67 protein-coding genes (2 of these 67 only partly in view) are annotated in these 52,451 nt (G+C 70.5%); 8 read left to right on the forward strand and 59 right to left on the reverse strand.

Features of this window, described 5'->3' with window-relative positions; all coding sequences use genetic code 11:
• A protein-coding gene (locus ACFQ6N_RS14525; RefSeq protein WP_380649241.1) for a methyltransferase domain-containing protein crosses the window boundary here: on the forward strand, positions 1–324 show its 3' portion. The gene continues 852 nt to the left of window position 1, outside the view; only the last 324 of its 1,176 coding nucleotides appear in the window; its start codon lies off the left edge, out of view; its stop codon occupies positions 322–324.
• A gap of 3 nt (positions 325–327) precedes the next feature.
• Here ACFQ6N_RS14525 and ACFQ6N_RS14530 read toward each other — a convergent pair whose 3' ends face one another.
• The 5 genes from ACFQ6N_RS14530 to tsaB form a co-directional block, all read right to left on the reverse strand.
• Positions 328–1,248: a polysaccharide deacetylase family protein gene (locus ACFQ6N_RS14530; protein WP_380649243.1), complete on the reverse strand. Its 921-nt coding sequence runs from the start codon at positions 1,246–1,248 to the stop codon at positions 328–330.
• A gap of 144 nt (positions 1,249–1,392) precedes the next feature.
• Entirely contained in the window at positions 1,393–1,653 is a 261-nt protein-coding gene (locus ACFQ6N_RS14535) for a hypothetical protein (RefSeq protein ID WP_380649245.1), read from the reverse strand.
• The gene (tsaD, locus tag ACFQ6N_RS14540; RefSeq protein WP_380649247.1) at positions 1,650–2,756 is read right to left on the reverse strand and encodes a tRNA (adenosine(37)-N6)-threonylcarbamoyltransferase complex transferase subunit TsaD; all 1,107 of its coding nucleotides are present in this window, start codon (positions 2,754–2,756) and stop codon (positions 1,650–1,652) included. Before tsaD ends, ACFQ6N_RS14535 begins: the two co-directional genes overlap by 4 nt.
• Positions 2,749–3,267: a ribosomal protein S18-alanine N-acetyltransferase gene (gene rimI / locus ACFQ6N_RS14545; RefSeq protein WP_380649328.1), complete on the reverse strand. Its 519-nt coding sequence runs from the start codon at positions 3,265–3,267 to the stop codon at positions 2,749–2,751. The genes tsaD and rimI overlap by 8 nt, the downstream gene beginning before the upstream one ends.
• Positions 3,268–3,290: 23 nt before the next feature.
• Positions 3,291–3,965 (reverse strand): tRNA (adenosine(37)-N6)-threonylcarbamoyltransferase complex dimerization subunit type 1 TsaB, encoded by a 675-nt coding sequence (tsaB, locus tag ACFQ6N_RS14550; RefSeq protein WP_380649249.1) that lies wholly within the window; start codon positions 3,963–3,965, stop codon positions 3,291–3,293.
• 153 nt (positions 3,966–4,118) lie between these two features.
• Between tsaB and ACFQ6N_RS14555 the strand changes: the two genes are divergently transcribed.
• Positions 4,119–4,682: a hypothetical protein gene (locus ACFQ6N_RS14555; RefSeq protein ID WP_380649329.1), complete on the forward strand. Its 564-nt coding sequence runs from the start codon at positions 4,119–4,121 to the stop codon at positions 4,680–4,682.
• 7 nt (positions 4,683–4,689) lie between these two features.
• On the opposite strand, the gene ACFQ6N_RS14560 is transcribed toward ACFQ6N_RS14555, so the two are convergent.
• The 5 genes from ACFQ6N_RS14560 to ACFQ6N_RS14580 all read right to left on the reverse strand — a co-directional run bounded on the left by ACFQ6N_RS14560 (position 4,690) and on the right by ACFQ6N_RS14580 (position 9,867).
• Complete coding sequence (locus tag ACFQ6N_RS14560) at positions 4,690–4,908, reverse strand: hypothetical protein (RefSeq protein WP_380649251.1); 219 nt, start codon at positions 4,906–4,908, stop codon at positions 4,690–4,692.
• Between the two features lie 143 nt (positions 4,909–5,051).
• Positions 5,052–5,549, reverse strand: a complete 498-nt coding sequence (tsaE, locus tag ACFQ6N_RS14565) for a tRNA (adenosine(37)-N6)-threonylcarbamoyltransferase complex ATPase subunit type 1 TsaE (protein ID WP_380649253.1) — start codon at positions 5,547–5,549, stop codon at positions 5,052–5,054.
• 151 nt (positions 5,550–5,700) lie between these two features.
• The gene (locus ACFQ6N_RS14570; RefSeq protein WP_380649255.1) at positions 5,701–7,041 is read right to left on the reverse strand and encodes an alpha/beta fold hydrolase; all 1,341 of its coding nucleotides are present in this window, start codon (positions 7,039–7,041) and stop codon (positions 5,701–5,703) included.
• Positions 7,038–8,237: an alanine racemase gene (gene alr / locus ACFQ6N_RS14575; protein WP_380649257.1), complete on the reverse strand. Its 1,200-nt coding sequence runs from the start codon at positions 8,235–8,237 to the stop codon at positions 7,038–7,040. Before alr ends, ACFQ6N_RS14570 begins: the two co-directional genes overlap by 4 nt.
• Before the next feature lie 154 nt (positions 8,238–8,391).
• The gene (locus ACFQ6N_RS14580; RefSeq protein ID WP_380649259.1) at positions 8,392–9,867 is read right to left on the reverse strand and encodes an NAD(P)H-hydrate dehydratase; all 1,476 of its coding nucleotides are present in this window, start codon (positions 9,865–9,867) and stop codon (positions 8,392–8,394) included.
• Between the two features lie 179 nt (positions 9,868–10,046).
• On the opposite strand from ACFQ6N_RS14580, the gene ACFQ6N_RS14585 reads away from it, so the two are divergent.
• Positions 10,047–10,595, forward strand: coding sequence for a Uma2 family endonuclease (locus ACFQ6N_RS14585; protein WP_380649331.1), 549 nt, complete (start codon positions 10,047–10,049; stop codon positions 10,593–10,595).
• Positions 10,596–10,636: 41 nt separating this feature from the next.
• Here ACFQ6N_RS14585 and glmS read toward each other — a convergent pair whose 3' ends face one another.
• Positions 10,637–12,493 (reverse strand): glutamine--fructose-6-phosphate transaminase (isomerizing), encoded by a 1,857-nt coding sequence (gene glmS / locus ACFQ6N_RS14590; protein WP_380649261.1) that lies wholly within the window; start codon positions 12,491–12,493, stop codon positions 10,637–10,639.
• A gap of 99 nt (positions 12,494–12,592) precedes the next feature.
• On the opposite strand from glmS, the gene coaA reads away from it, so the two are divergent.
• A complete protein-coding gene (coaA, locus tag ACFQ6N_RS14595; protein WP_380649263.1) occupies positions 12,593–13,588 on the forward strand; it encodes a type I pantothenate kinase in 996 nt (331 codons plus the stop codon).
• An 84-nt stretch (positions 13,589–13,672) separates the two neighbouring features.
• On the opposite strand, the gene glmM is transcribed toward coaA, so the two are convergent.
• The 37 genes from glmM to ACFQ6N_RS14780 form a co-directional block, all read right to left on the reverse strand.
• Entirely contained in the window at positions 13,673–15,037 is a 1,365-nt protein-coding gene (glmM, locus tag ACFQ6N_RS14600; RefSeq protein WP_380649265.1) for a phosphoglucosamine mutase, read from the reverse strand.
• 164 nt (positions 15,038–15,201) lie between these two features.
• Entirely contained in the window at positions 15,202–15,711 is a 510-nt protein-coding gene (gene rpsI / locus ACFQ6N_RS14605) for a 30S ribosomal protein S9 (protein WP_380649267.1), read from the reverse strand.
• Between the two features lie 45 nt (positions 15,712–15,756).
• Positions 15,757–16,200: a 50S ribosomal protein L13 gene (gene rplM, locus ACFQ6N_RS14610; protein WP_030055846.1), complete on the reverse strand. Its 444-nt coding sequence runs from the start codon at positions 16,198–16,200 to the stop codon at positions 15,757–15,759.
• A gap of 232 nt (positions 16,201–16,432) precedes the next feature.
• Positions 16,433–18,091: an ABC-F family ATP-binding cassette domain-containing protein gene (locus ACFQ6N_RS14615; protein ID WP_380649269.1), complete on the reverse strand. Its 1,659-nt coding sequence runs from the start codon at positions 18,089–18,091 to the stop codon at positions 16,433–16,435.
• Positions 18,092–18,132: 41 nt separating this feature from the next.
• Positions 18,133–19,044 carry a tRNA pseudouridine(38-40) synthase TruA gene (gene truA / locus ACFQ6N_RS14620; RefSeq protein ID WP_380649271.1) on the reverse strand — a complete coding sequence of 304 codons (912 nt, stop codon included), beginning with the start codon at positions 19,042–19,044 and terminating at the stop codon, positions 18,133–18,135.
• 92 nt (positions 19,045–19,136) lie between these two features.
• Entirely contained in the window at positions 19,137–19,613 is a 477-nt protein-coding gene (gene rplQ, locus ACFQ6N_RS14625; RefSeq protein ID WP_380649273.1) for a 50S ribosomal protein L17, read from the reverse strand.
• 126 nt (positions 19,614–19,739) lie between these two features.
• Positions 19,740–20,762, reverse strand: a complete 1,023-nt coding sequence (locus ACFQ6N_RS14630) for a DNA-directed RNA polymerase subunit alpha (protein ID WP_030055844.1) — start codon at positions 20,760–20,762, stop codon at positions 19,740–19,742.
• Between the two features lie 147 nt (positions 20,763–20,909).
• Positions 20,910–21,317: a 30S ribosomal protein S11 gene (gene rpsK, locus ACFQ6N_RS14635; protein WP_030232513.1), complete on the reverse strand. Its 408-nt coding sequence runs from the start codon at positions 21,315–21,317 to the stop codon at positions 20,910–20,912.
• Positions 21,318–21,389: 72 nt separating this feature from the next.
• The gene (gene rpsM / locus ACFQ6N_RS14640; RefSeq protein ID WP_380649275.1) at positions 21,390–21,770 is read right to left on the reverse strand and encodes a 30S ribosomal protein S13; all 381 of its coding nucleotides are present in this window, start codon (positions 21,768–21,770) and stop codon (positions 21,390–21,392) included.
• A 178-nt stretch (positions 21,771–21,948) separates the two neighbouring features.
• Entirely contained in the window at positions 21,949–22,062 is a 114-nt protein-coding gene (gene rpmJ, locus ACFQ6N_RS14645; RefSeq protein ID WP_003956441.1) for a 50S ribosomal protein L36, read from the reverse strand.
• 32 nt (positions 22,063–22,094) lie between these two features.
• Complete coding sequence (gene infA, locus ACFQ6N_RS14650) at positions 22,095–22,316, reverse strand: translation initiation factor IF-1 (protein ID WP_003956442.1); 222 nt, start codon at positions 22,314–22,316, stop codon at positions 22,095–22,097.
• A gap of 204 nt (positions 22,317–22,520) precedes the next feature.
• Entirely contained in the window at positions 22,521–22,946 is a 426-nt protein-coding gene (mscL, locus tag ACFQ6N_RS14655; RefSeq protein WP_380649277.1) for a large conductance mechanosensitive channel protein MscL, read from the reverse strand.
• A gap of 140 nt (positions 22,947–23,086) precedes the next feature.
• Positions 23,087–23,926 carry a type I methionyl aminopeptidase gene (map, locus tag ACFQ6N_RS14660; protein WP_380649279.1) on the reverse strand — a complete coding sequence of 280 codons (840 nt, stop codon included), beginning with the start codon at positions 23,924–23,926 and terminating at the stop codon, positions 23,087–23,089.
• 116 nt (positions 23,927–24,042) lie between these two features.
• Complete coding sequence (locus ACFQ6N_RS14665; protein WP_380649281.1) at positions 24,043–24,696, reverse strand: adenylate kinase; 654 nt, start codon at positions 24,694–24,696, stop codon at positions 24,043–24,045.
• Positions 24,696–26,006, reverse strand: a complete 1,311-nt coding sequence (gene secY, locus ACFQ6N_RS14670) for a preprotein translocase subunit SecY (protein ID WP_380649283.1) — start codon at positions 26,004–26,006, stop codon at positions 24,696–24,698. The genes ACFQ6N_RS14665 and secY overlap by 1 nt, the downstream gene beginning before the upstream one ends.
• Positions 26,007–26,341: 335 nt before the next feature.
• Complete coding sequence (gene rplO, locus ACFQ6N_RS14675) at positions 26,342–26,794, reverse strand: 50S ribosomal protein L15 (RefSeq protein ID WP_380649285.1); 453 nt, start codon at positions 26,792–26,794, stop codon at positions 26,342–26,344.
• Between the two features lie 2 nt (positions 26,795–26,796).
• Entirely contained in the window at positions 26,797–26,979 is a 183-nt protein-coding gene (gene rpmD, locus ACFQ6N_RS14680) for a 50S ribosomal protein L30 (protein ID WP_030251557.1), read from the reverse strand.
• Positions 26,979–27,602, reverse strand: coding sequence for a 30S ribosomal protein S5 (gene rpsE, locus ACFQ6N_RS14685; RefSeq protein WP_030055834.1), 624 nt, complete (start codon positions 27,600–27,602; stop codon positions 26,979–26,981). Before rpsE ends, rpmD begins: the two co-directional genes overlap by 1 nt.
• A 48-nt stretch (positions 27,603–27,650) precedes the next feature.
• Positions 27,651–28,034, reverse strand: a complete 384-nt coding sequence (rplR, locus tag ACFQ6N_RS14690) for a 50S ribosomal protein L18 (protein WP_030232494.1) — start codon at positions 28,032–28,034, stop codon at positions 27,651–27,653.
• 3 nt (positions 28,035–28,037) lie between these two features.
• Positions 28,038–28,577 carry a 50S ribosomal protein L6 gene (rplF, locus tag ACFQ6N_RS14695; RefSeq protein WP_380649287.1) on the reverse strand — a complete coding sequence of 180 codons (540 nt, stop codon included), beginning with the start codon at positions 28,575–28,577 and terminating at the stop codon, positions 28,038–28,040.
• Positions 28,578–28,599: 22 nt separating this feature from the next.
• Positions 28,600–29,007 (reverse strand): 30S ribosomal protein S8, encoded by a 408-nt coding sequence (gene rpsH / locus ACFQ6N_RS14700; protein ID WP_030055831.1) that lies wholly within the window; start codon positions 29,005–29,007, stop codon positions 28,600–28,602.
• Positions 29,008–29,274: 267 nt separating this feature from the next.
• Positions 29,275–29,460 carry a type Z 30S ribosomal protein S14 gene (locus tag ACFQ6N_RS14705; protein ID WP_030055830.1) on the reverse strand — a complete coding sequence of 62 codons (186 nt, stop codon included), beginning with the start codon at positions 29,458–29,460 and terminating at the stop codon, positions 29,275–29,277.
• 4 nt (positions 29,461–29,464) lie between these two features.
• Positions 29,465–30,034 (reverse strand): 50S ribosomal protein L5, encoded by a 570-nt coding sequence (gene rplE, locus ACFQ6N_RS14710; protein ID WP_030393302.1) that lies wholly within the window; start codon positions 30,032–30,034, stop codon positions 29,465–29,467.
• The gene (gene rplX / locus ACFQ6N_RS14715) at positions 30,034–30,345 is read right to left on the reverse strand and encodes a 50S ribosomal protein L24 (protein ID WP_030055828.1); all 312 of its coding nucleotides are present in this window, start codon (positions 30,343–30,345) and stop codon (positions 30,034–30,036) included. Before rplX ends, rplE begins: the two co-directional genes overlap by 1 nt.
• A 15-nt stretch (positions 30,346–30,360) precedes the next feature.
• Positions 30,361–30,732: a 50S ribosomal protein L14 gene (gene rplN / locus ACFQ6N_RS14720; RefSeq protein ID WP_030393301.1), complete on the reverse strand. Its 372-nt coding sequence runs from the start codon at positions 30,730–30,732 to the stop codon at positions 30,361–30,363.
• A gap of 102 nt (positions 30,733–30,834) precedes the next feature.
• Positions 30,835–31,107, reverse strand: coding sequence for a 30S ribosomal protein S17 (gene rpsQ / locus ACFQ6N_RS14725; RefSeq protein ID WP_110670527.1), 273 nt, complete (start codon positions 31,105–31,107; stop codon positions 30,835–30,837).
• Complete coding sequence (rpmC, locus tag ACFQ6N_RS14730) at positions 31,107–31,331, reverse strand: 50S ribosomal protein L29 (RefSeq protein WP_063348970.1); 225 nt, start codon at positions 31,329–31,331, stop codon at positions 31,107–31,109. Before rpmC ends, rpsQ begins: the two co-directional genes overlap by 1 nt.
• The gene (gene rplP / locus ACFQ6N_RS14735) at positions 31,331–31,750 is read right to left on the reverse strand and encodes a 50S ribosomal protein L16 (protein ID WP_030055824.1); all 420 of its coding nucleotides are present in this window, start codon (positions 31,748–31,750) and stop codon (positions 31,331–31,333) included. The genes rpmC and rplP overlap by 1 nt, the downstream gene beginning before the upstream one ends.
• A gap of 5 nt (positions 31,751–31,755) precedes the next feature.
• Positions 31,756–32,580, reverse strand: a complete 825-nt coding sequence (gene rpsC, locus ACFQ6N_RS14740; protein ID WP_030263494.1) for a 30S ribosomal protein S3 — start codon at positions 32,578–32,580, stop codon at positions 31,756–31,758.
• Positions 32,580–32,927 (reverse strand): 50S ribosomal protein L22, encoded by a 348-nt coding sequence (gene rplV / locus ACFQ6N_RS14745; RefSeq protein WP_380460882.1) that lies wholly within the window; start codon positions 32,925–32,927, stop codon positions 32,580–32,582. The genes rpsC and rplV overlap by 1 nt, the downstream gene beginning before the upstream one ends.
• A gap of 57 nt (positions 32,928–32,984) precedes the next feature.
• Positions 32,985–33,266, reverse strand: a complete 282-nt coding sequence (gene rpsS / locus ACFQ6N_RS14750) for a 30S ribosomal protein S19 (RefSeq protein ID WP_030055821.1) — start codon at positions 33,264–33,266, stop codon at positions 32,985–32,987.
• 11 nt (positions 33,267–33,277) lie between these two features.
• Positions 33,278–34,114 carry a 50S ribosomal protein L2 gene (rplB, locus tag ACFQ6N_RS14755; RefSeq protein WP_030393297.1) on the reverse strand — a complete coding sequence of 279 codons (837 nt, stop codon included), beginning with the start codon at positions 34,112–34,114 and terminating at the stop codon, positions 33,278–33,280.
• Between the two features lie 43 nt (positions 34,115–34,157).
• A complete protein-coding gene (gene rplW, locus ACFQ6N_RS14760; RefSeq protein WP_374106590.1) occupies positions 34,158–34,478 on the reverse strand; it encodes a 50S ribosomal protein L23 in 321 nt (106 codons plus the stop codon).
• On the reverse strand, positions 34,478–35,155 hold the full coding sequence (gene rplD / locus ACFQ6N_RS14765) for a 50S ribosomal protein L4 (RefSeq protein ID WP_380649290.1): 678 nt from the start codon (positions 35,153–35,155) through the stop codon (positions 34,478–34,480). The genes rplW and rplD overlap by 1 nt, the downstream gene beginning before the upstream one ends.
• A 4-nt stretch (positions 35,156–35,159) precedes the next feature.
• Complete coding sequence (gene rplC, locus ACFQ6N_RS14770) at positions 35,160–35,807, reverse strand: 50S ribosomal protein L3 (RefSeq protein ID WP_350503569.1); 648 nt, start codon at positions 35,805–35,807, stop codon at positions 35,160–35,162.
• A gap of 14 nt (positions 35,808–35,821) precedes the next feature.
• Complete coding sequence (rpsJ, locus tag ACFQ6N_RS14775) at positions 35,822–36,130, reverse strand: 30S ribosomal protein S10 (protein ID WP_012785157.1); 309 nt, start codon at positions 36,128–36,130, stop codon at positions 35,822–35,824.
• 391 nt (positions 36,131–36,521) lie between these two features.
• Positions 36,522–38,342 carry a phospholipid carrier-dependent glycosyltransferase gene (locus ACFQ6N_RS14780; protein WP_380649291.1) on the reverse strand — a complete coding sequence of 607 codons (1,821 nt, stop codon included), beginning with the start codon at positions 38,340–38,342 and terminating at the stop codon, positions 36,522–36,524.
• Between the two features lie 323 nt (positions 38,343–38,665).
• Here ACFQ6N_RS14780 and ACFQ6N_RS14785 point away from each other — a divergent pair, with 323 nt between their 5' ends.
• Positions 38,666–39,877, forward strand: coding sequence for an acyltransferase family protein (locus tag ACFQ6N_RS14785; RefSeq protein ID WP_380649292.1), 1,212 nt, complete (start codon positions 38,666–38,668; stop codon positions 39,875–39,877).
• 102 nt (positions 39,878–39,979) lie between these two features.
• Here ACFQ6N_RS14785 and ACFQ6N_RS14790 read toward each other — a convergent pair whose 3' ends face one another.
• The 6 genes from ACFQ6N_RS14790 to rfbB all read right to left on the reverse strand — a co-directional run bounded on the left by ACFQ6N_RS14790 (position 39,980) and on the right by rfbB (position 45,329).
• The gene (locus ACFQ6N_RS14790) at positions 39,980–40,873 is read right to left on the reverse strand and encodes a glycosyltransferase family 2 protein (protein ID WP_380649293.1); all 894 of its coding nucleotides are present in this window, start codon (positions 40,871–40,873) and stop codon (positions 39,980–39,982) included.
• Between the two features lie 9 nt (positions 40,874–40,882).
• Positions 40,883–41,659 (reverse strand): glycosyltransferase family 2 protein, encoded by a 777-nt coding sequence (locus ACFQ6N_RS14795; RefSeq protein ID WP_380649295.1) that lies wholly within the window; start codon positions 41,657–41,659, stop codon positions 40,883–40,885.
• Positions 41,656–42,036 carry a DUF2304 family protein gene (locus ACFQ6N_RS14800; RefSeq protein ID WP_380649296.1) on the reverse strand — a complete coding sequence of 127 codons (381 nt, stop codon included), beginning with the start codon at positions 42,034–42,036 and terminating at the stop codon, positions 41,656–41,658. The genes ACFQ6N_RS14795 and ACFQ6N_RS14800 overlap by 4 nt, the downstream gene beginning before the upstream one ends.
• A 103-nt stretch (positions 42,037–42,139) precedes the next feature.
• Positions 42,140–43,435: a lipopolysaccharide biosynthesis protein gene (locus ACFQ6N_RS14805; RefSeq protein ID WP_380649298.1), complete on the reverse strand. Its 1,296-nt coding sequence runs from the start codon at positions 43,433–43,435 to the stop codon at positions 42,140–42,142.
• Between the two features lie 5 nt (positions 43,436–43,440).
• Positions 43,441–44,355 carry a dTDP-4-dehydrorhamnose reductase gene (gene rfbD / locus ACFQ6N_RS14810; RefSeq protein WP_380649300.1) on the reverse strand — a complete coding sequence of 305 codons (915 nt, stop codon included), beginning with the start codon at positions 44,353–44,355 and terminating at the stop codon, positions 43,441–43,443.
• Positions 44,352–45,329, reverse strand: a complete 978-nt coding sequence (gene rfbB / locus ACFQ6N_RS14815; RefSeq protein ID WP_380649301.1) for a dTDP-glucose 4,6-dehydratase — start codon at positions 45,327–45,329, stop codon at positions 44,352–44,354. Before rfbB ends, rfbD begins: the two co-directional genes overlap by 4 nt.
• Before the next feature lie 83 nt (positions 45,330–45,412).
• On the opposite strand from rfbB, the gene rfbA reads away from it, so the two are divergent.
• Complete coding sequence (gene rfbA / locus ACFQ6N_RS14820; protein ID WP_380649302.1) at positions 45,413–46,288, forward strand: glucose-1-phosphate thymidylyltransferase RfbA; 876 nt, start codon at positions 45,413–45,415, stop codon at positions 46,286–46,288.
• Positions 46,285–46,887: a dTDP-4-dehydrorhamnose 3,5-epimerase gene (gene rfbC, locus ACFQ6N_RS14825; protein ID WP_380649303.1), complete on the forward strand. Its 603-nt coding sequence runs from the start codon at positions 46,285–46,287 to the stop codon at positions 46,885–46,887. The genes rfbA and rfbC overlap by 4 nt, the downstream gene beginning before the upstream one ends.
• 63 nt (positions 46,888–46,950) lie before the next feature.
• On the opposite strand, the gene ACFQ6N_RS14830 is transcribed toward rfbC, so the two are convergent.
• Complete coding sequence (locus ACFQ6N_RS14830) at positions 46,951–47,307, reverse strand: GtrA family protein (RefSeq protein WP_380649305.1); 357 nt, start codon at positions 47,305–47,307, stop codon at positions 46,951–46,953.
• Positions 47,308–47,469: 162 nt separating this feature from the next.
• Between ACFQ6N_RS14830 and ACFQ6N_RS14835 the strand changes: the two genes are divergently transcribed.
• On the forward strand, positions 47,470–49,062 hold the full coding sequence (locus tag ACFQ6N_RS14835) for a DUF2142 domain-containing protein (protein ID WP_380649307.1): 1,593 nt from the start codon (positions 47,470–47,472) through the stop codon (positions 49,060–49,062).
• Here ACFQ6N_RS14835 and ACFQ6N_RS14840 read toward each other — a convergent pair.
• From ACFQ6N_RS14840 to fusA, 4 genes are all read right to left on the reverse strand, one after another.
• The gene (locus ACFQ6N_RS14840; RefSeq protein WP_380649332.1) at positions 49,049–49,525 is read right to left on the reverse strand and encodes a GtrA family protein; all 477 of its coding nucleotides are present in this window, start codon (positions 49,523–49,525) and stop codon (positions 49,049–49,051) included. The two genes, ACFQ6N_RS14835 and ACFQ6N_RS14840, sit on opposite strands and share 14 nt — an antisense overlap.
• A 5-nt stretch (positions 49,526–49,530) precedes the next feature.
• Positions 49,531–50,493 (reverse strand): glycosyltransferase family 2 protein, encoded by a 963-nt coding sequence (locus tag ACFQ6N_RS14845; RefSeq protein WP_380649308.1) that lies wholly within the window; start codon positions 50,491–50,493, stop codon positions 49,531–49,533.
• Between the two features lie 192 nt (positions 50,494–50,685).
• Positions 50,686–51,879: an elongation factor Tu gene (tuf, locus tag ACFQ6N_RS14850; RefSeq protein ID WP_380227173.1), complete on the reverse strand. Its 1,194-nt coding sequence runs from the start codon at positions 51,877–51,879 to the stop codon at positions 50,686–50,688.
• A 218-nt stretch (positions 51,880–52,097) separates the two neighbouring features.
• Positions 52,098–52,451 carry the 3' portion of an elongation factor G gene (gene fusA, locus ACFQ6N_RS14855; RefSeq protein ID WP_380649310.1) on the reverse strand. The gene runs 1,752 nt beyond the window's last position, so 354 of the gene's 2,106 nt are visible here — the last part of the coding sequence; the start codon falls outside the window, past its right edge; it ends in the stop codon at positions 52,098–52,100.

The following is a 52,451-nucleotide window of genomic DNA, read 5'->3' on the forward strand; positions in this document are numbered from 1 at the left end:
GTGGCCGAGGTGGCCGGGCAGGTCGGCGGCCGGCTGATCGACCCCAAGATCGCCTACGTGACCTCGGACGAGCTGGTGGCCACCCCGTACGCGCACGCCTTCGAGCTCACCGACGTGCTGCCCTTCCACATCAAGAAGCTGAAGGCGCTGCTGCGCGAGCGCGCGGTCGGCACGGTGGTGATCAAGAAGCGCGGGATGGCGATCACCCCGGAGGAACTGCGCCGCCAGCTCAAGCCCTCCGGGCCGAACTCCGTCACGGTGATCCTCAGCCGCACCGACAACGGCCCGCTGATGATGCTGGGGCAGCCGGTCCGGGCCTCCTGACGGTCAGGAGGCCGGTGCCTGGATGTAGTCCTCCAGCCGGGCCACCGAGAAGCCCTGCTCCTGGATCCGGGCCAGCAGGTCGCCGAACATCTGGGTCATCGTGGCGCCCTTGAGCTCCTTGGGGCCGCGGAAGTGGGCCAGGATGATGTCGCCGGGCTTCAGCTTCTTGTCCGCCGCCTGGTACTGCATGTCGTGGATCTGCATCGACTCGCGCCACAGCACGATCGCGCGCGGGCCGCACTCCTGCACCGAGGTGTTGAGCGTCGGGGTGTTGGCGCCGTCCCCGAACGGCGGCCGGAACAGCAGCGGCGCGGTGCCGTACTGCTGGGTGAGCGCGGACTGGTCGTCGCAGATCTCGGACTTCTGCTTCTCCGGCGGGATCTTGCTCATCACCGGGTGGTCCACGGTGTGGTTCTGGATGTGGTTGCCCAGCGCCTGGAGCGGCTTGAAGTAGCCGTAGTCGTTCTTGACGATGTCCCTGGTCAGGAACATCGAGATCGGCACCTTGAGGTCGGTCAGCATCTCGACGAACTTCGGGTCCTTCTCGGCGCCGTCGTCGATGGTGATGAAGACGACCTTGTCGCTCGTCTTCACGTCGCTGAACACCGGCACCGGGCCGGTCCGTTCGAGCTTGACCGGCTTGTCCGCGGGCGGTGCCGGGGCGGACGCCAGCGGGGTGAGCTTCCACTTCGCCCAGGCCGCCGCGTCCCCGCCCGCCGGGGCCGTGGCGCCGGGGGTGGCGGCCGTACCGGCCGGTGCGGCGCCGGTGGGCCGGGGCCCGGCCGGTGTCGTCGTCGTACCGGCGGCGGGCGCGGCGCCGCCGCCTCCGCCGTTGTCCCCGCACGCGGTGGCGAAGGCCAGCAGCGCCAGCGCCCCCGCCGCGTACGTCCTGGTCCTGGTCCTGCTCCGACCGTCCCTGCTCACCGCACCGCGCTCCCGGTTCCCGTCCAGCCTTCTCTCAGCTATGCACGGTAGCGGCCGGGGCCGCGGTTCCCTGCGGGGGCCGCCCGTCCGGCGCGGCCGGGTCCGTGCGGCCCGTCCGGCGGGGGCGGCCGGACGCCGCCGGGCCTACTCGACGTGCTCGCTGGTGAAGGACCAGCGGTGCACCGGGCGGCCGAGGAGTCCGGCCGGCGGGTCGGCGACCGGCACCGGCTCACCGCTCCACCAGGTGATCAGCAGGACCCGGTCCCCGGCGGCGCCGAACAGTTCGGCGCGCTCCAGCCCGGCGGTGCCGCGCAGCGCGGGCAGCGCCGTCCCCCGCACCCAGGCACCGAGTTCGGCGCCCCGGCCGTCCGCCGCCCGGGCCTCCCACATCGCGGCGACGGTCATGCGGCGCCGCCGCCGAGGGCCCGGTAGGCCTGGCCGTGGACGTCCCCGTGCCCGGTGTCCGCGGCGGGCACGTGCGCCTCGGTCACCGGCAGCGAGGAGTCGGCGGACAGGTCGAGCGCGGACGGCCTGCGGTCGCGCCAGACCATCTCGGCGCCCAGCGCCGCGACCATCGCGCCGTTGTCGGTGCACAGGCCCGGCCGGGGCACCCGCAGCCGGATGCCGGCCCGGTCGCAGCGCTGCTGGGCCATCTCGCGCAGCCGCGAGTTGGCCGCGACGCCGCCGCCGATCATCAGGTGGTCGACGCCGTTGTCCTTGCACGCCTTGACGGCCTTGCGGGTGAGCACGTCGGTGACGGCCTCCTGGAAGGACGCCGCCACGTCGGCGACCGGCACCTCCTCGCCGGCCCGGCGCTTGGCCTCCACCCAGCGGGCGACGGCGGTCTTCAGCCCGGAGAAGGAGAAGTCGTACGCGGGGTCGTTGCGGCCGCTCAGGCCGCGCGGGAAGGCGATCGCCTTCGGGTCGCCCTCGCGGGCCGTCCGGTCGACGATCGGGCCGCCGGGGAAGCCCAGGCCGAGCACCCGGGCGACCTTGTCGAAGGCCTCGCCGGCCGCGTCGTCGATGGTCGCGCCGAGCGGGCGCACGTCGCTGGTGATGTCCTCGCTGAGCAGCAGCGAGGAGTGCCCGCCGGAGACCAGCAGGGCCATCGTCGGCGAGGGCAGCCGGCCGTGCTCCAGCTGGTCGACGCAGATGTGCGAGGCGAGGTGGTTGACCCCGTACAGCGGCTTGTCCAGCGCCCAGGCGTACGCCTTCGCGGCGCTGACGCCGACCAGCAGCGCGCCGGCCAGGCCGGGGCCCGCGGTGACCGCGATGCCGTCCAGGTCGCTCGCCTTGATCCCGGCGGTGTCCAGGGCGCGCTGGATGGTCGGGACCATCGCCTCCAGGTGGGCGCGGCTGGCGATCTCCGGGACGACGCCGCCGAAGCGGGCGTGGTCGTTGACGCTGGAGGCGACCGCGTCGGCCAGCAGCGTGGTGCCGCGCACGATGCCGACGCCGGTCTCGTCGCAGGAGGTTTCGATGCCGAGGACGAGCGGTTCGTCAGCCATGGCGGGTGTCCTCAATGTCCTTCGGGTCGGTGCTGTCGGTGCTCGGGCGGTCGGGGCCCGGGTGGTCGAGGCGCGGGTCGTCGAGGCGCATCACCAGCGCGTCGACGTTGGCGGGCTGGTAGTAGCCGCGCCGGATGCCCACCGGTCGGAAGCCGTGGCGCTCGTACAGCCGCTGGGCGCGCGGGTTGTCCACCCGCACCTCCAGGAGCAGTTCGGCGCAGCCGCGCCGGGCGGACTCCCGGATCAGGTCGGTGAGCAGTGCCGTGCCGAGGCCGCCGCCCTGCCGGCGGTCGTCGACGGCGATGGTCTGGACGTCGCCCTCGCCGGCGATCGCCATCAGCCCGGCGTAGCCGACGACGGCGCCGTCCGGGTCGGTGGCGACGGTGTAGTGGCGGGTGCCGCCGGCGTGGGCCTCGGCCAACTCGGACCAGAACATCCCGGTGGACCAGGCGTCCTCGGGGAAGAGCCGCTGCTCCAGTTCCATCACCGGCGCGATGTCCCACCACCGCATCGGGCGCAGGGTGGTGCCGTGGTTCACGCCGGGAGCACCGCCTTGCCGCCCAGAACGTTCTTGAAGGCGGCCGGGACCTGGGCGTCGGGGCGGCGCAGGTACAGCGGGACGTTGGGCAGCAGTTCGCGCCCGGCGGCCAGCTCGGCGGCCGCGAAGCCGGCCAGGGCGCCGGCCGACACGTGCTCGGGGCCGTGCGGGTCCGGGAAGACGTCGGGGTAGAGCAGCGCGCCGGCGCCGACCGAGCGCGGCAGCGCGGCCAGCTCGGCCGGGCGGTCCACGCCGGGGCCCTCGGTGCGACGGCCCTCGGCGTCGTAGGAGGCCCAGTAGACCTCCTTGCGGCGCGCGTCGGTGGCCACCGTGAACGGCTGTCCGGCCAGGCCCTCGGCGCGGGCCTGGAAGGCGATCGCGTCCAGGGTGCAGACGCCGTGCACCGGCAGCCCGAGCGCGTGGCCGAGCGCGGCGGCGGTCACCAGGCCGACCCGCAGGCCGGTGTACGGGCCCGGGCCGACGCCGACCGCGATGCCGGTGAGCCGGTTCTTGTCCACGCCGGCCGTCCGCAGGACCCGGTCGATCGCGGGCAGCAGCAGTTCGCCGTGGCGTCGGGCGTCGACCTGGTGGGTCTCGGCAAGGACGGCCGTGCCGTCGTGGACGGCGGCGGTGACGGCGGGGGTGGCGGTGTCGAACGCGAGCAGCAGCACGGGTCAAGGTTAGACCGACGTTGGGCCGACCGGCCGATCGGCCGGGTGTACCGGTCGGGAACACACATCCGAGGCGCTGCGACCCCGACGGAGGGACCTGGCACGATGGGGCCGTACGAACAGGGACGGCAGCGGGAGCGGCACGTGGCGAAGATGGGTCCTGGAGTGGTGGTCACGGGGCTGACCCTGGGGGCCCTGGCGGCGGTCAGCCTGCTGGCCTTCCAGGCCAACGGCGCCCAGGACCGGGCGGGTGGCCCCAAGCCCACCGCGACCACCGCGGCGGCCTCGGCCACCGCCCCGGCGCCGACGGCCTCGGCCACCCCGACCGTCCCGCCGCTGCCGGTCACCTCGGGCACCGGCACCCGGGTGGTCTACTCGGTCGGCAGCCACTACGTCTGGCTGGTCGACCCGAAGAAGAACCCGCAGGTCACGGCCGCCTTCCCGGTCGTCCCGGGCTCGGTCGAGCCGGCCCCCGGCAGCTACGCGGTGTACAGCCGCACCCCGACCACCACCGGGACGGACGGCCGCCCGATCGAGCACGTGGTGCGCTTCGCGCAGCAGAACGGCGTGGTGTTCGGATTCAGCGCGACGGTGGACGGCGCGGCCGCGACCGCCGATCCGAAGGCCAAGACCGGCGGCATCCGCAGCGGCCGCGCCGAAGGGCAGCTGCTCTGGGACTTCGCGCCCAAGGACACCAAGGTGGTCGTGGTCGCCTGAGGCGGCCTCAGGCAGCCCGGGGCGTCTCCGCCTCGGGCCGTTCGGCCTGCGCCGGTTCGGGCCGGCCGGCCTGCCGCGGCCGCGGTTCGGGCGGGGTGGACACCGCCTCGGCTGCCGCGCAGGCGGCCAGCAGGGCCCGCATCGGCTCTCCCGCGGCGCGGCGGGCGGACTCTCCGGCCTCGGCCGCGCGGACCGCGCGCTCCGGGGCGGGGGTGGTGCTCGACATGGAGCCTCCCTAGTTAGGCAGACCTAACCGCAGCACCCATCCCACCACGCCCGGCACCCGGCCCGCAACACCTTGCCGACAGTCTGTCGGCAAGTCCCGCCGCCCCGCCACGCCGGACACACCCCAGGACTCGAAGACGGGCCCTACGCCAGCCGCCCCAGCTGCACGTCCGCCCAGCGCGGGCCGATCCCGGTCAGCAGCACCCGGCGCGGGTCCTGGTCGTCCCCGTCGGCGGTGCCGCCCAGGGCGCGCTCGATCCGGACCTCCAGCCGGTCCTCGGACAGCCGCTCGACCTTGCCCTCGCCCCACTCGACGACGACCACCGACTCCGGCAGCGAGACGTCCAGGTCGAGGTCCTCCATCTCGTCCAGGTCCCCGCCCAGCCGGTACGCGTCCACGTGCACCAGCGCCGGGCCGCCGACCAGCGACGGATGGACCCGGGCGATCACGAAGGTCGGCGAGGTCACCGCCCCGCGGACCTCCAGCCCCTCCCCCAGGCCCCGGGTCAGCGTGGTCTTCCCCGCCCCCAGTTCACCGGAGAGCAGCACCAGGTCCCCGGGCCGCAGCAGCGCGGCCAGCTCCCGGCCGAGCCGGCCCATCCGCTCCGGGGTGGGGACGGTGAGAGTGGCGTGCGAGCCCATGCGCGTGTCTTGCCCTTCGGTCCGTACCGGCGAGCCGACCACCGGCCGCCACCGCTACCGTGCCACATCGCCGCCCCCGGGTGCGGCGGGCGGGTGCGGCGGGCGGGCCTCGGACGGGGCCAGGCGGGCCCCGGCAGGCCCCCGGCGGGCCTCAGGCCGGGTCGGCGACCGGCTCGACGGCCGGTTCCCGGGCCAGGTCGAGGACGGCCCCGGGCAGCGGCGCGGCCCCCGCGTGGTCGGCGGCCCGGCGCAGCAGCACCGCCAGCTCGCGGTCCACCAGCCCCGGGCACTCCAGCATCACCAGGTGCCCGGCCCCCTCGACCAGCACCAGCTCCGCCCCCGGCAGCCGCTCGGCCATCGCCTCGCTGTGCGCCGAGGGCGTCAGCAGGTCCTTCGTACCGGCCAGCACCAGGGCCGGCAGGCCGAGCAGCGCGGCCAGCGCCCCGTACTTCTCGTGCGCGCCGAACACCGGGTAGAACTCGGCGACCACGTCGATCGGGGTGGCGTCCAGCAGCTGCTCGGCGAAGCGCACCACACCGGGGTCGACGTCCCGGCCGCCGAAGGAGAACCGCCGGTAGAAGACGGACGTCACGTCCGCGCCCAGCCGCCTGGTCGCCTCCACCAGGTCGACCTGGCGGCCCAGCAGCTTCACCATCCCGGGCGCGACCTTCTTGAACAGCTTCGCGCCGGCCTTCGGCAGGCCCAGGCTCACCGAGTTCCAGTCGCCCGCGAGCGTGCCGATCAGGGCGACCCCGGCGACGCGGTCCCGGAACAGCTCGGGGTGCTGGTCGGCCAGCGCCATCACCGTCATGCCGCCCATCGAGTGGCCCACCAGGACCAGCGGGCCGGTCGGCGCGACGGCGTCGATCACCGCCTTGAGGTCGCCGCCCAGCTGGTCGATGCCGGCCGGCTCGCCCGCCAGGTAGGAGCGGGAGCGCTCGGAGCGGCCGTGGCTGCGCTGGTCCCAGAAGACCAGCCGCATGCCCTCGCGCAGCGCGGCCCGCTGGAAGTGCCAGCTGTCCTGGTTGAGGCAGTAGCCGTGGCAGAACACCACGGTCAGCGGCTCGGCGCCGGCACCCGCCCGCCCGTCTCCGGGCCGATCGGATCCGGGCCGATCGGATCCGGGCCGATCGGATCCGGGCCGATCGGATCCGGGCCGGTCGGATCCGGGCCGGTCGGATCCGGCGCCGTCCACCGCTTCCCAGCCGGTGCCGTCCGTCTCCACGTACAGCTCGGTGCCGTCCGGCGCCACCACCGTGCGCGGACGCCCGCGCAGCGAGCCGTACGGGGCACCGGCGTCCAGTTCGGCCCGGGCCCGGCGGCGCATGGCCCGACCGACGGTCAGCCGCTCGATCGCCACCCCGGCGGCCGCACCGGCCGCCAGCACGCCGACCGAGATCCCGATCACACCCGCCCGGCTCACCCCGGAGGCCGCGCCGGCCGCCTTGGCGACCGCCGCGACCGCGCTGTCCCCGGCCGGCCCGTCGGTCATGCCGCCGGGCCCCCGGCGTGGCTGCCGCCCAGGTGGCGGCGGGGCACCCGGGCGCCGATCCGGGTGACGATCTCGTACGAGATGGTGCCGCAGGCGCGGGCCCAGTCCTCGGCGGTCGGCTCGCCGCGCTCGCCGTTGCCGAACAGCAGGGCCTCGTCGCCGATCGCGGGGGTGTCCCCGCCCAGGTCCACGACGAACTGGTCCATCGCCACCCGGCCGGCCACCGTGCGCCACTTGCCGTCGATCTGCACCGGGCCGGTGCCGCTGGCGTGCCGCGGGACGCCGTCGCCGTAGCCGAGCGGGACCAGCCCCAGGGTGGTCGGGCCCGGCGTCGTGTAGTGGTGGCCGTAGCTGACCCCGTGCCCGCCGGGGACCTGCTTCACCAGCGCCAGCCGCGCGGTCAGCGCCATCACCGGGCGCAGCCCGAAGTCGGCCGGCCCGCCCACCTCGGGCACCGGCGACAGCCCGTACGCGGCCAGGCCGGTGCGGACCAGGTCGAAGTGCGACTCCGGCAGCAGCAGGGTGGCCGGCGAGTTCGCCAGGTGCCGCACCTCGGGGCGCAGCCCGGCCGCCTCGGCGGTGGCGAGCGCGGTGCGGTAGGAGTCCAGCTGCGCCTGGATCGACGGGTGGCCGGGCTCGTCGGCGGCGGCGAAGTGCGACCAGACGCCGACCACCGTGAGCAGGCCCTCGGTCTCGGCGCGGCGGGCGGCGGCCACCAGTCGCGGCCAGTCGTGCGGCTGGCAGCCGTTGCGGCCGAGGCCGGTGTCGGCCTTCAGGTGCACGCGCGCCGGGATGCCGGTCTCGCGGACGGCCGGGAGCAGCTCGTCCAGCGCCCACTGGCCGCTGACCGAGATGTCCAGGTCCGCGCGGAGCGCCTCGCGCCACGGCCCGCCGGGCGTCCACAGCCAGCACAGGATGCGGGCCTGCTCCGGGCGGATCCCCGCGGCCCGCAGGGCCAGGGCCTCGACGGGCGTCGCGCAGCCGAGCCAGCCGATCCCGTTCGCGACCGCCTCCCGGGCGCACTCGACCGCGCCGTGGCCGTAGGCGTCCGCCTTGACCGCGAGCATCACCGCCGTGCTGCCGACGCGCTCGCGCAGCGCCGCGAGGTTGCCGCGCAGGGCGGCGAGATCGATGGTCGCCTCGGCCCTCACGCCCTCGGTCAGGGTGGCGGTGCCGATCGTGTTCGCAGTTGTCATCAGGGTCAGTCTCCCAGACGTCCCGGAGTCCTCGCCGAACGGCCCATCGGCGCGGCGGCCGACGACCGGGCCCCGCCCGCCGTACCGACCTGCGCGCAGACCGCTCGTCACCCCTTGCACGGACGCCCGCCACGGAGCGTCCGGTTCCGTTCCCTCAGCCGCCGCGGACCGCCCGCCACACCGCGGGCAGCGCCTGCGCCACCGCGAGCGCCGTCACCGGGGCGCCCGGCGCGCCCGCCGCCTCCCGGCCGGCCAGGCCGTGCAGGTAGGCGGCCACCGAGGCGGCGTCCAGCGGCGCCAGCCCGGCCGCCAGCAGCGAGCCGGCCAGGCCGGCCAGGACGTCGCCGCTGCCGGCGGTGGCCAGCCAGGAGGTGCCGGTGGGGTTCACCCGGACGGCCCCGCCCGGGTCGGCGACCACCGTGGTGGAGCCCTTCAGCAGCACGGTCGCGCGGTAGGCCGCCGCCAGTCGGCGGGCGGTGGCCAGCCGGGTGGCGGCCAGGTCCTCGGCGGCCGGCGGCGCGCTGCCCCCGGCGCCGGCGAGCAGCCGGGCGGCCTCGCCGGTGTGCGGGGTGAGCAGCGTGGGCGCGGTCCGCCCGGCCAGCGCGTCCGGGCCGAGCCGGCCCAGTTCGGTCAGCCCGTCCGCGTCCACCAGGACCGGGACGTCGCTCGCCAGCGCCTCGGCCAGCGCCTGCCGCGCCCCCTCGCCGCCGCCGGGACCGGCCACCCAGGCCTGCACCCGCCCGGCCCCGGCCGGACCGCCCTCGGTGACCAGCGCCTCCGGGAAGCGCCGCACCACCTCCTCGGCCGCCGTGCCGACGTACCGGACGGCGCCCGCGCCGCCGCGCAGCGCCCCGGCGACCGCCAGCACCGCCGCCCCCGGGTAGGTCGCCGACCCGGCCGCCACCCCGACGACGCCGCGCCGGTACTTGTCGCTCTCCGCGCCGGGCAGCGGCAGCAGTTCCGCCACGTCCGCGTGCTGCAGCGCCGTCACGTCCGCCGGGGGCAGCTCCAGCCCGATGCCGACCAGCTGCACGGCACCCGCGTAGGAGGCCCCCGGGTCGACCAGCAGCCCGGGCTTGTACGTGCCGAAGCAGACCGTGACGTCGGCGCGCAGCGCGGCGCCCGGCACCTCGCCGGTGTCGGCGTCCACGCCGCTGGGCAGGTCCACCGCGACCACCACCCCGCGCCGCGCGGCCTCCGCGTACGGCCGGGCCCCGGGGCGCAGCCCGCCCCGGCCGCCGATGCCGACGATCCCGTCCAGCACCAGGTCCGCGCACGAGAAGTCGGCCAGGCCGACGTCCTGCTCCGCCGTCACCCGTCCGCCGGACGCCCGCAGTGCGGCCAGCCCACCCACGTGCGCCTTCTCCGGCACCAGCAGCACCGCCGTCACCCGCGCCCCGCGCCGGGCCAGCGCCGCCCCGGCGTACAGGGCGTCACCCCCGTTGTCCCCGCTGCCCGCCAGCACCACCACCCGGCTGCCGTACACCCGCCCCCGACGCCGGGTCAGCAACCGCGCACAGGTCGCCGCCAGCCCGACGGCCGCCCGCTGCATCAGCGTCCCCTCGGGCAGCCGCGCCATCAGCCCGGCCTCGGCGGCCCGGACGGTGTCCACAGGGTGTGCATGACGCATTCGGGGGCTCCTTCAGCAGTCGGCTACCGCCGACGCTAGCCCGCGCCACCGCCCCACGGGAGCCGGGCCTGCGGCACAATTTCGAGTGACAACCACTTCGATCCCCCACCGGTGTCGGTCCGTACGCCTACCTTGTGGCTCGGCACGGACCCACAGGAGGGAGAAGGGCCATGGTCGCCATGCCGGCAGTCGAGCACCCGCTGGGCGAGGACAGCCTTCTCCAGACGTTCCTGAGGCTGGACACCCCGCTGGGAAGCAAGGCCGAGTTCATCGAAGGGGAAATCGTCGTGACGCCGCCGCCGGACGGACACCACGAGGGCGCGGTCTCGAAGCTCGCCAAGCAGTTCTTCCGGAATGCCGCGATCGATCTCGACATCGCGGGCGTCAAAGGCCTGATCACTCCCAACGGCCGGTACATCCCTGACGGCACCGTCGTCCCGGCCGACCAGTTCGACCATCTGGATTCCTGGGCCCCGGCGCAAGGCGTCCTCCTCGTCTTCGAGGTCACCTCGATCAACCCGCACAAGGACCGCGAGCCCAAGCGCCGGGGCTACGCCGCCGCCGGGATCCCGTGCTACCTGCTGATCGACCGGACGGACGGCGTGGTCACCCTGTTCACCAACCCCGAGGGCGAGGACTACATCACCCGGACCAAGGTCGAGTTCGGCAAGTCGATCGACCTGCCCGCGCCGTTCTCCTTCACGCTCGACACGGCGCCCCTGCGGTAGGACGCAGCCACCGCAGGGGCGCCGTTGCCGACGGGCGCGTGCTACTCGACGGTGACCGACTTCGCCAGGTTGCGCGGCTGGTCGACCTCGTGGCCCTTGGCCGTGGCCAGCTCGCAGGCGAAGACCTGGAGCGGGACGGTGGAGACCAGCGGCTGGAGCAGGGTCGGGGTGACCGGGATGCGGATCAGGTGGTCCGCGTACGGGACGACGGCCTCGTCGCCCTCCTCTGCGATCACGATCGTGCGGGCGCCGCGGGCCCTGATCTCCTGGATGTTGGAGACGATCTTGTCGTGCAGGATCGACCGCCCGCGCGGCGAGGGAACGACCACCACGACCGGCAGCCCCTCCTCGATCAGCGCGATCGGGCCGTGCTTGAGCTCGCCCGCCGCGAAGCCCTCGGCGTGCATGTACGCCAGCTCCTTGAGCTTGAGCGCGCCCTCCAGGGCCACCGGGAAGCCGACGTGGCGGCCGAGGAACAGCACGGAGCGGGCGTCGGCCAGCGAGCGGGCCAGCTCGCGGACCGGCTCCATGGTCTGCAGCACCTGCTCGACCTGCTTGGGCGCGTCGCCGAGTTCCTTGATGACGGCGAAGATCTCGTCGCCCCACTTGGTGCCGCGCACCTGGCCCAGGTAGAGGGCGACCAGGTAGCAGGCGACCAGCTGGGTCAGGAACGCCTTGGTGGACGCGACCGCGACCTCCGGCCCGGCGTGCGTGTACAGCACCGCGTCCGACTCGCGCGGGATGGTCGAGCCGTTGGTGTTGCAGATCGCCAGCACCTTGGCGCCTTGCTCGCGGGCGTGCCGCAGGGCCATCAGGGTGTCCATGGTCTCGCCGGACTGCGAGATGGCGATGACCAGCGTGCCCGGGCCCATGATCGGGTCGCGGTAGCGGAACTCCGAGGCGACCTCGACCTCGCAGGGGATGCGGGTCCAGTGCTCGATCGCGTACTTGGCGATCATGCCGGCGTGGAAGGCGGTGCCGCAGGCGACGATGACGACCTTGTCGATGGAGCGCAGGTCGGCGTCGGAGATCCGCAGCTCGTCGAGGGTGAGCCGGCCGTCGGTGCCGATCCGGCCCAGCAGGGTGTCGGCGACGGCCTTCGGCTGCTCGGCGATCTCCTTGAGCATGAAGTAGTCGTAGCCGCCCTTCTCGGCGGCGGAGGCGTCCCAGTCCACGTGGTACTCGCGCACCTCGGCCGGGGCGCCGTCGAAGTCGGTGACGGTCACGCCGTCCCGGCGCAGCTCGACGACCTGGTCCTGGCCCAGCTCGATCGCCTCGCGGGTGTGCGCGATGAAGGCGGAGACGTCGGAGGCGAGGAAGTTCTCGCCCTCGCCCCGGCCGACGACCAGCGGGGAGTTGCGGCGGGCGCCCACGACGACGTCCGGCGCGTCGGCGTGCACGGCCACCAGGGTGAAGGCGCCCTCCAGCTGACGGCAGACCACCCGCATGGCCTCGGCGAGGTCGCCCTGGTAGGCCTCGCCCAGCAGGTGGGCGACGACCTCGGTGTCGGTCTCGGACCGGAGGGTGTGGCCGCGCCCGGCGATCTCGGCCCGCAGCTGGGCGAAGTTCTCGATGATGCCGTTGTGCACCACGGCGACCCGCTGGTGGTCGTCCAGGTGGGGGTGGGCGTTGGCGTCCGTCGGGCCGCCGTGAGTGGCCCAGCGGGTGTGGCCGATGCCGGTGGTGCCGCCGGGCAGAGGGGTCTCGGCGAGCGACTTCTCCAGGTTGGCGAGCTTCCCGGCCCGCTTGTCGGTGGACAGGCTCCACTGCCCGTCGGAGTCCTGTACCTGCACCGCGACACCGGCCGAGTCGTAGCCCCGGTACTCCAGCCGCTGCAGGCCTGCGATTACTACGTCGAGGGCGGACTGCGCGCCCACGTATCCAACAATTCCGCACATGCGTGCCAGCATAAGGGCGGTTCTGTGGCCGTTTTCCCGGCTCGCGCGAACGCTGCGTGACCGACACCACAAGCACCGTGAACGCCGCTACGGCTCACAATGGAGCATGTGCTGACCGAACTCTGTACGCGGGGCGCCGCCACGCCCGGCCCGTCCCCGTCCCCCTACGTGGACCTCAGCCGGGCCGAGTGGAGCGCGCTGCGCGAGCGTACGCCGCTGCCACTGACCGCCGAGGAGGTGGAGCAGCTGCGCGGACTCGGCACCGCCCTCGACCTGGACGAGGTGCGTGACGTCTACCTGCCGTTGTCGCGGCTGCTGAACCTGTACATCCACGCCACGCACGAGCTGCGCGGCACCCTGGGCACCTTCCTGGACACCCCGGACACCGAACGCACCCGGACGCCGTTCATCATCGGCGTGGCCGGCTCGGTGGCCGTCGGCAAGTCCACCACGGCCCGGCTGCTCCAGGCGCTGCTGGCCCGCTGGCCCGAGCACCCCCGGGTCGAGCTGGTGACCACCGACGGCTTCCTGCTCCCCAACGCCGAGCTGCGCCGCCGCGGCCTGATGGCCCGCAAGGGCTTCCCCGAGTCGTACGACCGCCGGGCGCTGACGCGCTTCGTCGCGGACGTGAAGGCGGGCAAGGAGCGCGTCAGCGCCCCGGTCTACTCGCACCTGGTGTACGACATCGTGCCCGACGAGCGGCTGACGGTGGAGCGCCCGGACATCCTGATCGTCGAGGGCCTGAACGTGCTCCAGCCGGCCCTGCCCGGCACGGACGGCCGCACCCGTCTCGCGGTGGCCGACTACTTCGACTTCTCGATCTACGTCGACGCCCGGACCGACGACATCGAGCACTGGTACCTGGACCGCTTCCGCAAGCTGCGGGAGACCGCCTTCCAGGACCCGAACTCCTACTTCCGCCGCTTCACCGAGGTGCCGGAGGAGGAGGCGATGGAGTACGGCCGGCAGGTCTGGCGCACCATCAACAAGCCCAACCTGCTGGAGAACGTGCTGCCGACCCGCGGCCGCGCCACCCTGATCCTGCAGAAGGGCCAGGACCACAAGGTCCGCCGGGCACTGCTGCGCAAGCTCTGAGCCGCCCGCCACCCGAACAGCGGAAGGCCCCCGCCGGACGAACCGGCGGGGGCCTTCCCCACGTTCGGAGCACCACCCCGGGCCTCAGCCCAGGTGGGTGCGCACCGCCTCGGCCAGCCGCTGCCCGACCGCCTCGGCCTGCGCCGCGTCGGCGGCCTCGACCATCACGCGGACCAGCGGCTCGGTGCCCGACGGGCGCAGCAGCACCCGGCCGGTGGCGCCCAGCTCGGCCTCGGCGGCGGCGACCGCGGCGGTCAGCTCGGCGCTGGTGTTCACCCGGCCCTTGTCGACGCCCTTGACGTTGATCAGGACCTGCGGCAGCCGGGTCATCACGGCGGCCAGGTCGGCCAGCGGCTGCTTGGTGGCGGCCAGCCGGGCGCCCAGCATCAGGCCGGTGAGGGTGCCGTCGCCGGTGGTGGCGTGGTCCAGCAGGATGACGTGGCCGGACTGCTCGCCGCCCAGCGCGAAGCCGTGCTCCTTCATGGCCTCCAGCACGTAGCGGTCGCCGACGGCCGTCTCGACCAGCTCGACGCCCTCGCGCTCCATGGCCAGCTTGAAGCCCAGGTTGGACATCACGGTGGCCACCGCGGTGTTGCCGCGCAGGGTGCCGGCCTCCTTCATGGCGACCGCGAGGATGGCGATGATCTGGTCGCCGTCCACCTCGTTGCCGTCGGCGTCGGAGGCCAGGCAGCGGTCGGCGTCGCCGTCCAAGGCGATCCCGAGGTCGGCCCGGTACTCCTTCATCGCGGCCTGCAGCCGGTCCAGGTGGGTGGAGCCGACGCCGTCGTTGATGTTGAGGCCGGTGGGCTCGGCCCCCAGGGTGTGGACGACCTCGGCGCCGGCCCGGGCGAAGGCCTCGGGGGCGACGTAGGCGGCCGCGCCGTGGGCGCCGTCGATGACGACCCGGACGCCGTCCAGGCGGTTGGGCAGCACGCCGATCAGGTGGGCGACGTACTTGTCGAAGCCCTCGGTGTACTCGCGGACCCGGCCGACGGCCGCGCCGGTCGGACGGTTCCAGTCCTCCTCGCCGAGCGTGTGCTTGCGGTAGTGGGACTCGATCGCGTCCTCGATCCGGTCGTCCAGCTTGTGGCCGCCGCGGGCGAGGAACTTGATGCCGTTGTCCGGCATGGCGTTGTGGCTGGCGGACAGCATCACGCCGAAGTCGGCGCCGAGCGCGCCGGTGAGGTAGGCCACGGCGGGGGTGGGCAGGACGCCGACCCGGAGCACGTCGACACCGGCGCTCGCCAGGCCGGCGATGACGGCGGCCTCCAGGAACTCGCCCGAGGCGCGCGGGTCACGACCGACCACCGCGACCGGCCGGTGGCCTTCGAAGGCACCGGCCTCGCCGAGCACGTGCGCCGCCGCGACGGACAGCCCGAGCGCGAGCTCCGCCGTCAGTCCCTCGTTGGCCACCCCGCGCACGCCGTCCGTACCGAAGAGTCGTCCCACTGTCCCGTCCTCCATCACCACTGCTCGGAACCCAACCGATGATCCCGGCCGCCGCACAGTAGCCGGGGAACACGTCGCCCCGGAGTACACGTGGTACTCCGGGGCGACGGTTCGCGCAACCAGGGGGGTCGCCGCCAGGGCGGACCGCACCCCCTGGGACGCGATTAGCGCTTGCTGTACTGCGGCGCCTTGCGGGCCTTCTTCAGACCGGCCTTCTTGCGCTCGACGGCACGGGCGTCACGCATCAGGAAGCCGGCCTTCTTCAGCGCGGCGCGGTTGTTGTCCACGTCGGCCTCGTTCAGGGCACGGGCGACGCCGAGGCGCAGCGCGTAGGCCTGGCCGGAGGTGCCGCCACCGCTGATGCGGGCGACGACGTCGTAACGGCCGTCCAGCTCGAGGAGCTTGAAGGGCTCGTTCACGGTCTGCTGGTGCACCTTGTTCGGGAAGTAACCCTCGAGGGTGCGACCGTTGATCTTCCACTGGCCGGTGCCGGGGACGATGCGCACGCGGGCGATCGCCTCCTTGCGACGGCCGAGGCCGGCGCCCGGGGTGGCCTCGCCGAAGCGGCCGGCCAGGGACTCGGAGGTGTAGCTCTCCTCGGAGGTGTACTCGCCCTCGACAGCCTCAACGGCCTCGTCGAAGTCGACCTCAAGGGTTTCAGTGGTCTCGGCCACGATGTTCCTCAGCTCTTTTCAGTGTTGGGGGGCTTGGTGGCCGAATTACTGCGCGACCTGGGTGATCTCGAACGGCACCGGCTGCTGGGCAGCGTGCGGGTGCTGGTCGCCCGAGTAGACCTTCAGCTTGGAGAGCATCTGGCGACCCAGGCTGTTCTTGGGGATCATGCCCTTGATGGCCTTCTCGACGGCCTTCTCCGGGTTGTTCGCCAGCAGGTCGTCGTAGCGCACCGAGCGCAGACCGCCCGGGAAGCCCGAGTGGCGGTAGGCCAGCTTCTGGGTCTTCTTGTTACCGGACAGGTGCACCTTGTCGGCGTTGATGATGATGACGAAGTCACCAGTGTCAACGTGCGGCGCGTAGATCGCCTTGTGCTTGCCCCGGAGGAGGTTGGCGGCCTGGGAAGCCAGGCGGCCGAGCACGACGTCGGTCGCGTCGATGACGTGCCACTGACGCTGGACGTCGCCGGGCTTGGGGCTGTACGTACGCACGGTCGTAGCCTTCGCTTTTCAGTGAGTGAGTCCTGACAGGAGCACCTGGTCGGAAGAGCAGCCTGATCACCCTTGGACGCAATTCAAGGGGGACCGCTGGTCGACGACCCGATGTCTCCGGCGTACCGACCTCTCACGTGAGATAGAGCGAGCCAATACGCACATCAAGCGTCCAGGTTACCGGCACGACCCCGAGGGGTCAAAAATCGCCGTGGATCCCCCTCGCCGTGACTCAGCGTTCGCGGTCCACCCGGGTGACGTCCCAGACCGGCTCCGACGATTCAAACACCCGGCCGTCGGCCCCGAACACCAGGAAGCGGTCGAAGGTCTTGGCGAACCAGCGGTCGTGGGTGACGCACAGCACCGTGCCCTCGAAGGCCTCCAGCCCGGCCTGCAGCGCCTCGGCGCTCTCCAGGTCCAGGTTGTCGGTCGGCTCGTCGAGCAACAGGGCCGTGACGCCGGTGAGTTCGAGCTTGAGGATCATCAGCCGGGCCTGCTGCCCGCCGGACAGCGACTCGAACTTCTGCTCCTCCTGGCGGTCGAGCTCGTACCGCCGCAGCGCGCCCATCGCGGCGCCGCGGCTGAGCGCGTGCTCCTCCTCGACGATCGACCGGACGGTGCGGCCGAACAGCTCGGGGTGGGCGTGGGTCTGCCGGAAGTGGCCGGGGACGACGCGGGCGCCGAGCTTCCAGTCGCCGGTGTGCGCGACGCTCGCGTCGCCGGCCAGCAGCCGCAGCAGGTGCGACTTGCCGGCGCCGTTGGCACCCAGCACCGCGACCCGCTCGCCGTAGAAGACCTCCAGGTCGAAGGGCTGCATCAGGCCGGTGAGCTCCAGCCGCTCCAGGGTGAGGGCGCGCACCCCGGTGCGCCCGCCCTTGAGCCGCATGGTGATGCTCTGCTCGCGCGGGGGCTCCTCCGGCCGCCCGGCCTCCTCGAACTTCTTCAGCCGGGTCTGCGCGGCGGCGTAGCGGGTGGCCAGGGCGTGGCTGACGGCCGCGGCCTGGCGCAGGGTGACGACCAGCTTCTTGAGCTTGGCGTGCTCCTCGTCCCAGCGGCGGCCCAGCTCCTCGAACCGCGCGAAGCGGTCCTTGCGGGCCTCGTGGAAGGAGTCGAAGCCGCCGCCGTGCACCCAGACGCTGCTGCCGGCGGCGCCGGACTCGACGGAGATGATCTTGTCGGCGGTCTTCGAGAGCAGCTCGCGGTCGTGCGAGATGAACAGGACGGTCTTCGAGGTGGCCTTGATGGCCTCCTCCAGCCAGCGCTTGGCCGGGACGTCCAGGTAGTTGTCGGGTTCGTCGAGGAGCAGTACCTCCTCCGGCCCGCGCAGCAGCGCCTCCAGCACCAGCCGCTTCTGCTCGCCGCCGGAGAGGGTGTTCAGGCCGCGCCACTGGGCCTTGTCGAAGGGCATCCCGAGGGCGGCCGTGGTGCAGACGTCCCAGTCGGTCTCGTAGTCGTAGCCGCCGACGTCGGCCCAGTCGGAGAGCGCCTGGGCGTAGGCCATCTGCGTCTTCTCGTCGTCCTGGGCGATCATCGCCAGCTCGGCGGCGTCCACCGCCCTGGCCGCCACGGCGATCCGCTCGGGGGCGACCGAGACCAGCAGGTCACGCACCGAGGCGTCGGCGGGCAGCGCGCCCGGGGTCTCCCGCTGGTCCTCGCGGCCGGTGGTGCCGACGAACTGGCGCATCACGCCGAGGCCGCCGCTGATCGTCACCGAGCCGCCGTGCGGCTGGAGGTCCCCCGCGATCATGCGCAGGAGGGTGGTCTTGCCGGCCCCGTTGGCGCCCACCAGGGCGACCGCGGAGCCCTCGCCGACCCGGAAGGACGCGTCGTCGAACAGCACCCGTCCGTCCGGCAGGTAGTACTCAAGGTGCGAAATCTCGACGTGTCCCATGCGGACGATTGTCCCAAGCGGACGCCCTGGGCCAAAACGGATTACCCGGGGAGCGGCTGCCCGGGCAGGGTCCGCATCCGCCGGGCCGTCCGGTTGCGCTCGGCCAGCTGGTCGTCGGCGGGGTAGCCGACCTCCTCCAGCGTCAGCCCGTACGGCCGGATCACGTTGACCGCGGAGTTGCGCACCCCGCCGGCCAGCACCTCGCCGGGGAACTCCACCGGCCGGTGCCCGTCGCCGACCAGCAGCATCGCGCCGACCAGCGCCCGGACCATGTTGTGGCAGAAGGCGTCGGCCCGCACGGTGGCGACCGCGAGGGTGCCCTCCTGGGCGGCGTAGGGGTCCACCGGGACGCGGTCCCAGTGCAGTTCCAGCAGGGTGCGGATGGTGGTCGCGCCCTCGCGCTTCTTGCAGTACGCGGCGAAGTCGTGCTCGCCGAGCAGGAGCTCGGCGGCCTCGTTCATCCGGTCGACGTCCAGCGGCCGGTCGTGCCACAGCACGTGGCCGCGCAGCAGCGGGTCGACCCCGCCGGGGTGGTCGGCGACCCGGTAGGCGTAGCGGCGCCAGATCGCCGAGAAGCGGGCGTCGAACCCGGCCGGCGCCTCGCCGACCCGGTAGATCCGGACGTCCCCGGGGAGCCGGCCGGCCAGCCGGCGCAGCAGCTTCTCGCGGTGCTCCTCCCACAGCCCGGCCGGCAGGTCGACGTGCGCGACCTGTCCGCGGGCGTGCACCCCGGCGTCGGTGCGGCCGGCCACGGTCAGCGGGAACAGCTCGGGGCTGCGGGTGACGATCTGCAGCGCGGTCTCGATCTCCTCCTGGACCGTCCGCCGGCCGCCCTTCTGGCGGGCCCAGCCGGAGAACTCGGCGCCCTGGTAGGCGAGGTCGAGCCGGACCCGGACGTACCCGTCGGCCGGGCCGTCCTTGACCGGCGGCTGCTCGGCGCAATCGTTGACCACTGCTTCTCTTCTCCCGCGATCGGTCCCGTGACAAGGGAACGGGCCCGCTCCCCCATCGCTGGGAGAGCGGGCCCGCATCACACCCGGAGGTGTCAGGCCTGCTCGGTGGCCTCGGCCTCGTCCGTCTTGGCGACGGCGGCGGCCTCGTCGGCCTCCTTGACGGCGCGCTTGGTGGCGCCCTCGGCCTCGCCGACGGCGGTCTGCGCGACGGTCAGCGCCTCGACCAGCTCGATCACGGCCATCGGGGCGTTGTCGCCACGACGGGGACCGATCTTGGTGATACGGGTGTAGCCACCCGGGCGGTTCTCGTAGCGCGGCGCGATCTCGGTGAAGAGGGTGTGCAGCACGGCGATGTCGGTGATCGTCTTGCGAACCAGGCGACGGTTGTGGATGTCGCCCTTCTTCGCCTTGGTGATCAGCTTCTCCGCCAGCGGGCGCATCCGACGGGCCTTGGCCTCGGTCGTGGTGATGCGGCCGTACTGGAACAGCTCCCGGCACAGACCGGCGAGCAGCAGCGGCTCGTGGTGCGGGCCGCCGCCGAGGCGGGCACCCTTGGTGGGACGCGGCATGGATTACTCCTCGAATCTCCGACTACGGCCGTATCAGGTACCGCAGCGGGCGTACGGGCACTGTGCCCGCACGACTTTCACGACGACGGAGGCGGTTCCGGGGAACCGCCCCCGCGGTCAAGTCTTTCAGTACTGCTCGGTCTCCGCGTAACCCGCGTCGTCCAGGTCGTCGGCGCCGAAGGCGTCGGCGGCGGCGGTCGGGTCGAACCCGGGCGGGCTGTCCTTGAGGGCCAGGCCCATGCCGGCCAGCTTCGCCTTGACCTCGTCGATCGACTTCGCACCGAAGTTGCGGATGTCGAGCAGGTCGGCCTCGGAGCGGGCGACGAGCTCACCCACGGTGTGGATGCCCTCGCGCTTGAGGCAGTTGTAGGAGCGGACGGTGAGTTCCAGCTCCTCGATCGGCAGCGCCAGGTCGGCGGCCAGGGCGGCGTCCGTCGGGGACGGGCCCATGTCGATGCCCTCGGCGTCGATGTTCAGCTCGCGGGCGAGACCGAACAGCTCCACCAGGGTCTTGCCGGCCGAGGCCATGGCGTCGCGCGGACGCATGGCGGGCTTGGTCTCGACATCGACGATCAGCTTGTCGAAGTCGGTCCGCTGCTCGACACGGGTGGCCTCGACCTTGTAGGTGACCTTCAGCACGGGGCTGTAGATCGAGTCGACCGGGATACGGCCGATCTCCTGGCCGGAGGCCTTGTTCTGGACGGCGGAGACGTAGCCGCGACCGCGCTCGACGGTCAGCTCCATCTCCAGCTTGCCCTTGCCGTTCAGCGTGGCGAGGACCAGCTCTGGGTTGTGCACCTCGACACCGGCCGGCGGCGCGATGTCGGCGGCGGTGACCACACCCGGGCCCTGCTTGCGCAGGTACATCACGACCGGCTCGTCGTGCTCCGAGGAGACGACCAGCTGCTTGATGTTGAGGATGAGGTCGGTCACGTCCTCCTTGACGCCCGGCACGGTGGTGAACTCGTGCAGGACGCCGTCGATGCGGATGCTGGTGACAGCGGCACCCGGGATCGACGACAGGAGCGTGCGGCGCAGGGAGTTGCCGAGGGTGTAGCCGAAGCCCGGCTCCAGCGGCTCGATCACGAACCGCGAGCGGAACTCGTCGACGACCTCTTCGGTCAGCGAGGGGCGCTGAGCGATAAGCATGGGGGATGTTCCTCCAGTTGTCTTCGGCACCCACTATTTGATGCCGACAGGACCAAGCGTACGGGCTCCCGCGGGAAGCGACGAATCACTACGTGGGAGCCCGTACGAGGTTTCAAGCAGTACTACCGAGTGCCCGAAGGCGCTGCGTCAGACGCGGCGACGCTTCGGCGGACGGCAGCCGTTGTGCGGGGTGGGGGTGACGTCCTGGATCGAGCCGACCTCCAGGCCGGTGGCCTGGAGCGAACGGATCGCGGTCTCGCGGCCGGAGCCCGGACCCTTCACGAAGACGTCGACCTTGCGCATGCCGTGCTCCTGCGCGCGACGGGCAGCGGCCTCGGCGGCCATCTGCGCGGCGAACGGGGTGGACTTGCGCGAGCCCTTGAAGCCGACGTGGCCGGCGGAGGCCCAGGAGATCACGTTGCCCGCGGGGTCGGTGATCGAAACGATGGTGTTGTTGAACGTGCTCTTGATGTGCGCGTGGCCGTGAGCGACGTTCTTCTTTTCCTTGCGGCGGATCTTCTTCGCGCCGGCAGCCTGACGACCCTTGGGGGGCATAAGTCTGTTCTCCTACTGAGGTGGTCGGTCCGCTGACCCGCGGGCCGGAGGGATGTCCGGTTACGGGACGGACTACTTCTTGCCCGGCTTCTTCTTACCGGCGATCGCGCGACGCGGGCCCTTGCGGGTACGCGCGTTGGTGTGGGTGCGCTGGCCGCGGACCGGCAGGCCACGGCGGTGACGCAGACCCTCGTAGCAGCCGATCTCGACCTTGCGGCGGATGTCGGCGGCCACCTCACGGCGGAGGTCACCCTCGACCGTGTAGTTGGCGTCGATGTACTGGCCGAGCTTGACCAGGTCTTCCTCGGAGATGTCGCGAACGCGGATGTCCGGGTTCACGCCGGTCTCGACGAGGGTCTGCTGGGCGCGGGTACGGCCGATGCCGTACACGTACGTAAGGGCGATCTCGATCCGCTTCTCACGGGGGAGATCAACGCCGGCGAGGCGTGCCATTCAAGGCTCCTGTGCTTTTTCAGAGGTCTTGCGTGCTGCCTACTCCGACACCTCACGGTGAGGGAGCCCCGGCCTCTGACCGGGGGTGGCAGTCCGTCCCACTGAGGGAACGGATCGGGCAGCCCGCTTATGACGTTTTCGCGTCGCGCGAAGTACTACGAGAAATGCTGGGGAGAGATCAGCCCTGGCGCTGCTTGTGGCGCAGGTTGTCGCAGATCACCATGACCCGGCCGTGACGGCGGATCACCTTGCACTTGTCGCAGATCTTCTTGACGCTCGGCTTGACCTTCATGTTCAGGTTCTCCGGGTCTAGATCTGACGTTCTTACTTGTAGCGGTAGACGATCCGTCCGCGCGTGAGGTCGTAGGGGCTGAGCTCCACCACGACCCGGTCGTCCGGCAGGATGCGGATGTAGTGCATGCGCATCTTGCCACTGATGTGCGCGAGGACCTTGTGACCGTTCTGCAGCTCGACCTTGAACATCGCGTTCGGAAGAGACTCGATCACGGTGCCCTCGATCTCAATGGCGCCTTGCTTCTTAGCCATGAACTGCGAGATCCACCTTCCGGGACCGGCTACCGTATGCGGAACGCTCGTGCGAACCTGGGTTCACCCCGTCCCCGAGGGGAAGAGGGCGCGCTGAAGCACGCTACGAGTGAGCCGACGGTCCATCCTACGCCAGCGCGTCCGGTGGACCAAAACGGGCCTCCCGAGTGCGGCCGCCGTCACAGCAGCCGCACGACCTGCGTGTCAGAACCCGGCGGAGACCGTCAGCGGCTCCACGTGGGCGGTGCAGGCGGAGCAGCGGCGGGCCGCCTCGGGGATCTCGGTGAGGCACTCCGGGCACGGGCGCTTCGGAGTCTTCGGCTTCTTCGGCATGTAGCGCGCGGTCGCCTTGGTGATCGGCAGCACCACGCAGAAGTAGAGCACCGCGGCGGTCATCACGAACGCGATCAGCACGTTCAGGAACTGGCCGTACGGGAAGGTGACCCCGGCCACCGTCGCCTTGTACGAGCTGAAGTCGCCGGCCGCGCCGACCACCACGCCCACCAGGGGGGTGAGGAAGGCGGACACGAAGCCGGTCACCACCGCGGTGAACGCGGCACCGATGACCACACCCACCGCCATGTCGACGACGTTGCCGCGCATCATGAAGTCGCGGAATCCCTTGAGCACGTGCTCTCCTGCATCGCTCGTAAACCCGGTCCGGCCGTAACCGACCCTGCCAGCCGATAAAAATAGGACAAAAGCCCTGGAGGTCCAAACCTCCAGGGCCCTGATCCCTTGTCAGCGGCGGCGTTCGGCGCCCGCCGGGACTAGCCGAGCGGGTCCGGAGCTGCGGTGATGCCCAGCTTCGCGAGTTCCGCCCGGCCGCCGTCGAAGGCCGTCAGCACCAGCGGGCCCTCCTCGGTGACGGCCACCGAGTGCTCCCAGTGCGAGGCCCAGGTGCCGTCGTTGGTGACGACCGTCCAGTCGTCCTCCAGCACGGTGGTGTGCGGGGTGCCCAGCGAGACCATCGGCTCGATCGCCAGCACGGTGCCGGGGACCAGCTTGGGGCCCTTGCCGCGGCCGCGCTCGACGTAGTTCAGCACGTGCGGCTCCATGTGCATCGCGGTGCCGATGCCATGGCCGCCGTAGCCCTCGGTGATGCCCCACTTGCCCTTCGGCGGCAGCGGCTGGCGGCGGATGAAGCCCTCGATCGCCTTGGAGACGTCGACCAGGCGGTTGCTCTTCTTCATCTGGGCGATGCCGGCCCACATCGAGCCCTCGGTGACCCGGCTCAGCATCTCGACCTCCGGGCGGACCTCGCCGACCGCCACGGAGATCGCCGCGTCGCCGTGCCAGCCGTCCAGGATGGCGCCGCAGTCGATCGAGATGAGGTCGCCCTCCTGGAGCACCCGGTCGCCCGGGATGCCGTGCACGACCTCGTTGTTCACCGAGGCGCAGATCACTCCCGGGAACCACAGGCCGCCGTGGTCGGCGCGGAAGTTCGAGGTGGCGCCGTGGCCGGTGATGACCTTGTCCGCGATGTCGTTGAGCTCCTGGGTGGTCACCCCCGGGACGACCGCCTCGCGGCAGGCCTTCAGCGCCTCGGCGACGACCAGTCCGGCCGCTCGCATCTTCGCGATCTGCTCGGGGGTCTTGATCTCCACCATCTGGTCACGCCTTCCAAGTCCGGATTACCACTGCCTACCACCGTACGACGCCGAAACGGCCGGGCCGCCCGCTGGGCGGGCGACCCGGCCGTACCGTCGTACGTTCGCCGAGAGACTCAGCTGTCCTGCTTCAGCGCCTCGATCGCGCGGGCGGTGACCTCGTCCACCTTGCCGAGGGCCGGGATGGTCACGAGGAGACCCTGCTCCTTGTAGTACCCGACGATCGGCTCGGTCTCCGTGTGGTAGACCTCCAGGCGCGTGCGCACCTTGTCCTCGGTGTCGTCCGAGCGCTGGTACAGCTCGCCGCCGCACTCGTCGCAGACGCCCTCGGCCTTCGGCGGGTTGTAGTCCACGTGGTAGACGTGGCCGCCGTCGTTGCGGCACAGCCGACGGCCGGCGATCCGGCGGACGACCTCGTCCTCGGGGACCTCGAGGTCCAGCACGCCGTCCAGCTTGATGCCCTGCTCGGCGAGGAACTCGTCCAGCGCCTCGGCCTGGCCCAGGTTGCGGGGGAAGCCGTCGAGCAGGAAGCCGTTCACGGCGTCCGCCTGGAGCATGCGGTCCTTGGCCATCCCGATGGTGACCTCGTCCGGTACCAGACGGCCCGCGTCCATGTAGCTCTTGGCCTCGAGCCCCAGCGGGGTGCCCTGACCGATGTTGGCGCGGAACAGGTCGCCGGTGGAGATGTGGGGAATGGACAGGGTCTTGGCGAGCAGGTGCGCCTGAGTACCCTTCCCGGCCCCGGGAGGACCAACGAGGACGATACGCATCAGCGGAGGAACCCTTCGTAATTGCGCTGCTGGAGCTGGCTCTCGATCTGCTTCACAGTTTCGAGTCCGACGCCGACGACGATGAGCACGCTGGTGCCGCCGAACGGGAAGTTGGTCTGCTGTCCGAAGGCGACCAGGGCGATCATCGGGATCAACGCGATCAGGCCCAGGTAGAGCGAACCCGGCCACGTGATTCGGGTGAGCACGTAGTTCAGGTACTCGGCCGTCGGGCGGCCGGCCCGGATGCCCGGGATGAACCCACCATACTTCTTCATATTGTCGGCAACTTCTTCGGGGTTGAAGGAGATGGCGACGTAGAAGAAGGCGAAGAAGACGATCAGCAGGAAGTAGGTGGCCATGTAGATCGGGTGGTCACCCTTGACGAAGTTCGTCCGGATCCACGTGGCCCAGCCCGCCTGGCTGTTGGTCAGCTGGACCACCAGGGCCGGGATGTAGAGCAGCGACGAGGCGAAGATGACCGGGATGACACCGGCCTGGTTCACCTTGAGCGGGATGTAGGTCGAGGTGCCGCCGAAGGCCCGGCGGCCGATCATCCGCTTCGCGTACTGGACCGGGATCCGGCGCTGGGCCTGCTCGACGAAGATGACCAGCATCACGACGATGATGCCGACCGCGACCACGGAGAGGAACTCGACCCAGCCGCCGCCGATGGTGCCGGAGGTCTTGATCGCCCACATCGAGGACGGGAACTGCGCGGCGATCGAGGTGAAGATCAGCAGCGACATGCCGTTGCCGATGCCGCGGTCGGTGATGAGCTCGCCGAGCCACATGATCACCGTGGTGCCGGCGGTCATCGTGAGGACCATGACGGCCACCCGGAACACGCCGGTGTCCGGGACGATCTGGTTGGCGACCGGGCACCCGGAGAACAGCGCGCCGCTGGAGGCCGTCGCCACGATGCCGGTGCCCTGGAGCACGGCGAGCGCGATGGTCAGGTAACGCGTGTACTGGGTGATCTTCGCCGTGCCGGCCTGGCCCTCCTTCTTCAGCGCCTCGAGTCGCGGGATCACGACCGTGAGGAGCTGGAGGATGATGCTCGCCGTGATGTACGGCATGATGCCGAGCGCGAAGATCGTCAACTGGAGGAGCGCGCCACCGCTGAACAGGTTGACGAGCCCGAAGAGGCCGCTGTTCTTGGTCTCCTTCACGCACTCGTTCACAGCCGTGAAGCTCACGCCCGGGATCGGAATGTGCGAGCCCAGCCGGAACAGCACCATGATGCCCAGCGTGAACAGCAGCTTCTTGCGCAGGTCGGGCGTCTGGAACGCCCGCGCGAACGCACTGAGCACGGTGCCTCCTGCGCCTCCCGCACGTCGTCGGCGGGAGGGTCGGTCCTGAATGGGGAGTTTGCGGTACGGGCCCCCGTACAGACGGCACAGGCGAGCCTACGCGCAGCCTACAAGGGAACTCCACGGACTCTAACAGTGCGCAGCCACTCGGAAGAAGCGCGTACGGCCTCTCCCCCACTCACGAGGTACGGGATGCCCGGGTTTGCCACACAAAAGAACGAGCCCCCGGCCGGGCGGGGCCGTCCGGAACCGAACGGCCCCGCCCGGCCCCGGAAACGCACGAGCCCCGCACCTCCCGGAGGAGGTGCGGGGCTCGAAGCCGGGGATCAGCGTGCTCAGACGAGCTCGGTGACCGTACCGCCGGCGGCCTTGATCTTCTCGGCGGCGGTGCCGGAGACGGCGTCGACCGTCACCTGCAGCGCAACCGAGACCTCGCCGGTGCCGAGCACCTTGACGAGGGAGTTCTTGCGAACCGCGCCCTTGGCGACCAGGTCCTCGACCGTGACGGCACCACCCTGCGGGTAGAGCTCGGCCAGCTTGTCGAGGTTGACGACCTGGAACGTGATCTTGAACGGGTTCTTGAAGCCCTTCAGCTTCGGCAGGCGCATGTGGAGGGGCATCTGGCCACCCTCGAAGCGCTGCGGAACCTGGTAGCGGGCCTTGGTGCCCTTGGTACCACGACCAGCGGTCTTACCCTTGGAGCCCTCACCACGACCCACACGGATCTTGTCGGTCTTGGCACCAGGGGCGGGACGCAGGTTGTGGATCTTGATCGGGTTCTCGCCCATGATCAGTCCACCTCCTCAACCGTCACCAGGTGACGGACAGTCTGGGCCATCCCGCGGATCTCGGGACGGTCCTCCTTCACCACGACGTCGTGCATGCGCTTGAGACCAAGCGAACGCAGGGTGTCGCGGTGGTTCTGCTTGCTGCCGATGTACGACTTGGTCTGCGTGATCTTCAGGCGAGCCATCAGGCGCTCACCCCAGCAGCACGCGCCCGCAGCAGAGCGGCGGGGGCCACGTCCTCCAGCGGCAGGCCACGACGGGCGGCGATCTCCTCGGGGCGCACGAGGCCCTTCAGAGCAGCCACGGTGGCGTGCACGATGTTGATCGCGTTGTCGGAGCCGAGCGACTTCGACAGGATGTCGTGGATACCGGCGCACTCCAGGACGGCGCGCACCGGACCACCGGCGATAACACCGGTACCGGGGGCGGCGGGCTTCAGGAGCACGACGCCGGCGGCCTTCTCACCCTGGATCGGGTGCGGGATGGTGCCCTGGATACGGGGGACCTTGAAGAAGTTCTTCTTGGCCTCCTCAACACCCTTGGCGATGGCGGCCGGAACCTCCTTCGCCTTCCCGTAACCGACACCCACGGTGCCATCGCCATCGCCCACCACGACCAGCGCGGTGAAGGAGAAACGACGACCACCCTTGACAACCTTGGCGACACGGTTGATGGCGACAACGCGCTCGACGTAAGCGGTCTTCTCGACGGCGGGGGCGTTGCCCCGGTCGTCACGCTTACGGTCGCGCCGCTCGCCACCGCCGGTGCCACCGCCGGCGCCGCTACCGCGGCGCTGGGGTCCAGCCATTGGAATTACCTCTCTCGATTACGTCCGTCGACTGAGTCGACGAGCGGCTTAGAAGTCGAGCCCGGCCTCGCGGGCCGCGTCCGCCAGGGCGGCGATGCGGCCGGCGTACCGGTTGCCCGCGCGGTCGAAGACGACCGCCTCGATGCCGGCAGCCTTGGCGCGCTCGGCGACCAGGCTCCCGACCTTCTTGGCCAGCTCGGTCTTGTCGCCCTCGGCGCCCTTGATGGACACGTCGAGGGTGGACGCCGACGCCAGGGTGTGACCCTTGGCGTCGTCGATGACCTGGGCGACCATGTGACGGTTCGAACGCGTCACGACGAGGCGCGGACGCACCTCGGTGCCGACGACGCGCTTGCGAACGCGGATCGCGCGGCGCTTGCGAGCGGCGCTCTTGTAGGCGTTGCCCTTGCCGATCTTGACAGAGACGCTCATCGCTTACTTACCACTCTTTCCGACCTTGCGGCGGATGACCTCGCCCGCGTACTTGACGCCCTTGGCCTTGTACGGGTCGGGCTTGCGCAGCTTGCGGATCTTCGCGGCGACCTCGCCGACCTTCTGCTTGTCGATGCCGTCCACGTGGAACTTGGTGGCCGACTCGACGACGAAGGAGATGCCCTCGGGCGCCTCGACGAGGATCGGGTGGCTGTAGCCCAGCTGGAACTCCATGTCGGAGCCCTTCGCCAGAACTCGGTAGCCGACACCGCTGATCTCCAGCGACTTGCGGTAGCCCGCGGTCACGCCGGTGATCATGTTCGCCACCAGCGTGCGGGAAAGGCCGTGCAGGGCCTTCGACATACGCTCGTCGTTGGGGCGGGTGACGAGCAGGTTGCCGTCCTCGCCCTTACCGATCTCGATCGGCGCGGCGACAACGTGGGTGAGGGAACCCTTCGGGCCCTTCACCGAGACCGCCTGGCCATCGATGGTGACGTCCACGCCAGCGGGGACCTGGATGGGCAGCCGTCCAATGCGCGACATTGCTGTACCTCCGTTTCCCGAATTACCAGACGTAGGCGAGAACTTCTCCGCCTACGCCCTTCTTGGCGGCCTGCTTGTCGGTGAGGAGACCCGAGGACGTGGAGATGATCGCCACGCCCAGGCCGCCGAGCACCTTCGGCAGGTTGGTGGACTTTGCGTAAACGCGCAGACCCGGCTTGCTGATGCGCTTGATGCCGGCGATGGAGCGCTCACGGTTGGGGCCGAACTTGAGTTCGATGGTCAGCTTCTTGCCGACCTCGCCCTCGACGGGCTCCTCAACCTTGTAGGAGGAGATGTACCCCTCCTGCTGCAGGATCTCGGCGACGTGCGCCTTGATCTTGCTGGCCGGCATCGCCACGGAGTCGTGGTACGCCGAGTTCGCGTTACGCAGACGCGTGAGCATGTCTGCGATGGGGTCGGTCATGGTCATGATGGCCTCAGGCCTCTCTCGCCGCGGTTTCTCCGCGCCAGGTCCCCCTTCCGCACTCTTGCGAGTTCGTCAGGGGCACAAGCGCAGGGGACCTGCGACGTCGTAAGACTGGGTGCGAGCCCTCCCAAAGAGGGCCACGGACATCCATGGGGAAGCCGTGGCAGGGGGCCCGACCCCACCACCTTACGGGAATCCGTACGGCAGGCCCAAAACGGGCCGGTGTGGGATCGGGCACCTCTGCTTCGCTGTGTGCCTAAAGCGCCTGGATTACCAGGAGCTCTTGGTCACGCCCGGCAGCTCGCCGCGGTGTGCCATCTCACGGAGGCAGACACGGCACAGGCCGAACTTGCGGTACACCGAGTGCGGACGGCCGCAGCGCTGGCACCGGGTGTACGCCCGGACGCCGAACTTCGGCTTGCGCTCGGACTTCGCGATGAGGGACTTCTTCGCCATTGGCTCACGCCTCCTTGAACGGGAAGCCCAGAGCACGCAGGAGCGCCCGGCCCTCGTCGTCGGTCTGAGCGGTGGTCACGACGGTGATGTCCATACCGCGCTGACGGTCGACCTTGTCCTGGTCGATCTCGTGGAACATAACCTGCTCGGTCAGACCGAAGGTGTAGTTGCCACGGCCGTCGAACTGCTTCGGGGAGAGGCCACGGAAGTCACGGATACGCGGCAGGGCCAGCGACACCAGACGGTCCAGGAACTCCCACATGCGGTCACCACGGAGGGTGACGTGCGTGCCGATCGGCTGGCCCTCGCGCAGCTTGAACTGCGCGATGGACTTGCGAGCCTTGGTCACGGCCGGCTTCTGACCGGTGATCGCGGTCAGGTCGCGGATCGCGCCCTCGATCAGCTTGCTGTCACGGGCGGCCTCGCCGACACCCATGTTGACGACGACCTTGACCAGGCCGGGCGTCAGCATGACGTTCTCGTACGAGAACTGCTCCTGCAGCTGACCCTTGATCTCGGAGTTGTAACGCTCCTTGAGACGGGGGGTCACCTTCTCAACAGTCGTCTCAGACATCAGATGTCCTCACCGGTTCGCTTGGCAACGCGGATCTTGTTGCCCTCGTCATCGAAGCGGTAGCCAACGCGGGTGACGACCTTCTTGCCGTCCTTCTCCACGACCAGCTGGACGTTGGAGACGTGCACCGGGGCCTCGACGGTGACAATGCCACCCTGAGTGCCCGGGCCCGGCTTGGTGTGCTTCTTGACCCGGTTCACACCCTCGACCAGGACCTTGTTCTCGGCGGGCATGGCCTGGATGACCTTGCCCTGCTTGCCGCGGTCCTTGCCGGTGATGACCTGAACCAGGTCACCCTTCTTGATCTTCATGCTGTTCGCCATGGGTTAGAGCACCTCCGGCGCAAGCGAGATGATCTTCATGAACTTCTTGTCACGCAGCTCGCGGCCCACCGGGCCGAAGATGCGGGTACCGCGGGGGTCACCATCGGTGTTCTTCAGAACGACCGCGGCGTTCTCGTCGAACCGGATGTACGAACCATCCGGACGACGGCGCGACTTCACGGTGCGGACGACGACGCACTTGACGACGTCACCCTTCTTGACCGAACCGCCGGGGATCGCGTCCTTGACGGTCGCGACGATGACGTCCCCGATACCGGCGTAGCGGCGACCGGAACCACCGAGAACGCGGATGCAAAGGATTTCCTTCGCGCCCGTGTTGTCGGCGACACGCAGTCGCGACTCCTGCTGGATCACAGCTTTCTCCTGATCGTCAACGAGAGCTGACGGGCCGGCCGCTGCTCACACCAGCGCCCACGAGGGGCCTGGTGCACATACGGCCGTACCGCATCAACTTCGTTACTTGGCCTTCTCGAGGATCTCGACGACGCGCCAGCGCTTCGTCGCGGACAGCGGGCGGGTCTCCGCGAGGAGGACCCGGTCGCCGATGCCGCAGGCGTTCTGCTCGTCGTGCGCCTTCAGCTTGTTCGTACGGCGGATGACCTTGCCGTACAGAGCGTGCTTGACGCGGTCCTCGACGGCGACGACGACGGTCTTGTCCATCTTGTCGCTGACGACGAGACCCTCACGGGTCTTGCGGAAACCGCGCGTCTCGTTGGTGTTCTCAGTCATCAGGCGTTCTCCACCGTCTCGATGCCCAGCTCGCGCTCGCGCATCAGGGTGTAGATCCGCGCGATGTCCTTACGGACGAGCTTGAGCCGTCCGTGGTTGTCGAGCTGCCCGGTCGCCGCCTGGAAGCGGAGGTTGAACAGCTCCTCCTTGGCCTCACGGAGCTTGGCAACGAGACCCTCGTTGTCCAGCTCGCGGAGGTCAGCAGCCTTGGTGCCGGCCGACATCAGCTCTCACCTGCCTCGCGCCGGATGATCCGGCACTTCATCGGGAGCTTGTGAGCTGCGCGGGTCAGCGCCTCACGAGCCACCTTCTCGTTGGGGTACGACAGCTCGAACATGACCCGACCCGGGTGCACGTTCGCGATCCACCACTCGGGCGAACCCTTACCGGAACCCATGCGGGTCTCGGCCGGCTTCTTGGTGAGCGGACGGTCCGGGTAGATGTTGATCCAGACCTTGCCGCCACGCTTGATGTGACGGGTGACGGCGATACGAGCGGACTCGATCTGCCGGTTCGTCACGTAGGCCGGGGTGACGGCCTGGATGCCGTACTCGCCGAAGGCGAGCTCGGTGCCACCCTTGGCAGCGCCACGACGCTTGGGGTGGTGCTGCTTGCGGTGCTTGACCCGACGGGGGATCAGCATGACGGTCAGGCCTCCGTTCCGGTGTTCTCGGCAGCCGGAGCCTCGGCGGCCGGGGCCGCGGGGGCCTCGGCAGCGGCGGGGCGACGGCCACGGCCACCGCGCTCGCCACCACGGCGCTCGCCACCGCGGGCGGGACGACCACCCTCGGGACGGGCCGGGCGGTTGCCCGAGCGGGCAGCGGCGTTCTCAGCGCGGACCTCGGCGATGTTCTTGACGTCGCCCTTGTAGATCCAGACCTTCACACCGATGCGGCCGAAGGTCGTCTTGGCCTCGAAGAAGCCGTAGTCGACGTTCGCGCGCAGGGTGTGCAGCGGCACACGGCCCTCGCGGTAGAACTCCGAGCGGCTCATCTCGGCGCCGCCGAGACGACCGGAGCACTGGACCTTGATGCCCTTGGCGCCGGACTTCATGGTGCCCTGCATCGACTTGCGCATGGCACGACGGAAGGAGACGCGGGAGGACAGCTGCTCCGCGACGCCCTGAGCCACGAGCTGGGCGTCCAGCTCGGGGTTCTTGACCTCGAGGATGTTCAGCTGGACCTGCTTGCCGGTCAGCTTCTCGAGGTCGCCGCGGATGCGGTCGGCCTCGGTGCCACGGCGGCCGATGACGATGCCGGGGCGAGCGGTGTGGATGTCGACGCGGACGCGGTCGCGGGTGCGCTCGATCTCGACCTTGGAGATGCCGGCGCGCTCCATGCCCTTCGTCATCATGCGACGAATGGCAACGTCTTCCTTGACGTAGTCCTTGTACAGCTTGTCGGCGTACCAGCGGGACTTGAAGTCCGTGCTGATGCCGAGACGGAACCCGTGCGGGTTAACCTTCTGGCCCATTACCGGGTCCCTTCCTTGCTGCTGACGACCACGGTGATGTGGCTGGTCCGCTTGCGGATCCGGTAGGCACGGCCCTGGGCGCGCGGACGGAACCGCTTCAGGGTCGGGCCCTCGTCAACGTACGCCTCGGAGATGTAGAGGTCGTCCACGTTGGAGTGGTTGTAGTTGTGCGCGGCGTTGGCAATGGCGCTGTCGAGCACCTTGCCGACCGGCACGGTGGCGGCCTGCGGAGCGAAACGCAGGACGGCCTGGGCCTCCGTGGCCTGAAGGCCACGGATGAGGTCCACCACGCGGCGGGCCTTCATGGGCGTGACGCGGATGTACCGCGCCTGGGCCCTGGCTTCCATGGTTGTCCCCTTAATGGAGTAAGTCATTGAGTCGTTCTGGCGGTGAAGCTCAGGCGACTAGCGACGCTTCGACTTGCGGTCGTCCTTGACGTGGCCGCGGAAGGTGCGGGTCGGAGCGAACTCGCCCAGCTTGTGGCCGACCATCGACTCGGTGACGAACACCGGGACGTGCTTGCGACCATCGTGAACCGCGATCGTGTGGCCGAGCATGGCCGGGAAGATCACGGAGCGACGGGACCAGGTCTTGATGACGTTCTGGGTACCCGCCTCGTTCTGCGCGTCCACCTTCTTGAGAAGGTGGCCGTCGATGAAGGGGCCCTTCTTGAGACTGCGCGGCATCTGACCTGCTCCTAGCGCTTCTTGTTGGTCTTGCGGCGGCGCACGATGAGAGCGTCCGACGCCTTCTTCGGGCGACGGGTGCGACCCTCCTTCTGGCCCCACGGCGAGACCGGGTGGCGACCACCAGAGGTCTTACCCTCACCACCACCGTGCGGGTGGTCGATCGGGTTCATGGCGACACCACGCACGGTCGGGCGGACGCCCTTCCAGCGCATACGGCCGGCCTTGCCCCAGTTGATGTTCGACTGCTCGGCGTTGCCGACCTCGCCGACGGTCGCGCGGCAGCGCGCGTCCACCAGGCGGATCTCGCCGGAGGGCATGCGCAGGTGCGCCATCTTGCCCTCACGCGCCAGCAGCTGAATGCCGGAGCCGGCCGAGCGGGCCAGCTTGGCACCGCCGCCGGGACGCAGCTCCACCGCGTGGATGGTGGTACCGACCGGGATGTTGCGCAGCGGCAGGTTGTTGCCCGGCTTGATGTCGGCGCCGGCGCCGTTCTCAATCCGGTCGCCCTGCGTGATGCCGCGCGGGGCGATGATGTAGCGCTTCTCGCCGTCCGCGTAGTGCAGGAGCGCGATGCGCGCGGTGCGGTTCGGGTCGTACTCGATGTGCGCGACCTTGGCCGGCACGCCGTCCTTGTCGTGACGACGGAAGTCGATCACGCGGTAGGCGCGCTTGTGACCGCCACCCTGGTGGCGAACGGTGATCCGACCGGCGTTGTTACGGCCGCCCTTGCTGTGCAGGGGGCGAACCAGCGACTTCTCCGGCGTGGACCGCGTGATCTCTACGAAGTCGGCCACGCTGGAGCCACGACGGCCCGGCGTAGTCGGCTTGTACTTGCGGATGCCCATTTGGCTCTCTCGTCCTCGTCCTTATCGACGATCACGATCTCCGTTAGGAGACCGGACCACCGAAGATGTCGATGCGGTTGCCCTCGGCCAGCTTCACGATGGCGCGCTTGGTGTCCTTGCGCTTGCCAAAGCCCGTCTTGGAGCGCTTGCGCTTGCCCTGACGGTTGATCGTGTTGACAGCCTCGACCTTGACCGAGAAGACCGCCTCGACGGCCTGCTTGATCTGGGTCTTGTTGGCGCCCGGCGACACGATGAACGTGTACTTGTTCTCGTCGAGAAGGCTGTAGCTCTTCTCGGAGATGACCGGCTTCACCAGGACGTCACGGGGGTCCGTGAACGTCTTGCTCGTGATCTCTGCAGCCATCAGGCGGCGCTCCCTTCGAGCTCGCCCTCAGCAGCCACGGCCTTGGCGGACGCGGCGGGACCCGCCACGAAACGCTCGAAGGCGGCCTGGGTGAAGACCACATCGTCGGAGACGAGCACGTCGTAGGTGTTCAGCTGACCGGCGTCCAGGATGTGCACGTGCGGCAGGTTACGAGCGGACTTCAGGCCCAGCTCGTCCTCGCGCTCGACGACCAGGAGGACGTTCTTGCGCTCGGTGATCTTGCCGAACAGGCTCTTGGCGGCCTTGGTCGACGGCGCCTCGGTCGCGGTCACGTCGGTGACGACGTGGATGCGGTTGTGGCGGGCCCGGTCGGTGAGCGCACCGCGCAGAGCGGCGGCGATCATCTTCTTCGGGGTCCGCTGCGAGTAGTCGCGCGGCACGGGACCGTGCACGACGCCACCGCCGGCGAACTGCGGCGCACGGGTCGAGCCCTGACGGGCGCGGCCGGTGCCCTTCTGGCGGTACGGCTTCTTGCCGCCACCGCGGACCTCGCCACGAGTCTTGGTCTTGTGGGTGCCCTGACGGGCCGCAGCGAGCTGCGCCACGACGACCTGGTGCATCAGCGGAACGCTGACCTTCGCGTCGAAGATCTCGGCCGGCAGCTCGAGGCTGCCGGTCTTGTCACCCGAGGGCGACAGGATGTCAATGGTGCTCATATCCTCACAGCCCCTTCGCCGCAGTGCGGACGAGGATGAGGCCGCCGTTCGGGCCCGGGATTGCGCCCTTGATCAGGAGCAGCCCCTTCTCCGCGTCAACGGCATGGATGGTCAGGTTCTGGGTGGTCACACGCTCGTGGCCCATCCGGCCGGCCATCCTCACGCCCTTGAACACGCGACCCGGGGTGGCGCAGCCACCGATCGAGCCGGGCGAGCGGTGCTTGCGCTGCACACCGTGACCGGCGCCGAGGCCCCGGAAGTTGTGGCGCTTCATGACACCGGCGAAGCCCTTGCCCTTGGAGGTGCCGGTCACGTCGACCTTGACACCCGCCTCGAACAGCTCCGCGGTGATCTCCTGGCCCAGGGTGTACTCGGACGCGTCCGAGGTACGGAGCTCGACCAGGTGGCGGCGCGGGGTGACACCGGCCTTGGCGAAGTGGCCCGCGAGGGGCTTGTTCACCTTGCGGGGGTCGATCTCGCCGAAGCCGATCTGGACGGCGTCGTAGCCGGCCGGGCTGTCTGCGGTGTGGACCTGGGTCACGACATTGGGCCCAGCCTTGACGACGGTCACCGGGACGACCCGGTTGTTCTCGTCCCAGACCTGGGTCATGCCGAGCTTCTCGCCCAGGATGCCCTTAATCTGCTTAGCCATCTTCGGTGCGCCTCTCAGAGCTTGATCTCGATGTCGACGCCAGCCGGCAGGTCGAGACGCATGAGCGAGTCAACCGTCTTCGGCGTGGGGTCGAGGATGTCGATCAGACGCTTGTGAGTACGCATCTCGAAGTGCTCGCGCGAGTCCTTGTACTTGTGCGGCGAGCGGATGACGCAGTACACGTTCTTCTCAGTGGGCAGCGGCACCGGGCCCGCGACCTGCGCACCAGTACGAATCACCGTCTCGACGATCTTCTTCGCCGAGGAGTCGATGACCTCGTGGTCGTAGGCCTTGAGCCGGATGCGGATCTTCTGTCCCGCCATGGCTACTCAGTAGTCCTTTGTCTTCAGTCACTGCACGGCTACCCTCCGACCCCCGCGCTCGGGCGTGTCGCACTCGCGCTTGCAAAAAACCGGCGAAGAAGCTCGTCGGTTTCAAACTTTCGGGGTAGAGGAGCCGGATCGAGGCCCCGCACACGCTTCCCGGAAGATTCCCGTACTTTCGCCCCGCAGCTGCCGTGGCGTAGAACTCACGCTTGACGGCCATCACGGGAACGACGAGTAGATGGGACTCGCTTCCGGTCCTCCCGGCGGGAGGCGCGCAGCATCGGCACTCAACCGAGCAACTTGGACATACTGCCACATGGAGCAGCCCGGATGCCAATCGGGGCCGGTGAGGTACCCCTCACCGGCCCCGATCAGGTGATCCCGCAGGTCAGTGCTTGCGCCAGAGGATCCAGCCGTTCTTCGTGCTCACCTTGTCCACGTACCACGCGCTGGGCCGGTCCGGCCAGTACGACTCCGGCGACTTTCCCTCGGCCGGCAGACCGGTGACTATGGCCGTCGCCTCCTGCGGGATCTCCTGCCAGCGCGGGTCCCGGTACCAGACCCGGCCCTGGTAGACCTCGTAGGTCTGCGCCATCCGCAGGCCCCACTCCATGTCCCAGGCGATCACCAGGTTGTCCTTGGGCTTGATCCCGGCCTCCTTGGTGAAGCCGGTCGCCTCGAACTTGCGCCAGTCCGAGTGCGAGTAGGAGACCCGCTCGGTGATCGTCGCGGTCGCGAAGCCCGCGAACAGCGCCAGGCCGACGGTGACCGCCCAGAGGCCCTTGCGCCCGGCGGCGATCCGGAACAGGTAGGCCACCAGCAGCAGCGCGAAGGCCGCCATGGTCGCCCGGGCCATCTGCAGGCCGCTCCAGTTGGCGGTGAGGAAGGAGGTGTCCGGCAGCGACCAGCCGATGAACACCTGCTTGTAGAGCCGCCAGCTCGCGTACTGGGTGACCACCACGTAGCAGAGCCCCGTGACACCGCCCGCACCCAGGATCAGGTAGCCGATCTGTCGGCGGCTGAGCCTGGTCAGCACAGCGGCGCCGGTCACGAACATCGCCGGCACCAGCAGCGACAGGTAGCGGGCGTACACCCAGTTGTCGATCCGGCCGTCCTCCGGCAGCGCCGCCGAGGAGGCCAGCGCGACGCCGCACATCAGCGCGACCATCGCCGCGCCGACCACCCGCGAGGCGCGCGGGATCCGGCTGCTGAAGAGCCCGAACAGACAGACCGCGATCGCCAGGCCCGCCATGCCCCAGGTGGAGACCACCAGGTACCAGATCTGGCCCAGCGAGCGGGTCAGCGTGCGGCCCAGCAGCTCGGGGTTGGTGAAGCCGTCTATGGCCTGCGTGCCGACGGTGCTGTCCGGCACCGCGAACTGCTTGAGCAGCCAGGCGGCCAGCACCTTCGCCGCGCCGAAGCCCGCGCCGAGCACCACCAAGGCGACCACGCTCGTACGCCACGGCGCCCAGCGGAAGACCAGCGCCAGCACGACGGCCAGGCCGGTCAGCCCGACCACCACGCCGCCGCGGTCGTGCGTGGCCATCGAGTACGCCGCCGAGGCGGCCATGCCCGCGGCGTACCAGTACCGCCGCTTCGTGGTCTCCTCGGAGAGCCAGCCGTGCATGCAGACGACCCAGCACAGGATCAGCACCGGCAGCACGGTGTCGGCCATCGCGAACTGCGAGTAGAAGATCACCGGGGGCAGCAGCGCGGCGGCGAAGGCGAAGCCGTACGAGAGCATCCGGCGCACGCCCAGGCGCCGCAGCGCGACGTAGGCGAGCGGGAACACCAGCGCGTTGAGCACCGCGTTGATGCCCATGATCAGGTGGTACGCCATCACCGGGTCGTCGGACAGGCGCAGCGCCGGGGAGATCAGCAGCGCGTAGCCGCCGGGGATGACCACCCCGACGGGCATCTCGGTGGTCGGCCGGCCCGCCAGCACGCGCGCGAGGACGAGGTACGAGTCCTCGTCCGCGTGCACCGACGGGTAGCTCATGTGGCGGACCAGGACCAGCCGGAAGACCAGCTGGACCAGGTAGCCCCCGATCAGGACGGCCGGCCAGAACCGTCGGTGGGTGGCTGCCCGCAGGGCCCACGCCTTCACCCGGAGAACCGGGTCGGTCTCCCCCTGGGTGCCGGTCGGCCTCGGTCTGGTCTCATCGAGGTCGTCGGGCTGCGCCTCGACGGCCTTTGCTGGACTTCGCACTGAACTCCGACTCTTCCCCTGGTTGGTCCGGCTCCGACTGCCGCCCGGCCGGTTTGTGAAGGTCACGCTAACAATCAACGCGGAGCGCACACACGCGGGTTCGAAGGCAGCACCCGAACCCCGCTTCACCCGATGGACGGGCCGGTTCCATATCACACTCGTCGCGCGACTCATCGTAGCCGTACCCCAAGAGCGTGCCACAGCTCGCCGGTGGAGCGGCTGCCGGGCCTTCCGCCGCCCACGAACCCCCGAACCCGGGCGGATATGGTGAGCACCGCGCAGTCCCCCTACCTCCACGACCACCGGCCCGGAGTCTCCTGCCCATGTCTCGCACTGCACGAAAGGGGTCGGTCCTGACGGCCGGCCCTCCCCTGTCGGAGGCCCTCGGCCGGAAGAACGGCTTCGGCCTCCTGCGGCTGGTGCTCGCCCTCGCGGTGATCTTCGCCCACGCGATGCCGCTCGGGATGGGCAAGCCCGACCTCGGACTGCTGGAGAGCCGCGGCCAGACCAACGTCGGCGCGATCGCGGTGAGCGGCTTCTTCGTGCTGTCCGGCCTGCTGATCACCCGCAGCGGCATGCGGCTGTCCCCGGCGCGCTTCCTCTGGAACCGCGCCATCCGCATCCTGCCCGGGCTGTGGGCCTGCCTGCTGCTGACCGCCTTCGTGGTCGCCCCGGTCGTGGCCTACCACCAGGGCCGGCTGGCGGGCTTCTGGTCCCACCCGGAGGGCCCGCTGGCCTACCTGAAGGCCAACTGGTCGATCGGCGTCTACCAGTGGGGGATATCGGGGCTGCTGGACCACGTCCCGCACCCCACCGCCTTCAACGGCTCGGTCTGGTCGCTCGCGTACGAGGTGCTCTGCTACCTGATGGTGGTCTCGCTGGCGGCCCTCGGCGTGCTGCGGCGGGCCCGCTGGGCCGTCACGCTGATGATCCTCGGGCTCTACGGCTACGTGGTGTACCTCGCCGCGGACTTCCACCTGCTGCGCGCCCCCGAGTACGCGCCGGCCGGCCTCCCCGGGTGGCAGCTGCCGTTCCTGGGCGGCATCAGCATGGACATGTTGATGCCGTTGGTCCTGATGTTCGGCCTCGGCGCCCTCGCCGAGCTCTACAAGGACCGGCTGCCGATCAACGCGGTGCTCGCCGTCCTGGCCGCCGCCGTCTTCCTCGGCAGCGCCCGGTACGGCGGCTTCACCGTCCTCGGCCTGCCCGCCTTCGCCTACCTGCTGATCTGGCTCGCCTGCCGGATGCCGGGCCCGCTCACCAAGGTCGGCGCCAAGGTCGACCTCTCGTACGGGGTGTACATCTACGCCTTCCCGATCCAGCAGTGCCTGGCGCTCTGGGGCGTCAACAAGCACGGCTACTGGGCCTACACCGCCGCCTCGCTGGCGCTCTCGGTCACCGCGGCGTTCTGCTCCTGGCACCTGGTGGAGAAGCCCGCGCTCAAGCTGAAGGACCTGGGCCTGCGCAAGCCCTCCCGGCCGCAGGAGGGCCCGCAGGCCGCACCCGCGCGGCCGCTGTCCGAGGTGGCGCCCTGACCGCGGGGCACCCGGAACGGCACCGGGCCCGGTACGCGGACTGCGTACCGGGCCCGGATCGTTTTCCGGAGGCCCCGGAGCGGGGCCGGCGCGGGGGCCGGCTCAGGCCCGGCGGCCGGCCACGTGGCTCAGCATCGCCCCGACCCCCCGCATGCCCGCCTTGCGGCCGGCCGCGGGGATCAGGCTGATCGCGTGCAGCCGGGACGAGACGTACCGGCGGGAGATGGCCGCGGCGCGGTGCCAGCCGTGGGCGTCCAGCCGGTCGCCCGTCTCGCGGAAGAAGCGACGGGCCTCCTCGAAGCGCTTGCCGGTGAACGCCGTGACCGAGGACTCGCTGACCGCGTGCCGCCGGTAGCTGAAGCACACCTCGGGCATCACCGCCAGCGACACCTCCGCGAGCAGCAGGTCGACGATGATCGCGAGGTCCTGGATGACCCCCAGGTCCGACCGGAAACTGGCGTTCTGGATGTCCTTGGTCCGCCAGCAGATCGACGGGAAGTACAGCCAGTCGCCGCGCATCAGGCTCATCGCGAGCGGCTCGCCGGACATCCGGACCGGCGCGGGGTTCCGCGGCGCGTACAGCCTGCGCTTGACGGTGTCCGCGAGGCTCGTCGTGGGCTGCCCGTCGGCGTCGATGACCAGCACGCCCGGCTGCACCATGCCGACGTCGGGGAAGCGCCGCAGCGCCTCCCTGATCACCCGGAGGTAGTTCGGGTGCATCAGGTCGTCGCAGCCCATGAGCACCAGGTACTCGTGCTCGGCGAGCTCGACGCAGCGGTTGAAGTTGCCGCTGACGCCGAGGTTGTTCTCGTTCCGGAAGTACCGCACCCGCGGGTCGGCGAGGGACTCGAACCAGCCCGGTACGTCCGGTTCCTTGCCATCGTCGACGACCGTCAGACGCCAGTCGTCCCCGTCCTGGGCCAGCACACTGCGGACGGCGTCCTGCATCAGCCGGACGTCGCCGTAGTACGGCATCAGGATCTCGAATCGGGACATCTGCAGGACCTAGACCTTGCCAATGAGCTCGGGCCGACGGGCGGCGGTTCGGGTGGCGGGCTCGATCGCCTTCACGTTCGCCGGCATCCGGCGGATGAGGGCGAGCAGCAGGACCAGGCCTGCCCGGGCCAGGTAGATCGTGGCCTTGATCGGGGAGGCGGACGGCGTGCCGGTGGTCCGCTCGCGCATCGCGACCGGGACCTGGCGGATCACGAAGCCGCAGCGGGCGGCGCCGACCATGCTCTCGATGGTGTCGCCCAGGTACTCGACGGGGTACCAGTGCGAGAAGAACTCGATCATCGGCTTGTTGCAGGCCTTGAAGCCCGAGGTGGTGTCGGTCAGCCGGGTCCGGGCGACCTTCGACAGCACCACGGAGAGCAGCTTCATCGCCCAGGCGCGCGGGCCGCGCACCTTGTACGAGCCCTCGCCGGCGAAGCGGGCGCCGATGACCAGGTCCGCCGTGCGGAGCTGCTCCAGCAGCGCGGGCACGTAGGCCGGGTCGTGCTGGCCGTCGGCGTCGCACTGGATCGCGACGTCGTAGTCGTGCAGGTGCGCGTAGCGGTAGCCGAAGCGCATCGCGCCGCCGACACCGAGGTTGTACGGCAGCTGGGCGACCTTGGAACCGTGGGCGGCGGCGACGGCGGCGGTGCTGTCCGTCGAACCGTCGTCGACCACCAGGGTGTCCACGCCGGGGAGCTTCTGCTGGATCTCACGGAGGATCTTGGGCAGACCCTCCGCCTCGTTCCAGGCGGGCAGGATGATCAGTACCCGCTTGCCGTCGATCATGCTTTCACCTCGGGGTCGGTCGCGCTGTTGCCCGTGCGCGCAATCGGGAAGTCATGGTGCTCGGCGAGGTGGGCTCGCATCATCGCGACGTCCTCGGCCAGGGTGCGGGTCTCGGCTTCGAGGCGGCTGGTCTCCCAGCTGAGGTGCACGCAGACCAACAGGACCAGCAGGAAGCCGGCGAACAGCACCAGGCTCACGCCGGAGGCCACGCCAAGTCGCCGTGCGGTCGAGTCCAGGAGCCGCGGGAAGAACCCCAGCGGCGCGACCACCAGACCGATTCCGAGCCAGAGCGCCGCGTACTTCTCCCGGAGCTGCTGACGGCGCAGCAGCTCCAGGATCCACACGAGCACCAGCACGCCGGTGATCGAAGTCAGCACACTCAGCTGCACGATGGATCTCGCCTTTCTCGCGTGGGTGAGGCACATAGTAGAGATGCGGAGATGACGGTCGTTCTCCGGGGGATCAGTGGTGACACTGTGATCAACCGGCGGAGACTGTGACCCGCGGAACACCGGCCTCGGCGCCGCGCACGCTACCGGCGCCGCGAAGCGCCAGCAACATGACCATGAGCACCACCAGCGGACCGGCGGTGTAGGCGGCCTCCACCCGACCGGCCGGGGAGCCCGGCAGACAGGTGACCAGCAGCAGCGTCACGGTGCCGAGCACCCAGCCGAGCAGCTGCCGGCGGTGGTGGCCGCGGGCGATGACCGCCTGGCCGACCACCGTGGCGAGCAGGTAGGCGAGGGTGCCCACCGAGAGCCAGAGGAAGTCCACCGGGCCCAGAGCATGCCGGTCCGCGTTGAACGCGACGTGAATCAGCCATGGCCCCAGGACCACGGCGGGCACTCCCCCGAGCACGCCGAGAGCCCCCACCATGGCACAGGTCTTGGTGAGGAGTTTACGGAAGCCGGACCGGTCCCCGGTCGCCACCGCCGTCGACAGCCCCGACATCAGGGAGGCCTGCAGCGCGCCGAACACGAACAGCGGGACCCGGCTGAGCACCATCGCGCCGGTGAAGGCGCCGACCAGCACGGCCTGCGAGGGCGCCAGCACCTGGATGCTGAGCACGGCGGCGTTCGCGACGAACTGCGCCAGCAGGAAGGAGAGGGTCAGCATGCCCAGCCCGCTGTACAGCTCCCGCCAGCCGACGGCCGGGCCGGGCAGCGCGATCCGCAGCGTCCGCGGCAGGCTCACCAGCACGGCCAGCACCGGGGAGACGGCCAGGACCAGGCTGAACGCGAGCGCGGAGTGCACGCCCGCCAGGAGCAGGCCGACCGAGAGGACCATCCGCAGCAGGCCGTCCAGCCCCAGCTGGAGGCCGTACGCGCCGAAGTGACCGAGTCCGGCCAGCACCCCGCGGGTCAGGTAGCAGGCGGCCGGTCCGACGAAGGCGGCGGCCAGCGCCACCACCAGGCCCCGGTCGCCGTGGAAGAACGTGTCGGCGATCTGCCGGGAGAACACCCCCAGCCCGGTGAGCACCACCAGCAGCAGCCCGCCGGTCAGCACGGCCGCCTTGCGCAGCACCGGGCCCGCGCCCTCGCCCCGGGCGGCCCGGGCGGCGATCACCCGGGTCAGCTCCTGCTCGACCGGGAAGAACAGCCCGAGCGCGAAGGACATCGCCAGCGTCCACAGGACGTTGACCTCGGCGATCGAGTCCCGGTCGAGCGCGTGCCCGGCCACCCCGAGGTGCACGTACGAGGCCACCCCGAGGACGACCGTCCCGACGCCGACCGCCAGCAGTCCCGGCGGCAGCGCGCGGGTCAGCCGGCCGAGCACGCCGCTCACCGCTCGGCCGCGGGGCGCAGTGCCCGGAACGCCGGGCGCTCCAGGGCCTCGGCCAGCATGGCCCGCCACTCGGGCAGCGGCGCCAGTCCGGCGGCGGCCCAGCGGTCGTGGGCCAGCACGCTGTAGGCGGGGCGGACGGCCGGGCGCACGAACGCCTCCGAGGTGGTCGGGCGGATCCGCTCCGGGTCGAGCCCGCTCAGCGCGTAGCTCTCGCGGGCCAGTCCGAACCAGGTGGTCCGGCCTCTCGCGGTGCCGTGGTAGACCCCGGCCGGAGCCCGCCCGGCGAGGGCGGCCCGGCCGAGCTCGACCAGCCGGCCGGCCAGCGCGTACGACCAGGTCGGCTGGCCGTGCTGGTCGTCGACGACGTCCAGGGTGTCCCGCTGGGCGGCCAGCTTGAGCATGGTGGCCACGAAGTTCGGGCCGTGCTCGCCGTACAGCCAGGCGGTGCGCACCACGTAGCCGTGCTCCGGGAGGAGCTCGGCCACGGCCCGCTCCCCCACCAGCTTGCTCCGGCCGTACGCGTTGACCGGCGAGGTCGGGGCGTCCTCCGGGCAGGGCTCGGTGGCGTCGCCGGGCAGGACGTAGTCGGTGGAGACGTGCAGCAGCCGGGCGCCGGCGGCGGCGCAGGCCGCCGCCAGGTGGCGGACGCCGGTGCCGTTGACGGCGGTGGCGGCCTCCTCCTCGGCCTCCGCCGCGTCGACGTTCGTCCACGCGGCGCAGTTGACCACGATGTCGTGGCCCTCGACGGCGGCCCGCACGGCGGCGGCGTCGGTGATGTCGAGGTCGGCCCGGCGCAGCGCGGTGACCTCGGCGGTCGGGTCGGCGGCCAGCACCGACAGCAGGTCCTGCCCGAGCATCCCGGCCGCGCCGGTGACCAGCCAGCGCACGGGCCCGGCGGCGTTCGCGGTCACTTGGCCAGGGCCGCCTTCTGCTTCAGCGGCTCCCACCAGGCGCGGTTCTCGCGGTACCAGGCGATGGTCGCGGCGAGGCCGTCCTCGAAGCGGACCTGCGGCTCGTAGCCGAGCTCCTCACGGATCTTGCTGATGTCGATCGAGTAGCGCAGGTCGTGGCCCTTGCGGTCCTCGACGTGCCGGACCATGTCCCAGCCGGCGCCGGCGGCCTCCAGCAGCAGGCCGGTCAGCTCCTTGTTGGTCGCCTCGGTGCCGCCGCCGATGTTGTAGACCTCGCCGGCCCGGCCGCCGCGCATGACCAGCTCGATGCCCCGGCAGTGGTCCGAGACGTGCAGCCAGTCGCGGACGTTGCCACCGTCGCCGTACAGCGGCACCTGCTTGCCGTCGATCAGGTTGGTGGTGAACAGCGGGATGACCTTCTCCGGGAACTGGTAGTGCCCGTAGTTGTTGGAGCAGCGGGTCACCACGACGTCCATGCCGTGGGTGCGGTGGTAGGCCAGCGCCAGCAGGTCGGAGGAGGCCTTGGAGGCCGAGTACGGGGAGTTCGGCACCAGCGGCCAGGTCTCGGTCCAGGAGCCCTCGCTGATCGAGCCGTACACCTCGTCGGTGGAGATGTGCACGAAGCGGCCGACGCCGTGCTTGCGGGCCGCGTCCAGCAGGACCTGGGTGCCCACGACGTTGGTCAGCACGAACGGGCCCGCGCCGGCGATCGACCGGTCCACGTGGGACTCGGCGGCGAAGTGCACCACCACGTCGTGGCCTGGCATCACCTCGTCGACGGCGTCCGTGTCGCAGATGTCGCCCTGGACGAAGGTGTAGCCCGGGTGGTCCGCCACCGGGGCCAGGTTCTCCAGGACGCCCGAGTAGGTGAGCTTGTCAAAGACGGTGATCCGGGCGCTCTCGTCCGCTCCCAGGAGCTGACGGACGAACTCCGAACCGATGAATCCGGCGCCGCCGGTCACGAGGATGCGCATAATGCGCGTAGTCTACCGTCGCCGATCGGCCCCCTCGAACGGCCCTGGACGGGCCGTCCCCGGCTCTCACTTAAGCTGCTCGCATGCGTGGAATCCTCCTGGCCGGCGGGACCGGCTCGCGCTTGTGGCCACTCACTCGGGCGGTCTCGAAGCAGCTGCTCCCGGTCTTCGACAAGCCGATGATCTACTACCCGCTCTCCACCCTGGTGATGGCGGGGATCAGCGAGATCCTGATCATCACCACCCCCGCCGACCGCGAACAGTTCGAACGCCTGCTGGGCGACGGCTCGCAGTTCGGCCTCAAGCTGGAGTACGCCGTCCAGGAGAAGCCCGAGGGCATCGCCCAGGCCTTCGTGCTCGGCGCGGACTTCATCGGCGACGACTCGGTCGCCCTCATCCTCGGCGACAACATCTTCCACGGCAGCGGCCTCGGCACGCGGCTGGCCGAGCACACCGACGCCCCCGGCGGCCGGGTCTTCGCCTACCCGGTGGCCGACCCGACCGCGTACGGCGTGGTCGAGTTCGACGAGCACGGCCAGGCGATCTCCATCGAGGAGAAGCCCGAGAAGCCCAAGTCCCGCTACGCCGTCCCCGGCCTCTACTTCTACGACAACCAGGTCGTGGAGATAGCCCGCGGCCTCAAGCCCAGCGCGCGCGGCGAGCTGGAGATCACCGCGGTCAACGACGCCTACCTGCGCCGGGGCGAACTGAACGTCACCATCCTGGATCGCGGCACGGCCTGGCTGGACACCGGCACCTTCGTCTCGATGGTGCAGGCCTCGGAGTTCGTCCGGGTCATCGAGGAGCGCCAGGGCTTCAAGATCGGCTGCATCGAGGAGGCCGCCTGGCGGGCCGGCCTGATCGGCTCCGAGCAGCTGCGCGAGCTCGCCGAGCCACTGCTGAAGAGCGGCTACGGCCAGTACCTGCTGGCCCTGCTGGACGAGGAGGACGCCCGGTGAAGTTCCGCGAACTGAGCATCGAGGGCCTGGTCGAGGTCACCCCGCAGCTGCACGGCGACCCGCGCGGCATGTTCACCGAGTGGTACCGCTTCGACCGGCTCGCCGAGGTCGTCGGGCACCCGCTGCGGCTGGCCCAGGCCAACCTCTCGGTCTCCTCGCGCGGCGTGGTCCGCGGCATCCACTTCGCCGACGTGCCGCGCGGCCAGGCCAAGTACGTGACCTGCGTGCGCGGCGCCGTGCTGGACGTGATCGTGGACCTGCGGGTCGGCTCGCCGACCTTCGGCCGTTGGGAGGGCGTCCGCCTCGACGACGTGGACCGCCGCTCGGTCTACATCCCCGAGGGCCTCGGCCACGGCTTCTGCGCGCTGACCGACGACGCCACGCTCTCGTACCTGTGCTCCGAGACGTACAACCCGACCGGCGAGCACTCGGTCCACCCGCTCGACCCCGACCTGGGCATCGAGTGGCCGGCCGAGGAGGCCCTGCTGTCGGCCCGCGACGCGGCCGCGCCGTCACTGGCGGAGGCGGTCTCCACCGGCCTGCTGCCGGTGTACGAGGAGTGCAAGGCGTTCACCGAGAGCCTGCGCACCCAGGGCTGAGGCCCCGCCACGACGCACGAAGGCCCGGCCGGAGGAATCCGGCCGGGCCTTCGCACGTCCCGGTCACTTGTCCCGGAACACCCAGTACTTGTAGCCGAAGTAGTTCACCAGCGACAGGACCACCAGCGGAATGGCCCTGGCGAGCAGGTAGAACAGGCCGAGTTTCACGAGCCCGCCCACCAGCAGCACGGTGCTGATCCAGTTGGCGGACGCGAGCAGCATGTAGCGCACGGTCTGCTTCCCGACCGGCGACGAGCTCCCGAACGCCCAGATCCGGTTGAGCAGGAAGTTCACGGTGAATCCGGCCAGGACGCCGCAGAGCGTGGACAGGGCCAGGGGCAGGCGCAGGACGCCGTGCAGCACGTACAGGGTCCCCATGTCGATCACCGTGCTGGTGACACCGCTGGCCAGGAAGCGCACGGCACTATGGCCGAGAAGTCCGGCAACGCGGCCCTTCGCGGAGGTTTCGGACGCTTCCGCGGGCAAATCCAGTGAAGTCACGGGGGAATCGTAAGGGGCGGGGGGAGTCCAGGCATACAGGTGTCCGGCCGAACCGGTTCCCGTACCCGATATCTTGGTCGCGTGTCCAGATACTCCCCAGCCGTTGCGGCGCCGTCAGTCCCCCCCGCGCAGAGGTCGGACGGCGGTTCCGCCCGCCCGGGCCGCCGGCTGTTCCGACGGACCTGGTGGACCGCGTTCATCGGTTTCTTCCTGGTCTGCGCCGGCTGGGTCCTGGCGTCCCCCTACGACGCCAGCCCGGACGAGCGGGAGCACATCATCCGCGCGGTCGGGGTGGCCCGGGGCGAGTTCGCGCCCAAGCCCGAGGCCGCGGGCGGCGGCACCGGCGCCTTCCAGCACGTGCCGGCCTCCATCGTCCGGGACAACTGCTGGTGGTTCGACGCCACCAAGCCGGCGACCTGCGCCGAGCCGCCCGGCGGCGACCAGACGGTCGAGCGGGTGGCGACCAGGGCCGGCCGGTACAACCCGCTCTACTACGCGCTCGTCGGCTGGCCGATGGCGATCTGGCCCAACTGGCTCGGCCTCACCCTGGGCCGGCTGATCAGCGCGGGCCTGGTCTCGGCCCTGCTCGCCTCCGCCGCGCACAGTGCCGTCGCCTGGACCCGGCACCGGCTCGCGGCGGCCGGGATCCTGGTCGCGGTCACCCCGATCACCCTGCACCTGTCCGGCTCGATCAACCCCAACGGGTTCGAGATCGCGGCCGGCGTGGCACTGATCGCGGCCCTCATCCCGACCATGCTCGACCCCGAGCAGCCGCTGCGCCGCGCGGCGATGGTGCAGATCGGCATCGCCGGCTCGGTGGTCATGACGTGCCGCGCGCTCGGACCGGTCTGGTGCACGGCGATCCTCGGGATCATGCTGATCCCGGTCACCCGGGAGCGGCTGCGGCAGCTGCTGCGCTTCCGGCCCGCGTGGTGGGCGGCGGCGGCCCTGGCGGTCGCCGGCGCGGCCGGGGCGCTGTGGACGGTGGCCATGAAGGCCTCCGAGATGATGGCCGTCCAGGTGCCGCCGGGCATCACCGTGCCCAAGGCGATCCGGCACGAGGTGATCGTGCGCTGGCCGGAGTACTTCGTCGAGATGGTCGGGGTGCCCTCCTGGCTGGACACGCACCTGCCCGGAACGGCCTACGACTTCTGGTTCCTGGCCATCGGCTGCCTGGTCCTGCCGGCCCTCGCGTTCGGCACCTGGAGCGACCGCTGGCGGCTGTTCGCCTTCTTCCTCGCCCCGTTCGCGGTGCTCACGCTCTCGGACGCGCTGGCGGCGCACAAGGTCGGCTTCGCCGGCCAGGGCCGGTACATGCTGCCGGTCGCCGTCGGGGTGCCGATGCTCGCGGCCTTCGTGCTCGGGCAGCGCGGCAAGCTCGACGACGCCCGCACGGCCTCGCTGGTCCGCATGGTGGCCCTGGTGGTGCTGCCGCTCCAGCTGGCCTTCCTGGGGTACACGATGATCCGCTGGCAGTCCGGCGTCGGCACCTCGGTGGACTTCACTCCGCTGAACCCGCTGGCCGGCAGCTGGCACCCGCCGGCGGGCTCGGCGACCGCGCTGCTGACCGCCGCGGCGGGCTGTGTGATGCTCGGGGTCTGGGCCTGGACGAGCACCGGCCGCCGGGCCGCGGCCGTCGGGGAACCGCGGCCCGCCGAGGTCAGCGCTTCCTGAAGACCCACACCTTGAGGAGGACGAACCGGGCCACGGTGGCGAGACCGTTCGCCGCCACGAGCCCGGTCACCTCCACCACCCGGGACGCGTGCGGCACGGCCGCCCCCAGCAGCGCCAGGGCACCGCTGCTGAGGCCGAGGCCGATCAGGAACGCGACCGCGCCCTGGAGCTGGTGGCGCACCGCGCCGTCCGAGCCGGTGATGCCGAAGGTGAAGCGGCGGTTGGCCGCGGTGTTGGCCACCGCGCTGACCGCGAGCGCGACCAGGTTGGCGACCTGCGACGAGGTGACCGGGCGCAGGGCGACGAACAGGGCCAGGTAGAAGAGGGTGCTGAGCACCCCGATGACCAGGAAGGACGGCAGCTGCCGCCGGACCTGGCCCGGTGCGGCGGCCGGCCCCGCGGGGGCGTCCGGGCCGCCGGGGGCGTCGGGGCTGCCGTGCCCGTCGCGGCCCGTGGAGAGCATCTCGTTCACTCGCCCGTACCGAACCGGTCCTGGTCCTCGGCCGAGTCGTAGCCGACGAAGTAGGCCGGCCTGGCCTGGACGGCCGAGTAGATCCGGCCGACGTACTCGCCGAGCAGTCCGACGCAGACCAGCTGCACGGCGCCGATGAACAGCATCCCTATGAACAGCGAGGACCAGCCGGGCACGGTGGAGCCGAGCGCGTAGGCGACCGTGGTGTAGAGCGCCAGCGCGATGCAGACCAGGAAGCTGAACAGCCCGAGCCAGGTGGCCAGCCGCAGCGGGGACGCGGAGAAGTTGGTGACGCTGTCCAGCGCCAGCCGGACCATCTTGGACAGCGGGTAGTGGGTGCTGCCCGCGACCCGCTCCTCGCGCACGTAGACCACCTCGCCGCTGGGGAAGCCCAGCCACGGCACCAGCAGCCGGTAGACCGGCTGGTGCTCGGGCATCGCCTTCAGCGCGTCCACCGCGGACCGGCTGAGCAGCCGGTAGTCCCCGGCCTGGTTGGGCATCCGCTTGCCGACGAGCTTGCGCATCAGCCAGTAGTACGCCCCGGCGCTGTGCCGCTTGAAGAAGGTGTCGGTGCCGCGGTCGCCGCGCACCCCGTAGACGATGTCGAGGCCCTGCTCACGGGCGAGCTCCAGCATCTCCGGGATCTTCTCCGGCGGGTCCTGGAGGTCGGCGTCGATGGAGACGACGTAGTCGCCGAAGGCGCGGTGGATGCCGGCGGTGAGGGCGGCCTGGTGCCCGGAGTTGCGGGCGAAGCGGACGATGCGGAACTCCGGCCAGTCCTGGCGGATCTTCCGCATGAGCACCGGTGTCGCGTCGGTGCTGCCGTCGTCGACGCCGACCACCTCGTAGGCCGCGTCCAGCCCGTCGAGGATCGGCCGCAGCCGTTCGACGGTCAGCGGGAGCGCCTCCTGCTCGTTGTAGATCGGAATCACGACCGACAACAGCGGTGCCGTTGACATGCGTTGGGTCCCACTTTCCGCGACGGCGGGAGCTTGGTTGGTGGCCCGACCATAACAGTCTGCGATGAGCGGCCGGTGAAAGGAGGCCCGCTCCCGTGAGGGCCGCATGAAGGTCGAAGGGCCCCGCGCACCCAGGGGTGCGCGGGGCCCTTCGGACTCAGCCTGTACGGAGCAGGCAGGTCAGATCGTCAATTACTTGATGATCTTGGTGACCTGGCCGGCGCCGACGGTGCGGCCACCCTCACGGATGGCGAACTTCAGGCCCTCCTCCATGGCGATCGGCTGGATCAGCGCGACGGTCATGGCGGTGTTGTCGCCCGGCATGACCATCTCGGTGCCCTCGGGGAGGGTCACGACGCCGGTCACGTCCGTGGTACGGAAGTAGAACTGCGGGCGGTAGTTGTTGAAGAACGGGGTGTGACGGCCACCCTCGTCCTTCGACAGGATGTAGGACTGGGCCTCGAAGTCGGTGTGCGGCGTGACCGAACCCGGCTTGATGATGACCTGGCCGCGCTCGACGTCCTCGCGCTTGATGCCACGGAGGAGCAGACCGACGTTCTCACCGGCCTGGCCCTCGTCGAGCAGCTTGCGGAACATCTCGATGCCGGTGACCGTGGTGGTGGTCTTGGTCTCCTTGATGCCGATGATGTCGACAGTCTCGTTGACCTTGAGGATGCCACGCTCGATACGACCGGTGACGACGGTGCCACGACCGGTGATCGTGAAGACGTCCTCGATCGGCATCAGGAACGGCTGGTCCACGGCGCGGGCCGGGGTCGGGATGCTCTCGTCGACCGCGTGCATGAGGCCGAGGAGCTTCTCGCCCCACTCCTTGTCGCCCTCCAGCGCCTTCAGCGCGGAGACGCGGACGACCGGCAGGTCGTCGCCCGGGAACTCGTACTCGGAGAGGAGCTCACGGACCTCGAGCTCGACGAGCTCCAGGATCTCCTCGTCGTCCACCATGTCGGCCTTGTTCAGGGCGACGACGATGTAGGGGACGCCGACCTGGCGGGCCAGGAGGACGTGCTCCTTGGTCTGCGGCATCGGGCCGTCGGTGGCGGCGACGACGAGGATCGCACCGTCCATCTGGGCCGCACCGGTGATCATGTTCTTGATGTAGTCCGCGTGACCCGGGCAGTCGACGTGGGCGTAGTGACGCGCCTCGGTCTGGTACTCGACGTGCGCGATCGAGATGGTGATACCGCGCTGCCGCTCCTCCGGCGCCTTGTCGATCTGGTCGAACGGCGTGAAGGGGTTGATGTCCGGGTACGCGTCGTGCAGCACCTTGGTGATCGCCGCGGTAAGGGTCGTCTTACCGTGGTCGATGTGACCAATGGTGCCGATGTTGACGTGGGGCTTCGTCCGCTCGAACTTCGCCTTCGCCACTGCAGTCCTCCTGAGGACAGATCCTGTACGCCGTGCTGACGTCAGTTGGTCTTGATCGGGCTTGGCCCGCGGTGCCGGAGCACCGCGTACCGTCCCGCGGGTGGGGGCCGGAGGCCCCGGGAGGATCCGTCCGGATCCTCCCGGGTCGCCTCCTAATAGCCTAAGGGGTCGGAATCATCCCGAATGGCGGGCTGGTTCCGGGGCCGGCTGGGCCGGACCTACTCGCCCTTGGACTTGGCGATGATCTCCTCAGCCACGGCCTTGGGGACCTCGGCGTACGAGTCGAACTGCATCGAGTAGCTGGCGCGACCAGAGGTCTTGCTGCGCAGGTCACCGACGTAGCCGAACATCTCGGAGAGGGGCACCAGCGCCGTGACGACGCGGGCACCGTGACGCTCGTCCATGGACCGGATCTGGCCACGGCGAGAGTTGATGTCACCGATCACGTCGCCCATGTAGTCCTCGGGCGTGGTGACCTCGACGGCCATCATCGGCTCGAGGATGACCGGCTTGGCCTTCCTCGCGCCTTCCTTGAAGGCCATCGAGCCGGCGATCTTGAACGCGAGCTCGGA

The organism is Kitasatospora sp. NPDC056446 (genome assembly GCF_042796115.1).
GTDB lineage: Bacteria > Actinomycetota > Actinomycetes > Streptomycetales > Streptomycetaceae > Kitasatospora.

Excerpts from the sequence above, each read along its gene's own strand:
- rpsQ (WP_110670527.1), bottom strand. The coding sequence starts at position 31,107 with ATGACTGAGAACACCAACGAGACGCGCGGTTTCCGCAAGACCCGTGAG.
- ACFQ6N_RS14570 (WP_380649255.1), bottom strand. The coding sequence starts at position 7,041 with ATGACCGACGGGCCGGCCGGGGACAGCGCGGTCGCGGCGGTCGCCAAG.
- infA (WP_003956442.1), bottom strand. The coding sequence starts at position 22,316 with ATGGCTAAGAAGCAAGGCGCCATTGAGATCGAGGGCACCGTGATCGAG.
- rimI (WP_380649328.1), bottom strand. The coding sequence starts at position 3,267 with ATGCGGTGGTGGGACATCGCGCCGGTGATGGAACTGGAGCAGCGGCTC.
- rpsH (WP_030055831.1), bottom strand. The coding sequence starts at position 29,007 with ATGACCATGACCGACCCCATCGCAGACATGCTCACGCGTCTGCGTAAC.
- ACFQ6N_RS14630 (WP_030055844.1), bottom strand. The coding sequence starts at position 20,762 with ATGCTTATCGCTCAGCGCCCCTCGCTGACCGAAGAGGTCGTCGACGAG.
- rfbB (WP_380649301.1), bottom strand. The coding sequence starts at position 45,329 with ATGCGCATCCTCGTGACCGGCGGCGCCGGATTCATCGGTTCGGAGTTC.
- ACFQ6N_RS14785 (WP_380649292.1), top strand. The coding sequence starts at position 38,666 with ATGTCTCGCACTGCACGAAAGGGGTCGGTCCTGACGGCCGGCCCTCCC.
- ACFQ6N_RS14615 (WP_380649269.1), bottom strand. The coding sequence starts at position 18,091 with ATGGGACACGTCGAGATTTCGCACCTTGAGTACTACCTGCCGGACGGA.
- rpsS (WP_030055821.1), bottom strand. The coding sequence starts at position 33,266 with ATGCCGCGCAGTCTCAAGAAGGGCCCCTTCATCGACGGCCACCTTCTC.
- ACFQ6N_RS14535 (WP_380649245.1), bottom strand. The coding sequence starts at position 1,653 with ATGACCGTCGCCGCGATGTGGGAGGCCCGGGCGGCGGACGGCCGGGGC.
- alr (WP_380649257.1), bottom strand. The coding sequence starts at position 8,237 with ATGACAACTGCGAACACGATCGGCACCGCCACCCTGACCGAGGGCGTG.
- rpsM (WP_380649275.1), bottom strand. The coding sequence starts at position 21,770 with ATGGCACGCCTCGCCGGCGTTGATCTCCCCCGTGAGAAGCGGATCGAG.
- map (WP_380649279.1), bottom strand. The coding sequence starts at position 23,926 with ATGGTGGAGATCAAGACCCCCGAGCAGATCGCGAAGATGCGAGCGGCC.
- rfbA (WP_380649302.1), top strand. The coding sequence starts at position 45,413 with ATGCGTGGAATCCTCCTGGCCGGCGGGACCGGCTCGCGCTTGTGGCCA.
- ACFQ6N_RS14705 (WP_030055830.1), bottom strand. The coding sequence starts at position 29,460 with ATGGCGAAGAAGTCCCTCATCGCGAAGTCCGAGCGCAAGCCGAAGTTC.
- glmS (WP_380649261.1), bottom strand. The coding sequence starts at position 12,493 with ATGTGCGGAATTGTTGGATACGTGGGCGCGCAGTCCGCCCTCGACGTA.
- tsaE (WP_380649253.1), bottom strand. The coding sequence starts at position 5,549 with ATGGGCTCGCACGCCACTCTCACCGTCCCCACCCCGGAGCGGATGGGC.
- rplE (WP_030393302.1), bottom strand. The coding sequence starts at position 30,034 with ATGTCTGAGACGACTGTTGAGAAGGTGACCCCCCGTCTCAAGGAGCGT.
- rplV (WP_380460882.1), bottom strand. The coding sequence starts at position 32,927 with ATGGAAGCCAGGGCCCAGGCGCGGTACATCCGCGTCACGCCCATGAAG.
- ACFQ6N_RS14665 (WP_380649281.1), bottom strand. The coding sequence starts at position 24,696 with ATGCGTATCGTCCTCGTTGGTCCTCCCGGGGCCGGGAAGGGTACTCAG.
- rplB (WP_030393297.1), bottom strand. The coding sequence starts at position 34,114 with ATGGGCATCCGCAAGTACAAGCCGACTACGCCGGGCCGTCGTGGCTCC.
- ACFQ6N_RS14845 (WP_380649308.1), bottom strand. The coding sequence starts at position 50,493 with ATGTCAACGGCACCGCTGTTGTCGGTCGTGATTCCGATCTACAACGAG.
- coaA (WP_380649263.1), top strand. The coding sequence starts at position 12,593 with ATGGAGCATGTGCTGACCGAACTCTGTACGCGGGGCGCCGCCACGCCC.
- ACFQ6N_RS14580 (WP_380649259.1), bottom strand. The coding sequence starts at position 9,867 with ATGCGTCATGCACACCCTGTGGACACCGTCCGGGCCGCCGAGGCCGGG.
- rplF (WP_380649287.1), bottom strand. The coding sequence starts at position 28,577 with ATGTCGCGCATTGGACGGCTGCCCATCCAGGTCCCCGCTGGCGTGGAC.
- ACFQ6N_RS14585 (WP_380649331.1), top strand. The coding sequence starts at position 10,047 with ATGCCGGCAGTCGAGCACCCGCTGGGCGAGGACAGCCTTCTCCAGACG.
- rplR (WP_030232494.1), bottom strand. The coding sequence starts at position 28,034 with ATGAGCGTCTCTGTCAAGATCGGCAAGGGCAACGCCTACAAGAGCGCC.
- rplC (WP_350503569.1), bottom strand. The coding sequence starts at position 35,807 with ATGGCTAAGCAGATTAAGGGCATCCTGGGCGAGAAGCTCGGCATGACC.
- rplO (WP_380649285.1), bottom strand. The coding sequence starts at position 26,794 with ATGGGCGAGAACCCGATCAAGATCCACAACCTGCGTCCCGCCCCTGGT.
- rpsE (WP_030055834.1), bottom strand. The coding sequence starts at position 27,602 with ATGGCTGGACCCCAGCGCCGCGGTAGCGGCGCCGGCGGTGGCACCGGC.
- rplX (WP_030055828.1), bottom strand. The coding sequence starts at position 30,345 with ATGAAGATCAAGAAGGGTGACCTGGTTCAGGTCATCACCGGCAAGGAC.
- rplD (WP_380649290.1), bottom strand. The coding sequence starts at position 35,155 with ATGAGCACCATTGACATCCTGTCGCCCTCGGGTGACAAGACCGGCAGC.
- ACFQ6N_RS14795 (WP_380649295.1), bottom strand. The coding sequence starts at position 41,659 with ATGATCGACGGCAAGCGGGTACTGATCATCCTGCCCGCCTGGAACGAG.
- rpmD (WP_030251557.1), bottom strand. The coding sequence starts at position 26,979 with ATGGCTCGCCTGAAGATCACGCAGACCAAGTCGTACATCGGCAGCAAG.
- rpsK (WP_030232513.1), bottom strand. The coding sequence starts at position 21,317 with ATGCCCCCCAAGGGTCGTCAGGCTGCCGGCGCGAAGAAGATCCGCCGC.
- ACFQ6N_RS14555 (WP_380649329.1), top strand. The coding sequence starts at position 4,119 with ATGGGTCCTGGAGTGGTGGTCACGGGGCTGACCCTGGGGGCCCTGGCG.
- rpmJ (WP_003956441.1), bottom strand. The coding sequence starts at position 22,062 with ATGAAGGTCAAGCCGAGCGTCAAGAAGATCTGCGACAAGTGCAAGGTG.
- rpmC (WP_063348970.1), bottom strand. The coding sequence starts at position 31,331 with ATGTCGGCCGGCACCAAGGCTGCTGACCTCCGCGAGCTGGACAACGAG.
- rplQ (WP_380649273.1), bottom strand. The coding sequence starts at position 19,613 with ATGCCGCGTCCCACCAAGGGTGCCCGCCTCGGCGGCGGCCCGCACCAC.
- ACFQ6N_RS14840 (WP_380649332.1), bottom strand. The coding sequence starts at position 49,525 with ATGCTCTCCACGGGCCGCGACGGGCACGGCAGCCCCGACGCCCCCGGC.
- rplW (WP_374106590.1), bottom strand. The coding sequence starts at position 34,478 with ATGGCTGCAGAGATCACGAGCAAGACGTTCACGGACCCCCGTGACGTC.
- rplP (WP_030055824.1), bottom strand. The coding sequence starts at position 31,750 with ATGCTGATCCCCCGTCGGGTCAAGCACCGCAAGCAGCACCACCCCAAG.
- rpsC (WP_030263494.1), bottom strand. The coding sequence starts at position 32,580 with ATGGGCCAGAAGGTTAACCCGCACGGGTTCCGTCTCGGCATCAGCACG.
- tsaD (WP_380649247.1), bottom strand. The coding sequence starts at position 2,756 with ATGGCTGACGAACCGCTCGTCCTCGGCATCGAAACCTCCTGCGACGAG.
- rpsJ (WP_012785157.1), bottom strand. The coding sequence starts at position 36,130 with ATGGCGGGACAGAAGATCCGCATCCGGCTCAAGGCCTACGACCACGAG.
- ACFQ6N_RS14790 (WP_380649293.1), bottom strand. The coding sequence starts at position 40,873 with ATGTCCCGATTCGAGATCCTGATGCCGTACTACGGCGACGTCCGGCTG.
- ACFQ6N_RS14560 (WP_380649251.1), bottom strand. The coding sequence starts at position 4,908 with ATGTCGAGCACCACCCCCGCCCCGGAGCGCGCGGTCCGCGCGGCCGAG.